Annotated in this window: 45 protein-coding genes and 1 riboswitch; of the genes, 30 read left to right on the forward strand and 15 right to left on the reverse strand. The window is 37.9% G+C overall.

The genetic code is table 11. The features are described from left to right. The 3 genes from ACMZ42_RS18125 to ACMZ42_RS18135 form a co-directional block, all read left to right on the forward strand. Positions 1 to 247, forward strand: a 247-nt coding sequence (locus tag ACMZ42_RS18125; RefSeq protein ID WP_415732284.1) for a hypothetical protein, incomplete at its 5' end; no start/stop codon positions are given. 16 nt (positions 248 to 263) lie between these two features. Next, positions 264 to 1421 carry an exonuclease SbcCD subunit D gene (locus tag ACMZ42_RS18130; RefSeq protein WP_415732285.1) on the forward strand — a complete coding sequence of 386 codons (1158 nt, stop codon included), beginning with the start codon at positions 264 to 266 and terminating at the stop codon, positions 1419 to 1421. Then, positions 1418 to 4498 carry an SbcC/MukB-like Walker B domain-containing protein gene (locus ACMZ42_RS18135; protein ID WP_415732286.1) on the forward strand — a complete coding sequence of 1027 codons (3081 nt, stop codon included), beginning with the start codon at positions 1418 to 1420 and terminating at the stop codon, positions 4496 to 4498. Before ACMZ42_RS18130 ends, ACMZ42_RS18135 begins: the two co-directional genes overlap by 4 nt. 212 nt (positions 4499 to 4710) lie before the next feature. Here ACMZ42_RS18135 and ACMZ42_RS18140 read toward each other — a convergent pair whose 3' ends face one another. After that, complete coding sequence (locus tag ACMZ42_RS18140; protein WP_370079290.1) at positions 4711 to 5037, reverse strand: DUF4870 domain-containing protein; 327 nt, start codon at positions 5035 to 5037, stop codon at positions 4711 to 4713. A gap of 124 nt (positions 5038 to 5161) precedes the next feature. After that, positions 5162 to 5270: riboswitch (TPP riboswitch) on the forward strand. 130 nt (positions 5271 to 5400) lie between these two features. Between ACMZ42_RS18140 and thiT the strand changes: the two genes are divergently transcribed. Continuing rightward, entirely contained in the window at positions 5401 to 5961 is a 561-nt protein-coding gene (gene thiT / locus ACMZ42_RS18145) for an energy-coupled thiamine transporter ThiT (protein ID WP_370079292.1), read from the forward strand. Positions 5962 to 6084: 123 nt separating this feature from the next. On the opposite strand, the gene ACMZ42_RS18150 is transcribed toward thiT, so the two are convergent. Further along, positions 6085 to 6228, reverse strand: a complete 144-nt coding sequence (locus ACMZ42_RS18150) for a hypothetical protein (RefSeq protein WP_415732287.1) — start codon at positions 6226 to 6228, stop codon at positions 6085 to 6087. A gap of 253 nt (positions 6229 to 6481) precedes the next feature. Between ACMZ42_RS18150 and map the strand changes: the two genes are divergently transcribed. Further along, complete coding sequence (gene map / locus ACMZ42_RS18155; protein ID WP_370049202.1) at positions 6482 to 7237, forward strand: type I methionyl aminopeptidase; 756 nt, start codon at positions 6482 to 6484, stop codon at positions 7235 to 7237. A gap of 26 nt (positions 7238 to 7263) precedes the next feature. Here map and ACMZ42_RS18160 read toward each other — a convergent pair whose 3' ends face one another. Then, positions 7264 to 7977, reverse strand: a complete 714-nt coding sequence (locus tag ACMZ42_RS18160; RefSeq protein ID WP_415732288.1) for a hypothetical protein — start codon at positions 7975 to 7977, stop codon at positions 7264 to 7266. Between the two features lie 202 nt (positions 7978 to 8179). On the opposite strand from ACMZ42_RS18160, the gene ACMZ42_RS18165 reads away from it, so the two are divergent. Beyond that, on the forward strand, positions 8180 to 9010 hold the full coding sequence (locus tag ACMZ42_RS18165) for a polyphosphate kinase 2 family protein (protein ID WP_402871416.1): 831 nt from the start codon (positions 8180 to 8182) through the stop codon (positions 9008 to 9010). Between the two features lie 162 nt (positions 9011 to 9172). Next, entirely contained in the window at positions 9173 to 9760 is a 588-nt protein-coding gene (locus tag ACMZ42_RS18170; RefSeq protein ID WP_402933024.1) for a GNAT family N-acetyltransferase, read from the forward strand. Between the two features lie 50 nt (positions 9761 to 9810). Here ACMZ42_RS18170 and ACMZ42_RS18175 read toward each other — a convergent pair whose 3' ends face one another. Both ACMZ42_RS18175 and ACMZ42_RS18180 read right to left on the reverse strand, forming a co-directional pair. Beyond that, a complete protein-coding gene (locus ACMZ42_RS18175; RefSeq protein ID WP_415732289.1) occupies positions 9811 to 10374 on the reverse strand; it encodes a beta-class carbonic anhydrase in 564 nt (187 codons plus the stop codon). A 204-nt stretch (positions 10375 to 10578) separates the two neighbouring features. After that, positions 10579 to 10713, reverse strand: coding sequence for a hypothetical protein (locus ACMZ42_RS18180; RefSeq protein WP_370079304.1), 135 nt, complete (start codon positions 10711 to 10713; stop codon positions 10579 to 10581). Positions 10714 to 11719: 1006 nt separating this feature from the next. On the opposite strand from ACMZ42_RS18180, the gene motA reads away from it, so the two are divergent. Together motA and motB are read left to right on the forward strand one after the other, a co-directional pair. Then, positions 11720 to 12523 carry a flagellar motor stator protein MotA gene (gene motA / locus ACMZ42_RS18185; protein ID WP_079562711.1) on the forward strand — a complete coding sequence of 268 codons (804 nt, stop codon included), beginning with the start codon at positions 11720 to 11722 and terminating at the stop codon, positions 12521 to 12523. After that, a complete protein-coding gene (motB, locus tag ACMZ42_RS18190) occupies positions 12507 to 13277 on the forward strand; it encodes a flagellar motor protein MotB (RefSeq protein ID WP_415732290.1) in 771 nt (256 codons plus the stop codon). The genes motA and motB overlap by 17 nt, the downstream gene beginning before the upstream one ends. A 66-nt stretch (positions 13278 to 13343) precedes the next feature. On the opposite strand, the gene ACMZ42_RS18195 is transcribed toward motB, so the two are convergent. Continuing rightward, complete coding sequence (locus ACMZ42_RS18195; RefSeq protein WP_049668842.1) at positions 13344 to 13565, reverse strand: DUF1128 domain-containing protein; 222 nt, start codon at positions 13563 to 13565, stop codon at positions 13344 to 13346. Positions 13566 to 13725: 160 nt separating this feature from the next. On the opposite strand from ACMZ42_RS18195, the gene ACMZ42_RS18200 reads away from it, so the two are divergent. Then, complete coding sequence (locus ACMZ42_RS18200) at positions 13726 to 14052, forward strand: YtxH domain-containing protein (RefSeq protein WP_415732291.1); 327 nt, start codon at positions 13726 to 13728, stop codon at positions 14050 to 14052. Positions 14053 to 14075: 23 nt separating this feature from the next. Further along, positions 14076 to 15014: a YihY/virulence factor BrkB family protein gene (locus ACMZ42_RS18205; RefSeq protein ID WP_370079314.1), complete on the forward strand. Its 939-nt coding sequence runs from the start codon at positions 14076 to 14078 to the stop codon at positions 15012 to 15014. 55 nt (positions 15015 to 15069) lie between these two features. Here ACMZ42_RS18205 and ACMZ42_RS18210 read toward each other — a convergent pair whose 3' ends face one another. Then, positions 15070 to 16974, reverse strand: a complete 1905-nt coding sequence (locus ACMZ42_RS18210; protein ID WP_415732292.1) for a heavy metal translocating P-type ATPase — start codon at positions 16972 to 16974, stop codon at positions 15070 to 15072. Positions 16975 to 17489: 515 nt separating this feature from the next. Continuing rightward, positions 17490 to 19028, reverse strand: coding sequence for a fumarate hydratase (locus ACMZ42_RS18215; protein WP_370079318.1), 1539 nt, complete (start codon positions 19026 to 19028; stop codon positions 17490 to 17492). A gap of 278 nt (positions 19029 to 19306) precedes the next feature. Between ACMZ42_RS18215 and ACMZ42_RS18220 the strand changes: the two genes are divergently transcribed. Further along, positions 19307 to 20098, forward strand: coding sequence for a YwqG family protein (locus ACMZ42_RS18220; RefSeq protein ID WP_415732293.1), 792 nt, complete (start codon positions 19307 to 19309; stop codon positions 20096 to 20098). A gap of 100 nt (positions 20099 to 20198) precedes the next feature. On the opposite strand, the gene ACMZ42_RS18225 is transcribed toward ACMZ42_RS18220, so the two are convergent. After that, positions 20199 to 20384, reverse strand: coding sequence for an SE1561 family protein (locus ACMZ42_RS18225; protein WP_049668848.1), 186 nt, complete (start codon positions 20382 to 20384; stop codon positions 20199 to 20201). 368 nt (positions 20385 to 20752) lie between these two features. Between ACMZ42_RS18225 and ACMZ42_RS18230 the strand changes: the two genes are divergently transcribed. Together ACMZ42_RS18230 and ACMZ42_RS18235 are read left to right on the forward strand one after the other, a co-directional pair. Continuing rightward, positions 20753 to 21931 (forward strand): MFS transporter, encoded by a 1179-nt coding sequence (locus tag ACMZ42_RS18230; protein WP_415732294.1) that lies wholly within the window; start codon positions 20753 to 20755, stop codon positions 21929 to 21931. Between the two features lie 340 nt (positions 21932 to 22271). Next, the gene (locus ACMZ42_RS18235) at positions 22272 to 22907 is read left to right on the forward strand and encodes a hypothetical protein (protein WP_402871433.1); all 636 of its coding nucleotides are present in this window, start codon (positions 22272 to 22274) and stop codon (positions 22905 to 22907) included. A 390-nt stretch (positions 22908 to 23297) separates the two neighbouring features. Here the strand turns inward: ACMZ42_RS18235 and rlmD are convergent, their stop codons facing one another. Next, positions 23298 to 24677 (reverse strand): 23S rRNA (uracil(1939)-C(5))-methyltransferase RlmD, encoded by a 1380-nt coding sequence (gene rlmD / locus ACMZ42_RS18240; RefSeq protein ID WP_415732295.1) that lies wholly within the window; start codon positions 24675 to 24677, stop codon positions 23298 to 23300. Between the two features lie 44 nt (positions 24678 to 24721). Continuing rightward, positions 24722 to 25540 carry a polysaccharide deacetylase family protein gene (locus ACMZ42_RS18245; protein ID WP_415732296.1) on the reverse strand — a complete coding sequence of 273 codons (819 nt, stop codon included), beginning with the start codon at positions 25538 to 25540 and terminating at the stop codon, positions 24722 to 24724. 320 nt (positions 25541 to 25860) lie between these two features. Between ACMZ42_RS18245 and recX the strand changes: the two genes are divergently transcribed. Genes recX through ACMZ42_RS18260 form a run of 3 tightly spaced genes read left to right on the forward strand, consistent with a single transcriptional unit; the run spans position 25861 to position 27260 of the window. Next, positions 25861 to 26664 (forward strand): recombination regulator RecX, encoded by an 804-nt coding sequence (recX, locus tag ACMZ42_RS18250; protein ID WP_415732297.1) that lies wholly within the window; start codon positions 25861 to 25863, stop codon positions 26662 to 26664. After that, entirely contained in the window at positions 26661 to 26990 is a 330-nt protein-coding gene (locus ACMZ42_RS18255) for a YfhH family protein (protein WP_053483069.1), read from the forward strand. Before recX ends, ACMZ42_RS18255 begins: the two co-directional genes overlap by 4 nt. Then, entirely contained in the window at positions 26991 to 27260 is a 270-nt protein-coding gene (locus ACMZ42_RS18260) for a YfhJ family protein (protein ID WP_415732298.1), read from the forward strand. It abuts the gene before it with no gap. Positions 27261 to 27299: 39 nt separating this feature from the next. Here the strand turns inward: ACMZ42_RS18260 and ACMZ42_RS18265 are convergent, their stop codons facing one another. Beyond that, positions 27300 to 28286, reverse strand: coding sequence for a metal-dependent hydrolase (locus ACMZ42_RS18265; protein ID WP_415732299.1), 987 nt, complete (start codon positions 28284 to 28286; stop codon positions 27300 to 27302). 209 nt (positions 28287 to 28495) lie between these two features. Here ACMZ42_RS18265 and mutY point away from each other — a divergent pair, with 209 nt between their 5' ends. The 9 genes from mutY (at position 28496) to nikC (ending at position 39650) form a co-directional block, all read left to right on the forward strand. Next, entirely contained in the window at positions 28496 to 29530 is a 1035-nt protein-coding gene (mutY, locus tag ACMZ42_RS18270) for an A/G-specific adenine glycosylase (RefSeq protein ID WP_370079337.1), read from the forward strand. A gap of 84 nt (positions 29531 to 29614) precedes the next feature. Beyond that, a complete protein-coding gene (locus tag ACMZ42_RS18275; protein ID WP_402871440.1) occupies positions 29615 to 29794 on the forward strand; it encodes a gamma-type small acid-soluble spore protein in 180 nt (59 codons plus the stop codon). A gap of 921 nt (positions 29795 to 30715) precedes the next feature. Beyond that, on the forward strand, positions 30716 to 31264 hold the full coding sequence (locus ACMZ42_RS18280) for a DUF402 domain-containing protein (RefSeq protein ID WP_370079341.1): 549 nt from the start codon (positions 30716 to 30718) through the stop codon (positions 31262 to 31264). 201 nt (positions 31265 to 31465) lie between these two features. Continuing rightward, positions 31466 to 33211 carry an ABC transporter ATP-binding protein gene (locus tag ACMZ42_RS18285; protein ID WP_370079343.1) on the forward strand — a complete coding sequence of 582 codons (1746 nt, stop codon included), beginning with the start codon at positions 31466 to 31468 and terminating at the stop codon, positions 33209 to 33211. A gap of 639 nt (positions 33212 to 33850) precedes the next feature. Beyond that, positions 33851 to 34864 carry an ABC transporter ATP-binding protein gene (locus ACMZ42_RS18290; protein ID WP_370079345.1) on the forward strand — a complete coding sequence of 338 codons (1014 nt, stop codon included), beginning with the start codon at positions 33851 to 33853 and terminating at the stop codon, positions 34862 to 34864. Then, entirely contained in the window at positions 34839 to 35828 is a 990-nt protein-coding gene (locus tag ACMZ42_RS18295; RefSeq protein ID WP_370079347.1) for an ABC transporter ATP-binding protein, read from the forward strand. The genes ACMZ42_RS18290 and ACMZ42_RS18295 overlap by 26 nt, the downstream gene beginning before the upstream one ends. A gap of 21 nt (positions 35829 to 35849) precedes the next feature. After that, positions 35850 to 37466 (forward strand): ABC transporter substrate-binding protein, encoded by a 1617-nt coding sequence (locus tag ACMZ42_RS18300; RefSeq protein ID WP_415732300.1) that lies wholly within the window; start codon positions 35850 to 35852, stop codon positions 37464 to 37466. A gap of 273 nt (positions 37467 to 37739) precedes the next feature. After that, positions 37740 to 38744, forward strand: coding sequence for an ABC transporter permease (locus ACMZ42_RS18305; protein ID WP_370079351.1), 1005 nt, complete (start codon positions 37740 to 37742; stop codon positions 38742 to 38744). A 15-nt stretch (positions 38745 to 38759) separates the two neighbouring features. Beyond that, positions 38760 to 39650 (forward strand): nickel transporter permease, encoded by an 891-nt coding sequence (nikC, locus tag ACMZ42_RS18310; RefSeq protein WP_415732301.1) that lies wholly within the window; start codon positions 38760 to 38762, stop codon positions 39648 to 39650. 142 nt (positions 39651 to 39792) lie between these two features. On the opposite strand, the gene ACMZ42_RS18315 is transcribed toward nikC, so the two are convergent. Next, on the reverse strand, positions 39793 to 40881 hold the full coding sequence (locus tag ACMZ42_RS18315; protein ID WP_370079355.1) for an FUSC family protein: 1089 nt from the start codon (positions 40879 to 40881) through the stop codon (positions 39793 to 39795). 292 nt (positions 40882 to 41173) lie between these two features. Then, positions 41174 to 42460, reverse strand: coding sequence for a glutamate-1-semialdehyde 2,1-aminomutase (locus ACMZ42_RS18320; protein WP_415732302.1), 1287 nt, complete (start codon positions 42458 to 42460; stop codon positions 41174 to 41176). 131 nt (positions 42461 to 42591) lie between these two features. On the opposite strand from ACMZ42_RS18320, the gene bcp reads away from it, so the two are divergent. From bcp to perR, 3 genes are all read left to right on the forward strand, one after another. Then, the gene (gene bcp, locus ACMZ42_RS18325) at positions 42592 to 43068 is read left to right on the forward strand and encodes a thioredoxin-dependent thiol peroxidase (protein ID WP_415732303.1); all 477 of its coding nucleotides are present in this window, start codon (positions 42592 to 42594) and stop codon (positions 43066 to 43068) included. Then, positions 43065 to 44009, forward strand: a complete 945-nt coding sequence (locus ACMZ42_RS18330; protein ID WP_402871452.1) for a D-2-hydroxyacid dehydrogenase — start codon at positions 43065 to 43067, stop codon at positions 44007 to 44009. The genes bcp and ACMZ42_RS18330 overlap by 4 nt, the downstream gene beginning before the upstream one ends. A 228-nt stretch (positions 44010 to 44237) precedes the next feature. Beyond that, complete coding sequence (gene perR, locus ACMZ42_RS18335; RefSeq protein ID WP_142510785.1) at positions 44238 to 44681, forward strand: peroxide-responsive transcriptional repressor PerR; 444 nt, start codon at positions 44238 to 44240, stop codon at positions 44679 to 44681. A gap of 24 nt (positions 44682 to 44705) precedes the next feature. On the opposite strand, the gene ACMZ42_RS18340 is transcribed toward perR, so the two are convergent. Next, complete coding sequence (locus ACMZ42_RS18340; RefSeq protein ID WP_132363284.1) at positions 44706 to 45056, reverse strand: YgzB family protein; 351 nt, start codon at positions 45054 to 45056, stop codon at positions 44706 to 44708. A gap of 209 nt (positions 45057 to 45265) precedes the next feature. On the opposite strand from ACMZ42_RS18340, the gene ACMZ42_RS18345 reads away from it, so the two are divergent. Next, a complete protein-coding gene (locus tag ACMZ42_RS18345) occupies positions 45266 to 46159 on the forward strand; it encodes a nucleotidyltransferase-like protein (RefSeq protein WP_370079363.1) in 894 nt (297 codons plus the stop codon). Positions 46160 to 46502: the final 343 nt, after the last annotated feature.

The raw sequence follows: 46502 nt of genomic DNA on the forward strand, positions 1-46502 counted from the left end.
GACGGAAAAAATCTTTGAAGCGACGGATAAAACAGTGGAAGCGACGGAAAGAATCGTCAGAGCGACGGATAAAACCGGGGCGACGGAAAGAACCCTCGAAGCGACGGATAGAATTGCCGAAGCGACGGATAGAATTGCCGAAGCGACGGATACCCTAACACCTCAGCTCCCACATTATATGAGGAACCTTTATCAAACTAATAAAAGGAAAAACAATCAATCCATCAGCCGTGATAAAATGAAATAGACAGGAGGCGCAAAGAATGAAAATATTTCATACAGCAGATTGGCATTTAGGAAAGCTTGTACAAGGCGTCTATATGACGGAGGATCAACAATATATTTTACAGCAATTTATGCTAGCCATAGATGAGGAAAAACCGGATGTTATCGTTATAGCAGGTGATTTATATGACCGTTCGATGCCCCCTATTGAGGCAGTGAATTTACTAAATGATATTTTGGCGGAAATTGTGCTTGATAAAAAAATCCCTGTGTTAGCGGTTGCTGGGAACCACGATAGTGCAGGTCGATTGAACTTTGGCAGTAGTTTAATGAGTGATAGTGGCTTACATATTAAAGGCCAATTTACGAAAGATCATGCACCGGTAGTTTTAAATGATGAGTATGGTGAAGTACATTTTCATCTCGTACCATATGCAGAGCCGGCTTCAGTACGGACTATTTTAGAGGATGATTCCATTCGATCTCATCAAGAGGCGATGGAAAAAATTGTCGACCATATTGGACAAAGTTTAGATTCAACAAAACGTAATGTTTTTGTAGGACATGCCTTTGTGACGAAGTATGGAGAAGAGGAAGCGAATACGAGTGATTCTGAGCGACCTTTATCAATAGGAGGCTCGGATTGCATAAATGCAGCATTGTTTAAGCCTTTTCATTACACAGCACTTGGACATTTGCATAAAGCACATTTTGTGTTGAATGAAACGATTCGATATGCCGGTTCTCCATTGAAGTATTCATTATCTGAGCACTTACATGAGAAGGGCTTTTTAATAGTGGAGCTAGATGCACAAGGAGAAATCACTGTCACAAAACGTAATCTTATAGCGAGACGGGATTTACGTGTGGTAGAGAGCTTAATGGATGATTTATTGCAATTACCACCTAGTGATGATTATGTATTTGTACGACTAACAGATGCTACGTCAGTAACTTCGCCGATGGAACGTATTCGTACGGTGTTTCCTAATGCGATGCATGTTGAGCGAAAAGTAGCACGCCAAGAGGTATCACATGAAATTCAGACGATTGAGACAGAGAAAATAGAAGACATCGATTTATTCCGATCATTTTTTACAGATATAATTGGCGTACAGCCAGATCAAGATACAGAGCGTCTATTTACAGAAATGCTACAAGAATTATTAGATGAGGAGCGGGAGACAGTAAAATGAAGCCTTTAAAGTTAACGATTACTGCATTCGGTCCATATAAAAATACAGAGGTTATTGATTTTCAACAGCTTGGTGAACATCGTCTATTTGCGATCTCCGGAAAAACAGGCGCAGGGAAAACGACGATTTTTGATGCTATATGCTATGCACTTTACGGATCGGGTAGCGGTGAAGATCGTCAGGATACTGCTATGCTACGAAGTGGGTTTGCAGATGATGATATGTATACTGCAGTGGAGCTCGTTTTTGAAATGCATGATAGAGTCTATCAAATTTTACGTCAGCCAGGTCATATTAAAGCAACAAACAAAAGTGTTACTGGTAAGAAAATTGAACTGGCTGAAATCAAAGGAGACACGCTTGATTATAGTATTGTAGAAAAGCAGCAAACGCTTGAGGTAGATAAAAAGCTACAGGATATTATCGGCCTCACAAAGGATCAGTTTAGTCAAATTGTTATGCTGCCACAAGGTGAATTTCGCAAGCTGTTAACCTCAGATTCTACGAATAAAGAAGTTATTTTGCGTAAAATTTTTAAAACAGATCGCTTTGGTGCGATGACCAAAAGACTTGATGCGAAACGAAAAGAAGCGGAAAGTGATTTACTGCGTGCTCAACAATTAAAGGAACATCTTCTTGGCCAAATTGCAGGCGCTTTACCACAGCGTTCGTCATCTTTATTTACTTGCATTACTAATAATACTGAAAATATGCATCAGCTGAAGAAGGCTCTGGAAGAGGAGCAGACCTATTATACGGAATGTATACAATTGGAACAGCAACGCTATAAAGAGGCTTATGCACATCATCAAAAAGAGCAAGAATTTTATAGTAGAGCGAAAACACTGAATGAGCAATTTGATGAGCAAACTAATCGTCAGAATCGCCTACAAGCATTGCTAAAAGAACAAGATGTATATAGCGCAAAAGAACGCGAAATTGCATTAGCAGAGAAGGCAGAGCGTCTTGTCATACTTGAGCAACAATGTATCGATTTGCGTGCTGAGCAAAATCGTAAAGAACAATCCTATCAGCAAGCGATGACAGAGCAGAAAAACACAGAAGCTCAGTTGGAAATAGCACAGGAAAAGTTTAACGTTGAAGAGGCGAAAGAACCTGAGCGTCAACATGTTCTACAACAGGAATTACAGCTACAAGCATTATTGCCGACATTCGAGGCGTATGAGAATAATCTGCAGCAAATGCAAATAACTGAACAATATGTTGCAACAGCAAAGCTAGCAGTAGACGATAATAGTAAAATCGTAGAAACAGGACAAATGCAAGTTCAGCAATTAGCAAAAACAATTGAACAATATGAAAATCAACTTCAGCCATATGAAAGTTATTTAGAACAGCTACCGAAGCTAAAAGAGCAAGTATCGTTACTAGCGCAAGTTGAAAAATATACGAGAGCGGTTGCAACGGCAGAGCAGGATGTAGCCACTACTAATGTCCATTATCAAGAAAGTAAGCAGGCTCTTCAAAAGCTGGAGCAACAATGGATTGCGAGTCAGGCAAGTATTTTAGCACAGCAACTTAAGGACGGAGAGCCTTGTCCAGTGTGCGGTAGTACAACACATCTCGAAACACATCGTGAGCAATTAGAGATGATCGAATTAGCAGAGGTGGAGGCTTTACGAGGAAAGGCTAGTACTGATGAGCGCAAGTTTTTAGAAAAAGAAGCTTTATTGAACTCTACAAAGCATCTTCTACAAGAGGCGCTAGAACAGATAGAGACGAATGAGATTGATCAATCGAATCAAGCACAAATTGTAGCTTCCTTGCAAAACGTAGAGCAACAAATAACAATCTTAAAAGTAGTGAGCAATCAATTGTATGATGTACGTATGCAACAAAAAGATCATCGTACACGAATGGAGCAGCTACAAGAAAAGCAATTAAAACTAGAGCAATATTTAGCTGAGAAGACAAAGGAATTGACTAAGCAACAAGCAATTGTGGAAGAGCAGCAAAAGCATATTCCAGAAAATCTTACGACGCTGCAAGCATTGAAACAGGCAATCGCTGATATAGGGTCACAAAAGGTTGCATTACAAACCGCGTGGAATATTAGCCAACAAAGTCTGCAATCTGCCAAGGAAGCAGCAAATAATGCTAGAATGACCGTAGAAATAGCGAAACAGGCATTTGAGGAATTAAAGCTGAAAATGGATGAAAAGCGCGAGCAATTTTCAGTAAGTATGACGGAAGCGGGCTTTGAAAACTATGAAGAATTTGCTACTGGGAAGCGGAGCATGCTGCAAATAGAAGCTTTACGGAAGGCTTGCAATGATTATGCACTACAAATCCACACATTACAGGTACAAATTACTGAGGGCGAGAAGCACCTTAAAGGGCAAGAGAAACAAGATTTAACGGTAATGGAAGAAAAGCTAGGGATGCTGCGTGTCACATATGAGGAAGCCTTCAAAGTATTGCAGCAAATGGAAGGATTTGCGAAGGCTTGTGTAGACTTTATCGAAAAAGTTGAGGAGACCGAACGGGAGATTCATTTACTTGAAAAAGAGGCAGGACGAGTGAAGGAGCTCTATGCAATGTTAAATGGACAGAATGCGAAAAAGCTGTCTTTTGAGCGTTATATTCAAATCAATTATTTAGATAAAATTACAGAGGCAGCAAATGTCCGGCTTTATCATTTATCCAACGGTCAATTTGAGCTACGACGTTCTGATCGCTTAGAAAAGCATGCTAAGCAAAGTGGGCTTGGACTAGATGTGTATGATGCTTATACAGATCAATTACGAGATGTGAAAACACTATCAGGGGGAGAAAAGTTTAATGCTTCTTTAAGTCTTGCCCTTGGGATGGCAGATGTCATTCAAAGCTTTCAAGGTAATATCCGCATTGAAACGATGTTTATTGATGAGGGCTTCGGTTCTCTCGATGAAGAAGCATTAAATAAGGCGATTGATACGCTTATTGATTTACAAGATTCCGGACGCATGATTGGAGTCATTTCACACGTTGCAGAGTTAAAAGCTACAATGCCTGCTGTGTTGCATGTTGAAAAAGCAATGAACGGTCACAGTCAAACATATTTTGAAGTGAAATAACAAAGAGGCGTATTTCTGTTTATATGGAAATACGCCTTTTATGTTATTTTTTTGTTACGTTAGGATTTGTTCCTTTTTTTGCAGCGATTACTTTTTTGACAATCGGGATAACGATAGGTGCTAATTTTACAGCGGTTTTAACAACTTTAGATACTTTCACAAAATAACAGCTCCTTAAGTACTATCTGTTTAAGGAGAGGTTGAGATGAAACTTATCGGATCACGCGAACAGCCTGAACAATATTCCAAATAACGACTCCTAATGAAACGAGAATGTAAATTGCGAATGAAGCAAACCAAATGATAAGAAAATTATTACTACCGTCAAAATTGGTGTTGAATGATAAAGTTGAGAAGACAAAGACTGCAAAGAATATGATTCCGAATGCGACTGGAATTATATGCGAAATCAGTGCTCGAATAGAGTGCCTCTTTACGTCGCTATCTTTTGTAACAAAGTAAACGACTAATGGCACAATAAAGGGTGCGAATAAAATACTGAGATAACTAAAGGCAGATAAAATTTTTTGGTTCTCCATAGTAGTACCTCCTTTTTTAATATTTACGCATGAAAAACGATAAAGTTTCAAAAAAAAATGTGGAAGAGGTTGTAATCGTAACAGTGTTTGCGTACAATGAGGTTGTTCAATTAAATTAAGATGTAACGACCACAAGGGGAGCTGATGATGTCAGCTGAGACTGGGCACGTAATGCCTTGACTCTTCGAACCTGTAAGTTAACACTTGCGTAGGGATTGTGGATAGAAACCGACACTTTTACGATGTGAGGCTCTGTCCTGGCATCGTTTTTTTATCTTTATTGATGCCAGATAGGGACATATTTGCCAACTGATTTCTATTCCTGCTCTTGTATCCTACATCGGAACAAAGGAGAGAATATTTATGGACAATAAAAAACTTTTAATGCTTGTGGAGATTGCGATATTCGCAGCGATTGGCCTTGTACTAGATCAGGTTTCCTTTAAAGTATGGGCACAAGGCGGCTCTGTTAGTCTAGTGATGGTACCAATAATTTTAATAGCATTCCGCTGGGGCCTTATTCCTGGCCTGACAACGGGATTACTTATTGGTGTGATGCAAACAATGTTTGGCGCCTATATTATACATTGGCTACAAGGATTACTTGATTATGGTGTTGCCTTTACAGTAGTAGGCTTGGCGGCCGTTGTTCGCCGACCAGTGCTCGATGCTGCCAAAGATTTAAACAAAAAGAAAATGGCACTTTATATTATTGTAGGAACTGTATTAGCGGGCTTTTTACGTTATGCAGCACATACCATTGCGGGCGCTGTATTTTTCTCAGAGTATGCTGGCGATCAAAATGCGTGGATTTATTCAATCATCTACAATGGAACATATATGCTACCAGCAACGATTTTAACAGCGATTGTCGGTGTTCTACTATTTACAGCAGCACCTCAATTAATGCAACGAAAATCATAATTAGTATGCCCTTCACATAAGTGGAGGGTTTTATTATTATTGAAACTAGAACACCCACCTTTTATACCCTAAAAAGAATCCAAAAGGCGGAGGATTTTTAGAGCTAGATAGGGATGGCATTTGTTAAAACGTATCCATGGATATAGTTGATTGGAGTGGAGACTGGGCGACTCCTTGGGGATTAGCAATAGAGGAACGAAGGCTAAGAACATCACATCCTGTGATAACTCCTTCGTGACCAGCATCGTGTTGGCCTAAGCGGCTCATCGGACGCCCCCAGGAAGCTTTGCTCTGTGCGAAAGCGAAGCGACAGCAACAAATGTGTTTCTGTAGCGAAAGCAAAGCGTCAGCTACAAAGCGCCCAGTCGGAACGGAAATCAACCCCACGCTATAGTGAAGAGCCTGTTTTTCAGCACTTTACAATTCATGATGGCATATAATATTTAAAGCATTTAGCGTTTTTTGTATAAAAAGTTATGTTATATTAATGAATAGACATTAGATGAAAGGGACGTTAAAAATGATTGTAAAAACGCAAGAAGAGATTGAAGCATTTAAAAAAATCGGCCGTATTTGTGCTGAAATTCGTGAGGCAATGAAGGCTGCTACAAAACCAGGTGTAACAACACTTGAATTAGATGAAATTGCAGGTCGTATGTTTGCAGAAGCAGGAGCAATTTCTGGACCTAAAGGGGAGTATGATTTCCCAGGATACACATGTATTAGTGTGAATGAGGAAGTCGCACATGGTATTCCAGGTAAACGTGTGATTAACGAGGGAGATATCGTAAATATTGATGTATCTGGTTCATTAAATGGCTATTTTGCTGATACGGGCATTTCATTTGTAGTTGGTGATGGCTATGAGGATAAAGAAAAGTTATGTCGCGTAGCTAAAAGTGCTTTCGACCGTGCGATGACAAAAGTAAAAGCTGGATCAAAATTAAACCAAATCGGTAAAGCTGTTGAGCGTGAAGCATATGCCAATGATTTAACAGTGATTATGAACCTAACAGGTCATGGTTTAGGTCGTTCTTTACACGATGAGCCAAATCATATTTTAAACTACTACGATGCTTGGGATTCAACAATTATGAAAGAAGGCATGGTTCTTGCAGTCGAGCCATTTATCTCAGCGAAAGCGGAGCATATTGTAGAGTCAGGTGATGGCTGGACATTCGTTACGCCAGACAAATCATTAGTTGCTCAAATCGAGCATTCAATTATCGTTACTAAAGACAAACCAATTATTTTAACTTCTCTAGATGAACAATAAAAAAGCTAAAAATCCTGCTAACCAATTTATTTTTGGTAGGCAGGATTTTTTTTAATAAATAATATACCGACAAGTAGCACTCCGCATAAAAACAAGGCTGCAGTTGTCACAAGTAGCTCATCAAAACCATTATGTAATGCGACCCCGATATAGGACCAGATAAATACACTTGGGTAGATAATATCAAAATAATGGAATCCAATATGTAGCGCTATTGCTGCTCCAACTGTTAGTAAAATAACTGCCCAAAGTGGATCACTAAGGCCAAGACCATTCCATTGATAAGATGTTAGCGTAAAGCTTACATTTGTCATTAGGCTAAATGTAACCCAGGCTAAATAAACCGAGAAGGGTATACGACCTGTGAGTGAATTATTGCTGAGAGGGTACGTTTTGTACAATTTAAATAAATACAGTACTAAAGCAAACGTACTGATAATTGACATGATAAATAGTTCGTGATGCCAAACAACAATTGCTAACGCCTGCATAATACATATGCTACTATAGAGAACAGTCTGTTGAATAGATGTCTTTTTTAGGTTCATGACTAACCAATAACCAAGTAACATGTAAACCACAATCCAAATCATATAACTAACATTAAACGGTGCAAATATTACTGGAAAACGATTTAAGATCTCTAAAAAAGAATGATCGTTTATTTTCATGAAATAGGATGAAAAGGTTAGGATGAGTGAGACAATAAAAGTTATTGTCATCAAAAAAAATCGAGGCATGTTTTCTCTCCCTTCGTGTTAAATTGTATAGGGAAAAGACAAATAAGTATAGGACTGTAACATTATATTTTCATTATAACGGAAATTTCCAACAATGTATCGTGTTGTTTCGTTAAAAATATCTACAATTTACCATTTGAATAGTTATTCATATATTTCTTTAGTACAATGAGAATATTCAAATGTAAGGAGTGAAGTTTTAATGACTCAAAATTTAAATGATCTAGATTTATCAGTTAAACTGGATAAGAAAATGTATAAAAAGAAATTAAAAGTACTCCAATATGAAATGTTAAATGCTCAACAGTTTTTATTAAAAAATAAAATTGGGTTAATTTTAGTTTTTGAAGGTATGGATGCTGCTGGCAAGGGAGGCGCTATTAAGCGTCTAATTGAACGTGCCGATCCACGTGGCTATGTCGTGCATCCAATTGCAGCACCTCAGCCTCATGAACTACGCTATAATTATTTACAACGTTTTTGGCGAAAGCTGCCACAGCATGGACAAATCGCTATTTTTGATCGCTCATGGTATGGTCGTGTATTAGTTGAGCGTATTGAAGGATTTGCAACAACAGAAGAGTGGTCTCGTGCATACGAAGAAATTAATAATTTTGAAAAGATTTTAACATCAGGAGATTATATTGTTATTAAGTTTTGGCTTCAAGTATCTGATGAGGAGCAGCTTAATCGTTTTAAAGAACGTGAAGAGGATCCGTATAAGTCTTGGAAGCTAACAGATGAAGATTGGCGAAATCGTGAAAAAACACCTCAGTATATAGAAGCTGCGAATGAAATGTTTGAGAAGACCGATAAGAAAAGTGCGCCATGGGTTCTAGTACCAGGTGACGATAAACAATATGCTCGTGTACAGGTGTTGCAAGAAACATTAGCACATATTGAACGTGAGGCAAAAAAACGTGGCCTTCATTTAACGAATGTATTAGGCAAAGCACATTTAGAAGATGCTGAATCATCTAGCCTTGAATTGCTAGAGGAGAAGCCTAAAAAACAAAAACAAAAAGTGAAATAATATTATGGATGCTGTAACAACAAGACGAGATGTTTTAGTTGTAGCAGCATCTTTTTTTACATACAATAAAGTAAAACTGCAATTAGTGGGTGTTTCTTCCATTGGTAAATGAGCTCAGGCATTAAAACGTATTGATAATTATCGGAAGGTTAGTGTGGAAAAATGGTGCTTAAAATTTGGAGATTATTAAGGAAAAAGGGTGAAAATGTGGTATCAATTCAAGGAGGGAAATGCTACATTCGCACATTTTATGAAAAAGATGCACAAAGTTTAACCGATCTCGTAAGTCGCAATAAATACTTTTGGTCTACACATGAACCGTTACAACGACCTGAATACTATACAATTAATGCTCAATATAAAAAAATTCAAGAATGCTTATACTTAATGGACTCAAAGAGGGAATTTACTTTTGGTATTTTTGAGCCGGGTACAAATAATCTAATAGGACATATCGCTCTTTATGCAGTAAAACGTTTACCGTATTCTAGTGCGTTTGTTGGTTATGCGATGGATGAAATTTATATTGGAAAAGGGATCGTCACAGAAGCAGTTAATATGGTCGTGCAATTTGCGTTCGAGCAAGTAGGCTTACATCGAGTAGAGGCTTATGTTTCAACACAAAATAATCCTTCTATCCGAGTCTTAGAAAAGGCTGGATTCCAGCGTGAGGGTCTTTTGAGAAAGCTGCTGTACATTAATGGTAAATGGGTGGATCATTATATGTATGCACGTTTAGAGGGTCAATAAAAAGAAGCGTCTATCTTTCAGAGTTTGAAGGATAGCTGCTTCTTTTTTTATTATTGTTTACTACCGTTTATGATTAAATCAAGGCGACCTGTATTTGGATCAATTACTAATCCATGAACAGGCACGTCTTTAACCATTAACGGGTGATTGCGAATTGTATCGACGCTTTTCTTTACACTTGTTGCTACGTCACCAAAGCCACGTAAAAACTCTTTTAAATCAAAACCTGAATATTCTATCGTGTCGATAGTCTCAGGGGTAATCCCTCTAGCAACCATTTTATTTAGCATTGCTTCTGGGTCAATTGCACTCATACCGCAGTCGTAATGTCCAACAACATACACCTCATCTGCTTGTAGTTCATAAACAGCTACAAGTAAACTACGCATAATTGCACCAAAAGGGTGACTAACTAATGCCCCAGCACTTTTAACGATCTTTACGTCGCCATTACGCAAATTCATAGCTTTGGGTAACAGTTCTACAAGTCGAGTATCCATACAAGATAACACAACGATGCGCTTATCAGGATACTTTGTTGTAATAAAAGGCTCATATTTTTTTTCTTGAACGAAATCTTCATTAAACTTAAGAATATCTTGTAACATTGTCATGAAAGATTGCTCCCTTCCTTACAGGAATTATTTTAGAGCAAAACTATAAATATGCAAACAATAATGACAATATTCACGCAATTTTTTGCGAAAAAAAAAGAAGTTTAGTAATTTATTTAGCAAATCGAAATAATTAAGTATCCGTAAAATCCGCCGGAAGATAAATAAAAAACAGCTACAATAATGTAGCTGTTTTCAACAAAATTAAAATTTTTCGTTTGGTTTTGGATCTACAGTTACTGAAGACTTAGAATCCAAACCAACTTGTAGGTAGTGGATGAAGAATGCCAAAGAGATTAATAAAACGGCACTAAAGCCTAATACAGTCGTAATGAACATAATAAAAGCCCCTCTCTACTAAAATAATCTACAATATTATCTAAAGTAATTATACAATAGGTTACTATGAAAATCTAAGGAGAATTTATGACATCCACAACATACCTAGTCCAGACTAATATTAGTAGGTATAAATTACTTAAATTGTCCAGTTAACAACACGGAAAATTAATTATTTTTACCTAATCGTGGTAGTGTTTTCTATATTCAATTGCCCAAAATAATCATAAAGTAATGTACTGAGCTTTGAATTAGTCCAAAGCTCTCCAATGAACAACGCTTCCCACTCTCAAAACAAAAAGTTATAGGCAATCCCTTGCAAAAAAATAGAGACATCTAATCAGATTGTCAATAGGTGATGTGTGTTACTAACGCTATTTAATAATGTGCATTTCGTCTGTTGAAATAATTGATTTTAAATTTTCTTGTCCTTGCTTAGCCGTGACGTTTTTTGTACCGAAAGCGTAGCGGCAGGTACAGAAGTCTCAGTCTTTAGTTGGTGAAAGAAGTTCTTTGTGCCAGCACAAAGCCGAATCTAGATGTAATTATGCCGAGGCATAATTGATTAAATATGGGAAGAAATAAAATGAGTCTTTCGGAGCGTTTTCGTAGCGAGTGCGAAAAAAGTATTTTGTCGAATAAATCGACATCAAACTGTTTTATATCATTTTAATGTGACGTTTTAGTAATTATCTGAATTAGTTTTTAATTGTCAGTCGAATTACTTATATGAATGCGTTGGTTTTATTGGATATTTAATCCTGATTTTATGACTAATCAAACATATTTTAGTAATTTTGTGTCGAAGAATAATAATAAATTCTTAACTTTTTTCAAATAAAGACAATTTAGTGTATTATTCTTAATTCAATATAATCAAATATGGTCGAAAAGTGAATAAAAAGTATTTATTACATCGAAAAAAATGTGAAATACATTTATACTATATTAAAATTATGGAAAAAAAGACGAAATAAAGCTTAATAGGAGATTTGGAGGTTCTAGAATGGATATATCGTCGATTGTAGGGTTAATACTTGCGCTAGTAGCGCTATTAACAGGAATGGTGCTAAAGGGTGTAAGTTTAAGTGCGTTTTATAACCCAGCTGCCATTCTAATTATCATCTTCGGTACAATTTCCGCAGTAACAATTGCCTTCCCCATGAAGGAGTTAAAGCGTGTACCAAAGCTATTTAAAATTCTTTTTAAAGAAACAAAATTAGCAGATGATATTGAGATTATTAAGATGTTTTCACAATGGGCTGATTTAGCTCGCCGAGAAGGTCTATTAGCACTTGAAAGTAAAGCTTCAGAGATTGAAGACCCTTTTTTAAAAAATGGACTTACATTAGCAATTGATGGTCAGAATGCGGACTATATTCGTGATGTCCTAACAGAAGAAGTCGAAGCGATGGAAGAACGTCATGCTAGTGGTTCTGCAATCTTTACACAAGCTGGTACATATGCCCCGACTTTAGGGGTACTTGGTGCGGTAGTAGGGTTAATCGCCGCATTAGCAGATATGAATGACATAGAAAAGCTAGGACATGCTATTTCAGCTGCTTTCATGGCTACATTATTAGGTATTTTTACAGGTTATGTTTTATGGCATCCGTTTGCGAATAAATTAAAACGTAAATCAGCTATCGAAGTTAAACAAAAAAGAATGATGATTGAAGGCATCCTTTCTGTCTTAGAAGGGGAGGCTCCACGTGTTATTGAACAAAAATTATCGTCTTACTTAACAATGGAAGAACGTCGTCAAATTTCTGATGAAAGCGGGGCGGGCGGCCTTGGCAAAGAAAGCTAAGAAAAAAAAGCATGATGAACATATCGATGAGTCTTGGCTCGTTCCGTATGCAGATATTTTAACACTGCTATTAGCTGTATTTATCATATTATTTGCATCCAGTTCAGTAGACCAAGAAAAGCTAGAGAGAATGTCAGCGGTGTTTAATCAAGTATTTGATGGTGGAACAAGCTTTTTAGAGCAGCCTTCACCGATACAAAGTCCGGATGCTGAAAGTGATCAAACACCACAAACGCAGCAAAATTCAGCTTACTTAAAGGATCAGCAGGAGTTAGCTCAAATTAAAGATAGTGTTGATAATTTCATTGCTGTTCATGAGATGGAAGGTCAATTCGCAACAGCGATGACTGATGAAGGATTACTTGTTACAATTCGTGATAGTATCCTGTTTGATTCAGGGAAGGCGAACATTAAACCGGAGTATAAGCCAACAGCAAAAGAGCTTGCAGATGTATTGGTATCTAATCCGCCACGTAATATTGTTGTTACTGGTCATACGGATAATGTTCCGGCTGGTCCAAATTTCTCTTCTAATTTACAGCTCTCCGTATTGCGTGCAGTGAACTTCGCAGAACTTTTATTGCAGAGTAACTCGAAGTTAGATGGTCGAAACTTTAGTACACAAGGTTTCGGTGAGAACCGTGCTGTTGCACCGAATGATACTAAAGAAGGGCGTGCGAAAAACCGTCGTGTAGAAGTGTTAATACAACCACTTGTAACTGAGGATGGTTCTGCCGCAAAAAATACAAAATAGAAAAAAGCTATTAGCAAACGGCTTTGGTGCCTCATCGCTAATAGCTTTTTGTTTACAAACTTCTATTTATTTGCGTAAAGCTCCTAATTCAGCAACGATAGCTTGCATCTCGCTTGGACTAAATGTATCGCGCTTCATGATCATTTCGTATAAATAGACTAGGTCTTCGTAATTAGCTTCATCGAAATTTTCCGATTTCATTGCATCGACATTAACCATGCGAAGCTTGTCTTTCATTTGATCAATCATATAAATAACGTTTTCTTTTGACGGTACTGATAAATCCATTATTTAAACCTACCTTTCGTAATCCTCGAAAATATCATTTCATTGAATAAAAAAAATGTCAACACTGTATTTCGACATTGCTTTAAAAATAGACTGTTATTGGGTAGAATAAGGGCAGTGAGCAGTTTAATTATATTTACTAAAGCAGGGGGTATTTAATATGGGACGAAGTAAATTATTAGCATCTATCGTAGTTGGTGCCACAGTTGGTGCTGCATTAAGTATGTTGGACCGTACAACGCGTGAAAAAACAATAGCTTCAACGAAAAAGATGAAAGAAGCAATATCGTATTATGCAACCAACCGAGAGGAATTACAAGTGCTAGTTGAGGAAAAAGTAATGGCCACTAAAGTGCTATGTGAAAGTGTTTCAGAAAATGTCAACTCAATCATTGATAAAGTTGATGAGTTTAAAGAATTACCTTCCGCGATTGAAGGCATGATTAATGACACGAAATCAGCCTTTTCTTTGCCTGATAAAGAATAGTTGTCGTACAGGAGGGAATTTGTATGGAGAAGAAAAAAGCATCGATACATTCAGCTGTTGGTGTGGTGAAATCATTTGTCTCACCAGACGAAGACACTGTAGATGTGATGACATCAAGGGGCTTCATGCAAGATTTAATGCTACGCATACAGCGAGTGGAAATATCAGCTCTTGCAGCGGAATTGGCTTATTTCTTTTTACTGTCTTTTTTCCCACTACTAATTTTTCTAGTTACATTACTACCGTATTTGAATATACAGTCGACGCAAGTGTATTCATTTCTAGTGAATATTATGCCGGACGAGGTATACAGGCTTGTTGAAAATACCTTAGATGAAATTTTAACAAGTCGTAATAGTAGTTTATTATCTGTCGGGGTACTTGGGACAATTTGGTCCGCTTCCAAAGGAATTAATGCATTGATTAGAGCCTTAAATAAGGCTTATGATACAGAAACTAGGGGGAGTCTATTAGATCGAGGATTATCCCTTGTTTTCACCTTAGCATTCGTCGTCGTTATTGCTGTCGTTCTACTTTTACCGGTTTTTGGGCAACAAGTAGGGCATTTCTTATTTTCGATTGTTGGCATTGAGGAGCAATTTGAAATAATCTGGCATAGAATGCGTTGGTCGATACCGCCTCTACTTATTTTTATAGTTTTAATGGGAATATATAGATTTGTTCCAAATACAAATCCTCGTTTAAAGTTAATGGGGGTTTGGCCAGGGGCATTGTTTTCAACTCTTGCCTGGTTGGCAGTAACATATGCTTTCTCTTTTTATATTAATAATTTCGCGAATTATTCCGCTACATATGGCAGTATTGGAGGCGTTATTATTTTAATGCTTTGGCTGTATTTAACGGGGATTATTTTAATTTTTGGTGGCATTTTAAATGCGACGATGCAGAAAAAAGTATTGCAAAAAGAACTTATGAAGCAGAAAACACTAACGAATAGGTAGGAATATGAAAAGAACAGCCTCGCATCACGCTTTGTGATACGAGGCTGTTTGTTTTTTAGGCGTTTTTATTAAGCATACGTAAGCCATTTAAAATAACTAAAATAGTGCTTCCTTCATGTCCAATTACACCTAGCGGTAAATCGACCACTTGTAAAAAGTTTGAAGCAATTAATAAAACGATAACGCCGATAGAGAAGAAAATGTTTTGTTTGATGATGCGTTGCATTTTACGTGATAAACGTACTGCATAGGCAATTTTTGATAAGTCATTTTTCATTAAAACGACATCTGCTGTTTCTAAAGCAACATCTGTGCCTTCTCCCATAGCGATTCCGGTAGTTGCAGTTGCTAAAGCGGGTGCATCGTTAATACCGTCACCGACCATCCCTACAAATTTATGTTCAGAAAGAAGACGTTTCATCTCAGTCACTTTTGTTTCAGGGAGACATTCTGCAACGTATTCTGTCACGCCTGCTTCCTTGGCAATTACCTTAGCGGTCTTCTCGTTGTCGCCTGTTAGCATGATAACATCAATGCCTAGCTCTTTTAGTAATGATACTGCTTTTTTTGCTTCACTGCGAACGGTGTCCTTTAAGGCTGCCAATGCAGCAATGCCATCTTGGTCACGAATAAAAATAACGCTTTTTCCTTCTGAGGCAAGTTTTTCTGCTGCACCATTTGCAAATTCATTTGCCTCATCTAGACCAACAAAGTCTGGTTTACCAACAAGATACTCGACTTCATTTACGTAACCTTTAATACCCCAACCTGGGATATCTTCTATAGTGGCTTGAGCAAACTGTGTGATCCCTTCTTTTCTTGCGAATAAAGTAATTGCTTGAGCAAGTGGATGGTTCGATTGTGCTTCAATACCTGCGAGGATTGCCATTGTATTTTCACGGTCTAATCCTTCTCGAACAATAAAATCAGTAACGGTTGGTTTTCCTTGTGTTAAAGTACCTGTTTTATCTACCGCTAGTGCACGTAATGCACCTAGATGTTCTAAATGTAGGCCACCTTTGAATAGCACACCGTGTTTTGCACCATTTGAAATGGCTGCAAGTGTTGCTGGCATAATGGATGCAACAAGTGCACATGGAGAAGCAACTACTAGGAGTACCATTGCTCGATAGAAAGTTGTTGTCCAGTCCCAACCGAGTACAAAGTGAGGTAGAAACATCATAAGGGCAACGGTAAGTAGCGCAATTTTCACGTAAGTACCTTCGAATTTTTCTATAAATTGTTGAGATGGAGATTTTTCACTCTGAGCACTTTGTACAAGCTGGATAATTTTTTGGAATAGTGTTTCAGAATTTGGTTTTGTCATTTCCATCGTAATGGCACCATTTAAGTTCACTGTACCTGCAAATACTTCATCGCCTTCACGTTTTGCCACTGGAAGCGGTTCACCGCTTATTGCGGATTCATCGATAGAAGACTGTCCTTTAAAGATTACACCGTCTGCTGGTACACGTTCACCAGGTTTTACGAGTAGGTGATCTCCAATTTGTAATGTAGAGACAGAAACTTTCATTGGTTCAAAGTTACCACGAACAAGCCAAGCTTCTTCGGGTTGTAAGTTCATGAGTGCAGAAATTTCACGATGACTTTTATTCATTGCGTATGTTTCAAGAGCGCCACTTACAGCAAAAATGAAAATAAGAATAGCACCCTCCGTCCAATAACCGATTGCAGCTGAACCAACTGCAGCTAATACCATCAATAGTTCAACATTAAGTTCTTTATTTTCAATGGTTTCTTCAATACCTTCTTTTGCTTTAGCAAATCCACCAACACAAAATGCAACAATATATAAAATAATAGAAGCGGTTGTTTGCCCGCTAGTATCTAAACGCCATGCAAGCAAAATAAACAAACCTGCTATAAGGGCAGCAATTAATTCAGCGTGTTCTTTTGTTTTCTCAATTAAACTGAAATTTTCTCGTTTAGAACGTTCCACTTTTATCCCTCCTGATAATGAAAATCAATATCAAAACCCGTGTAAATCAATGTATATAAACAATATCTAATTGAAAATCGATTTCGATTAGCTCCTTTCTTATTTAGAATTATTATAACAAAGGTATTTTAAAAAAGAAAGTAAGAAATTTGAAGGGATTTTTAAAGAGTGGGGATAAAAGCAGTCTGGGATTGAGATGGCGGCGATTTGAGGATTTTTGAAATAATTTTGAACATAAGAAAAGCACAGTTATTCATAGGAATATTCTGTGCTTCTCAAATTTGTGCAGGCGGCTTATCACTAAAAAGTGGGGTTGATGTCCGTTCCGGCTGGGCGCTTTCCTAAGGGCCAGTCTTCACTTCAATCAACTGACATACGTTTTAATAAATGTCATACCTAACTTTTGGTGATAAGCCATAAATTATTAAGTTATAAATTCGTCTTTGCAGTATGGCTGACGCTATGCGTACTCCACAGCTTAAAAACTAGTTATGCTATTCAACGTAACGCTTTTATTAGAATACTCGTTCTGCGTGTAGAGCAAGTTTTTCTAGGGATGATTTATCTACATCTGCGTGTAGTGAGTTACCGTGAGAGTCCATTGTTACAACAGCTGTAAACTTCTCAACGTTTAAATGCCACATTGCTTCTGGAATACCGAATTCCATTAGGTCAACGCCTTCAACACCTTTAATGCAGTCTGCATAGTATTGTGCTGCACCACCGATTGCATTTAAGTAAACACCACCGTGCTCTTCTAATGCAGCAAGTGTTTTTGGTCCCATCCCGCCTTTACCAATTACAGCGCGGATACCGAATTTTTTCATGATGTCACCTTGGTATGGCTCCTCACGAATAGAAGTAGTTGGACCAGCTGCTTTTACTGTCCAGTTGCCTTCTTCGTCTTTTGCCATTACAGGGCCACAGTGATAAATAACTTGTCCATTAAGATCAACTGGAGCATCATGGCTCATTAAGTGATGGTGAATTGCGTCACGGCCAGTGTACATACGACCAGTAATTGAAACAACGTCACCAACTTTTAGAGCACGAATTTGTTCTTCAGTAATTGGTGCAGTAAGTTCTACTACATCTGTAGTAGTATCTTCTGTTGTTGCTGCAACTTCATCTTCTTTAAATGTAATTTTTTCACCTTCTTGGTAATGCCAGTTAATAATTTCACCAGTTTGAGGATTGATGTCCACAGCCATACGACGGTATGCCCAGCAGTTATAAGCTACAGATACGTAGAATGATGCAGGGATACGGTGCATAACACCAATTTTACAGCCAAGTAATGTTGCTTCACCACCGAAGCCCATTGTACCGATACCAAATGTGTTTGCAGTTTTCACAACATATTCTTCTAATTTAGCAAGATCAGAATTTGGATTTGTATCTTCCACATGACGGAATAACTGTTCTTTCGCTAAGTCGTAACCAGAAGAGCGATCGCCACCGATACCTACACCGATGAAACCAGCTGAACAGCCTTGTCCTTGTGCTTGGTATACTGAGTGAAGGATACATTTACGGATACCATCTAAATCACGACCAGCGCGGCCAAGACCTTCAATCTCACATGGTAGGCTATACTGAATGTTTTTATTTTCACAGCCGCCACCTTTAAGGATTAATTTAATTGTAATATAGTCTTTTTCCCATTGTTCGAATTTCATAACAGGTAGACCGTCACCTAGGTTATTACCGCTGTTTGCACCTGTTAACGAATCAACCGCATTTGGACGTAATTTTGCATCTGCAGAAGTATCGATAATAGCTTTTTTAATAGCTTCTTTAATTTCTAATTGATTTACACCGACAGGAGTATAAATTTTGAATGTTGGTAGACCAGTATCTTGACAGATTGGTGATACATTATCTTCTGCCATAATGATATTATTTGAGATTGTGTCTAAGCTCATTGCAGCACGAGTACCTGAATTCTCGGCTTCTTTAGCTTTCTTAATAGCACGACGTACGTCTTTTGGTAGATTTGTAGACGTTTCAGTAATTAAATCGTAAAGACTTTTCTCCAAAGTTTGGATATTCATTTGGTATTGCCCCCCATAGAAAATTTGATTATTTCCACGTTACATTATACTCTTTTCAACTAATGAAAAAAAGAGTTCAACTCATTGTGGTTGGAATTATAGGTCTATTCTCAAAAAGAGGAAATTTAAATGTGAAATTATGTTATCTGCCGTTGAGGTGTTAGAAGATAATGGGAGCGGATCACTTTTGGAGCCGAGCTGATCAAATCACCATAAAGATTGCTCGAGAAGAACATTCGTTCTATAATAAATTTAAATTTCCTTTAGGAGGTAATAATATGAAGTTACTTAATTTACCCGAAGCATTTGAACAATATCGGTCTGTAATAGAGGAAACGATACAGCCTACTGTATTTATTGAAACGGAAGAACGAAAAACATCTTTATTTGAAAGTAAGTTTGCGGGTGATCCGTATTTTCCGCTGTCAATGGAATATCCGAAAAGTCCTGAAGGGCAGCCATTAAAATTACTAGCACAAATTAATTTTACAGATGTACCTAGGCATTTACCAAATTTCCCTGAAGAGGGAATCTTACAGTTTTATATTGATGGTTATGATGATGTTCTAGGGATAGATTTTGATAATGGTCAAAATCAGGAGGGTTTCTGCGTCATTTTCCACGAACATATTGTCAGTGATGAGTCGCAGTTAGTACAAGACTTCTCATTTGTTGAAGTGAAAGAAGAAGAATTTTTCTTTCCAGTGGAAAAAGAAATGGCATTGTCTTTTGGAACAAGCTATGAACCATTATCAGCAAATGACTTTAGAAGTGAAAAACTATATGCGAAGATCCTTGCTAATATAGAAGACAATGATAATTTAGTAGACTCATTTTATGAAACTTTAAATAGTTCAGGTCATAAAATTGGAGGATATCCATTCTTTACCCAAGAAGATCCAAGAGCATATGGCGACTATACAGATTCAACAATTTTGTTGCTTCAGATTGATAGTGTAGGGGAACATATTGTTTGGGGGGATGATGGGGTCGGCAATTTTTTCATCACAGAGGATGAGCTGAAACGTAAAGATTTTAGTAAAGTTCTATATAATTGGGATTGCTACTAGCCGGAAATGGACAAGAAAAAAAGCAAGTGGATATATAGCTTTCCACTTGCTTTTATATAGCCTCCGGACGCAATTACGCCAAGGCGAAATTGATTAGTAGTTATTGTTCACGAGCATTAAATTGCTCCATTTTGTCTTCTAAATCATCCATCATTTGAATTAAACGATCGATATCCTCTAATTCAGTTGTTTCAGGATCAATTGCATCTAAAACTTCTAAAAACATTTCAAGACGCTCTTTTAAGTAGTTCATTTGCTGTTTTTTATCAGTGATTGGATTTGACATACATACACCTCATTTCATCCCCTTCATCTTAGCTGATTTGGGACTAAATTTCAATGTTTAGGCAAACACCTAGGACTTAGAGATTATTTTGTAAAAATCAATAGACAGAATATTTACAATATTGAAGGTGTGTGTTAAATTAATATTAAGAAAAAGTAAAGGAGCTGATTTAAAAAAACAAAAGAACTCTAACTCGAAAAGGAGGGAGTTTAAACAAGTACTCGGCGATGTAAAAGTCGAAATTCGTGTTTATACAATTAAATGGAGATAAGTATTAGTTAGGCCTTAGCGTAAAATCACATGTGGTGAGCGCTAAGGCTTTTTGTAATGCTGTTATTTGATAGAATGACTTGATGTTGGAGGAAATGATGACATACTTCTCAGATTACAACAAAAAAAGATTTGCCATTCTAGTGTTAATTGTATCTATTTCAGGTTTTTCACAAGGGATGCTTTTACCGTTAATTTCAATTATTTTCGAACGTGATGGAGTTTCCTCTGCGTTGAATGGATTGAACGCAACAAGTCTATACATAGGAACTTTATTGATCTCACCGTTTATCGAGCAGCCATTACGAAAATGGGGCTACAAACCAATTATTTTAATAGGCGGTGCACTTGTCTTCGCTTCACTGCTTGCATTTCCTTTATGGAAGAGTGTGACCTTTTGGTTTACCCTCCGCTTACTCATTGGAATTGGGGATCATGCATTACATTTTGCAACACAGACGTGGATTACAAGCACAACGGATCATAAAAGCTTAGGAAAAGGTATGGCCATTTACGGCTTGTCCTTTAGTACAGGTTTTGCGGTCGGTCCTTTGATGGTGAAACTTATACAAGTTTCAGAAGCATTACCGTTTATTGTGTCCTCGATTATGTGCTTATTGGCATGGGCTTTTGTCTTCCTTCTACAAAATGAAAAACCAGAGCGATTAACGGGAGACTTACATGCAAGGGGTTGGCATCGTTATAAAATGGCTATCGCATTCGGGTGGATTGCATTTTTAGGGCCATTTGTTTATGGGTTTTTAGAATCCTCTTTAAATGCTTTGTTCCCAGTTTATGCGTTACGTAAAGGTTTCGATGTGAATATGATTCCTATTATTTTATCAGTCTTTACATTTGGTGGGATTTTGACACAAGTACCACTTGGAGCTATAGGGGATAAATTAGGACGACGCAATGTCTTGATGATAGGCTCATTTGGTGGGGCTGTTATTTTTGGCATTGCAAGTTTTGTAGAACATTCACAAATGGCAGTAGCCGTAGCATTTTTCTTTACAGGTACATTAGTCGGTTCGATGTTTTCGTTAGGTATTACCTTTATGGCTGACTTAACACCAAAGGAGCTACTACCAACAGGAAATCTGCTTTGCGGTATTGCTCTTAGTATCGGTAGCTTAACAGGGCCATTTTTAGGAGGCGTTTATTTAGAATATGTAAATTACAGCTTCCTTTTATTAGTGGCGATGCTTTTGCTAGCTATAGCCATTGTTTTACTAGTATTTGGGCGAAATAAAAATAAGCGATCAGTGTCGATGTAAGGGGCATTGTCTTTTGGAATGATCCTTGAAGCGGAAAAAAAGAGTCAGCTCGGAGACTTTTAAGCAACGTATAATTTTGGACAAAATAAAAGAGCGGGGCTCATCTCCCGCTCATAAAACAAAAAACGCCCAGCAAATCCGTGCTGTTATGGCGTTCTTTGCGTGACAAGGATGTTCCGTCCAAGTCACATAGGTTTGGCACCTAGAATGATATTATACAGACAAGTAAACATAAAATCAAATAATATTTGTAGATAGTAATATTTGGACTTTGGATTTCTACCTCTATATAATAGAAGAACACTAACTAAGATACTAATTATAATGAGGAGATTAACACATGGCAGAATATAAAAAATTATCGATCCACCGTGCATTAACAGAATTAAAGATGCTAAATCACCGCATCGAAGCAGCAACGCATGAAGTTAGTTCAGTGTTAGCTAATCGTAAAAGCAATAGCAAAATTAATGGTGTAGAGATTCAAGAATATGAAAAGCAAATGCAAGCCTCATACGATAAAGTAGTTAGCTTAGTTGACTATCGCAACCGAATTAAGGCGCTAGTTGTACAGTCTAATGCTAAAACAAAAGTAATAGTGGGAAAAGAAGAAATGACTGTAGCAGAAGCGATTGAACGCAAACAGTCCATTCAATATGAAAAGGAACTGTTAGAAGTCATGCAACAGCAATATCGTTCAGCAATAAATACGGTTGCAAAAGAAAATGATGCGTTGCCAGGAAAACTAGAAACGTATTTAGTTAATATATTAGGAAATAAAGATAAACAATCTCCAGAAGAAGTAAAATTACATACAGAGACATTTATGAAAAGAAACGAGTACGAGTTAATTGATCCGATGAATGTTAAAAAGAAAATCGAAGCGTTAAGTAATCGAATTGAAGAATTTGAATCAGAGGTCGACGCTGTATTATCGGAATCAAACGCAACTACATTTATTGAAGTGCAAGCCTAACAAAATATGCATGGCCTAGCGAAAACGGAAAACGATAAGTCGCTCGCGCTTCAAGACATGTGTGCGAGTTAAAACCAGAAACATGTCTTACTACAATGGATAATTCAAATAATCGGAGATAAAAGCTCAAAGATTAAAGTTAAAAGTCCAAAGTTTACGTTTCAAAGTTCTTTCGTATTAAAGCTAAAAACTTAAAGCATAAAATTCTTTTAAATCCTGGGCTACTGGTTAAGGTGTTGATTTTTCTGGACCGTCCGTCATCCACCAGGCAGCTAGAGCTGTGCAATACATATAAGGCGTCTCTCATTTTTGAGGACGCATTTTTTCTGTTTAATTCTCTTTTAGAATTTTTAAAGGGCGTCTCTCATTTTTTGAGGACGCCCGTTTTTATTACTTATTTTTCAACACAAGCTTCGCCACGCACTCCACTTGTGCGGTTTGTGCGAACATATCCACCGGCTGAATATACTCTACATCATAAAACTTCGATAATTCGTTTAAATCCTTCGCCAAAGTTGATGGATTACACGATGTATAGACAAAGCGCTTCGGTTTTAGCTTCAACACTGTGCGGATGAATTCTGGTGCTAGACCTGTGCGTGGTGGGTCAACTGTAATAACATCAGGTGTAAATTCTTCCTTGCGCCATTTTGCTAAAACACTTTCTGCAGTACCGACTGCGTATTTTGTATGCTTGAAGCCATGGTTTCGTGCATTTTTACGTGCATCCTGAATGCTTTCTGGAATAACGTCCATTCCACGAACTTCTTTTGCTTTGTCAGCTAGCCATAAACCGATTGTTCCAACACCGCAGTAAGCATCAACAACTGTTTCTTTGCCTGTTAATGCTGCTGCTTTTTTAATTTCATCGTAAAGATGAACGGTTTGTGTTGGATTCAGTTGGAAAAAGGCACGAGCTGATAAATCAAAGGCTAATTCTCCAAGCTCCTCATGAATCGTTTCCTTGCCATCGAGGACAATCGTTTCATCGCCAAAGATTAACGATGTTTTCTCACGGTTAATATTTTGGGCAATCGAAACGATACTTGGGTCGATTTTTTTAATACGTGCAATGAGTTCTGCCTGATGTGGAATTTCTTTACGTGTTGTAACGAGCACGACTTGTGTTTCACCAGTACGAATCCCAGTACGTACTACAATCGTACGCACTAAGCCATCAAGCGTACGGCCATCGTAAATAGTAATATTCAGTTTTTGTAAAATTTTACGCGTTGCCACTGTGATTTTTGATGTAACCGGATGTTGAACAAGGCAATCGTTGATGTTCAGTAACTTGTTACTACCTTCTGCAAATAGCCCTGCATAGACACGTTTACCCTCTTTACGTACTTGATACTGACTTTTGTTACGATAATTCCATGGATTATCCATCCCTAAAGTTTTGCGAACTTCAACTGTATTAGCTAAAGGCTTAGCATAACGTTCTAATGCTTGAATTACGATATCACGCTTTTCGATTAGCTGTTTTTCATATGTCATATGTTGAAGCTGGCAGCCGCCACATTCGTTGTAAACTGGGCATGGTGCTTCCTGACGATATTTTGAAGCTTTACGAATAGTTACTATTTCTGCTTCAGCAAAGTTTCGCTGTGTTTTAGTTACTAGTGCTGTAATTTCTTCACCAGGAATAGCGCCTTTTACGAATACAACATTACGCTTATAAAAGCCTACTCCTTCGCCATTAATACCAAGTCTTTTTATTGTTAGAGGAAATTTTTGTCCAACTTCCATTGATGTTTGTTGCGTCAAGCGTTCCACGTCCCTGTTCTTTTAATATCATCTCCCCATTATAACTAAGGAGTAGACGATTGCAAAGCGACAGGAAGATCTTCATGTTCTAAAACTAAATCGTCAAGGGATAAAAATGTATAGCCTTGTTTTTTCGCTTCGGCAATAAACCTTGGGAGAGCTTCAGCGTTATCCTGTGCAACAGTATGCATTAATATTACGGCACCAGGGTGTAGCTGTTCTATTAATGCATTGTACGCATAATCTGCGCCACGACGTACATCCCTTTCCCAATCCTTAAAGGCAACGGACCAGAAAATATGACGGTAGCCTTCAGCATTTCCGACCTCTAATAATTTTGCGTTAAATATACCTTCAGGTGGACGAGCGTATGTTGTACGTTCAATACCCGTCAATTCACGTAACTTATCATCGAGTTTCTTCCATTCACTACGCATACCATCTGGCGTAAGCCTCGCCATATTTGGGTGCCCCCATGAATGGTTGCCGATAGTATGTCCATCTTTAACCATGCGTTTTACTAAATCAGGGGCACTTTCTAAATAATGACCAGTTAAAAAGAAGGTAGCTGGTGCGTTTTCCTTCTTCAATGTATCCAAAATGCTTTCCGTGAATCCATTTTCATAGCCGTTATCAAAGGTTAAATAAGCAACTTTTTTATCTGGCTTACCTTTATAAATTGCACCATACTTCTCAAGTAGCTGATCAAGCTGTGCCCCAGCCTCAGCTGGTTCACCGTTTTTCGCTCGCTTTAATCCCCAATGGTATTCATCAGAGCTAGCAGCCGAATATGGATTAAAGCTAATTGCCGCGGCAATAATAAAAGTAGCGATGACCGCTCCTACTATATGCTGTTTCCACATAAAAACGCATCCTTTCTTTTTCATTAGAATGCGTGTTTTTTAAAAAATTATCCTAGTTGATTTAATACAATAAATCTTGAAGTGCTTCTTTTAAATTAGGGAATTTAAATACAAAATGATGATGATGTTTTTCTAAAAAAGTAGGTAGTACATGGACCTTTCATTCATATAAATGTTTTGCTCTCTCTTTAATAATACCCGCGCGAAACGGGAAAATACTCGCGGAAGAGAAGTGAACACCCACGAACATAGAATATGCCTACGGGAAAAAAGCAATACCCGCGAAAAATGTTATAATGGTAAATGGTGAGGTGTTACTAATGCGTATTATTACGAAAATTGCACGTCAAAAAAACAATCCAGAACGTTATAATATATATTTGAACGAAGAATACGCTTTTCCTGTAGATGAGGCAATTCTCATTCAATTTGGATTAACGAAGGGAAAAGTGCTTGAGGAATTTGATATTCAAGAAATTGCCTATGAAGATGAGATTCGAAAAGCTTTTAATAAAGGGTTAAATTTTTTATCTTATCAAATGCGTAGCGAGCATGAAGTAAAGAAAAAGCTTCTCACGTTAGAATTTGGGGAAGCTGTTATTTTAGAGGCTATACAAAAGCTTAAATCATACGGCTTTTTAAATGATGAAACTTACTCCAAGGCATTACTTAATACGAAAAAAGCTACGATGAAAAAGGGACCCAAGGCAATTAGACAAGACCTTATGAAAAAAGGAATTGATAAAAGCTTACAGGATGAGGTACTTGCTACGTACAGTCATGCGGAACAGGTGAAGCTTGCAACACAATTGGCTGAGAAGGTCATTCGATCGGAAAAAAAGAAAACACCAACACAAATAAAAGCTAAAATTCAAGATTTTTTAATGCGAAAAGGTTATTCTTTTAGTGTTGTAGATGATGTGCTAAGTCAAATAGAGATTGAACAAGATGAAGATGAATGGCAACAGCTACTTGCTGGACAAGGCGAAAAAGTTTGGAAAAAGTATTCATCGAAGTATACTGGTTATGAATTGAAAATGAAAATAAAACAGGCGCTCTATCAAAAGGGGTTTCCTATAGAAGTTATAGATCGTTTTATAGAAGAGAAGGAGAATGAGGAATGAACGAAAAAAATTATGCTGCGATGTCAGAGCACGAATTACGTGAGGAAATAGCTATGATAAAGGAAAAGGCACGTAAGGCGGAGCAGCTAGGGATCATCAATGAATTCGCAGTATATGAGCGTAAGGCTTTAATGGCGGCTGCTTATTTAGTGGATTTGGATACAATAATTCCTGGAGAAATGTATCGTATTGACGGTTCTGAAAATGAATTTTTCCAAGTGGATTATTTAAAAGGACGCTTTGCTTGGGGACATCGCTTAGGGGGCGAAAAATACCAAGAGGCTTTACCTGTTTCCATGCTATCTCCTGTAAAGGTGGGCAAATAAATGGAAGAAAAAATTGAAAAACTAACTGCTGAATTACTTGCAAAAAACCCGCAAATGTCAGTAGGGCGTGCACGAGTATGGATTGAGCTTTTATGGAGTGATTTTGAATCGACTTCTGCAAAAGCTGGCTACTCCTATCGTGGTGCTGATTACACTGAAAATTTAGTGCGTCAATTAATTACCAGCTACGGTGATAAACTGCATGCATTTGCAGGACGCAATCCCAAATACGCACATTTACTTGATGCTAGTGATGATATGGTGCAATAACAAAACCCTGACCAATACTTGGTCAGGGTTTGCTGATGTTTAATTACTTGCGCCAACCTGTAATTTTTTCTGAAGTTTATCTTCGGTGAAAATCCAGCCTGTGTATGAAGTGATAATCTCATTGTCATCGTTTAAATGAGCGACAGCAACGAACGGATAGCGATTATCACTACGGTAACGCAGATCAATTAATCTTACTTCTGTTAAGCCATTATCGAGTTCTGAAATTTCCCAACGATACAATGGTGAGAATGACACGAAAGCAGCGAGATTGCGATCTTTCAATGCTATTTCGATAAGAGGCGTTTTCGGTAAAGGTTTTATTTCAAATTTATCGTAAATATTCACAGTTCGCCCATAAGCGCGCCCAACGTAATAATGCGTTTTGGATTTTGCTGCAATTCGCCAGTGCAAGAATCGCATTGTAGGGGCTACTATGACATACTCTTCATCCTGTATGGTATTATGCACAGCGTTCTTTACAGCCTTTTGGACTGCAAAGCGTAAAATGTAGTAAACGATAATAATGAGATACATGATACTAAATGTCCAAACTGGATTTGCACCAAATGCCCAAAGTAAAATGCCAAGGCAATGTAGCGTAAAAATAATAGGATCAAATGTATTAATGACACCAAGTGCCACCCATCTTCTAGAGAATGGTCGAAGCGCTTGTGTACCATAAGCATTGAAAATATCAACAAAGACGTGAAGTGCTACTGCGAAAAATGTCCAAAGCCATAAATGAAACACATTTGCGTCTTGAATAATAAGTGCTAAAACCGCTGTAATTAAGATGGGCCAAAGAGCTACTGCTGGTAGTGAATGTGTAATTCCTCGATGATGTCGAATATAAACGGCGTTGTTGCGTAGTTTTAACACTGTATCGACATCAGGTGACTGTGAGCCAATGATCGTACCTGCCATTACTGCGGTAAAGGTCATTGAATGATCTGCTACAACGGGGTCGACTAATGCAAGACCGCCGAGGGCAATACCCATAACGAAATGTGTGCCTGAATCCAAAAATATCCACTCCTTGTATGCAACAAAAAAGAGTACAATTGCATACATGTATATTTCAATAATCCGTAATACCTGATATTTACTTTATTAAGACAGTCGTTTTAAAGCTGGAAAAATTTTGACGTTTTTTGTCGTTTCTGACAATGGTCTTTTCTTAATTGTATACTCTTTTTACCATAAATAAAATCGTAAAGACGCAGGAGGTCACTGTGAATTATCCATATGTAACAAAATTTCGACAATCTTTAGTCGCATGGTTTAATGTTGAGAAACGTGATTTGCCTTGGAGACATACTACGGATCCTTATAAAATCTGGGTATCGGAAGTGATGCTACAGCAAACACGTGTCGACACAGTTATTCCTTATTACAATCGTTTCATGGAAAGTTTTCCAACGTTAGAATTACTCGCGGAAGCTCCACAAGAATACTTATTAAAGCATTGGGAAGGCCTCGGCTATTATTCCCGTGCTCGTAATTTACAGGCAGGTGTTCGTGAGGTATTAGAAAACTACGGTGGGATAGTACCCGATAATCGCCACGAGATTTCAACATTAAAAGGCGTAGGCCCATATACTGCTGGAGCTATTTTAAGTATTGCCTATAATAAGCCCGAACATGCGGTTGATGGCAATGTTATGCGCGTTTTAAGTCGTGTGCTTAATATTGATGATGATATTGCAGCTCCAAAGACTAAAAAGATTTTTGAAGCGGCTGTTGAAGAATTGATAGATCCTAAAAATGCATCGTCCTTCAATCAAGGCTTAATGGAGCTGGGTGCACTTATTTGTACGCCAACTTCACCAAAGTGTTTATTGTGTCCAGTTCGCGAATACTGTACGGCTTTTAATGAAGGTGAGCCTGAAAAATTACCTATCAAATCTAAAAAAGTAAAGATGAAGCATATCACATACGATGTGCTTGTATGCCAAGATGACAAAGGTCGAATTTTATTGGAGCAGCGTCCTGCAGAAGGTTTACTAGCTAACCTATGGCAGTTTCCAATGCTTGAGCACGGTAAAGATTCAATAGATATTTTTATTAAAGATTATGCTATGAATGTTCAATCGCAACAGGATTTGTTAACATTTAAACATGTTTTTTCACATTTAACATGGCATATAAATAGCTATTTTATGAAATGCAATTCAGCAGTAAAGGGCGAATGGCTGACTCGAGAACAAATAGAATTATTACCAATGCCCGTTCCAATGCTGAAAATTTGGCAAGAAATTAAGGATTAATCAAGAAAATAAAATTTATAAAAATTTATGAGCATAAAATCATTCACCTCGGTACACAATAATGAGCGTGGAGGTGAATGAATAATGAAAAAGCAAAACAACAACCAAAATTTACAACCGAATAAAAACATGCAACGTCAAAGTCAAGAATTTGGTTATGAAACAGACGTTAATGAAGTGCAAAAGCAAAATGCTAAAGCGGAGCAAAATAAAACTCAAGCTTCAGGTAACTTCAATAAAACTAACCAAGATCTTGGTGAATAACACTTTGTAATTGCATAATTGCATTTACCTCTAAGGAGCTGTCTAAAATCGAAAAGATTAAAAAGCAGCTCCTTTTTATTTTTTATATAGCAAGATGAGAAAATTGCTCGGGTAGGCAAGGAAACCGCTCAGGTAGAAAGAAGAACTGATCGGGTAGCTGAGGAAACTGCTCAGGTAGGCCGGAGAATTGCTCGGGTAGGCGAGGAAACCGCTCAGGTAGAACGAAGAACTGATCGGGTAGCCGAGGAAACTGCTCAGGTAGGCCAGAGAACTGATGGGGTAGCCGAGGAAACTGCTCAGGTAGGCCAGAGAACTGATCGGGTAGCTGAGGAAACTGCTCAGGTAGGCCGGAGAATTGCTCGGGTAGCCAAGGAAACTGCTCAGGTAGAGCGAAGAACTGATCGGGTAGCCAAGGAAACTGCTCAGGTAGAAAGAAGAACTGATCGGGTAGCCAAGGAAACTGCTCAGGTAGAAAGAAGAACTGATCGGGTAGGCGAGGAAACTGCTCAGGTAGGCCAGAGAACTGATCGGGTAGCTGAGGAAATTGCTCAGGTAGAAAGAAGAACTGATCGGGTAGCTGAGGAAATTGCTCAGGTAGAAAGAAGAACTGATCGGGTAGCTGAGGAAACTGCTCAGGAGAACGAAGAACTGATCAGGTAGCCCAAAAAATCGCGATCGGATGCGAGGAAGAACGGCTCTAATTCAGAAAAAAATCCGATTTGATATATAAGTAAAGCGAAAAAATTCCAATTGGGTTGTTGTTATGATAAAATCCGCTTCAAATTAACGAAATTTTGTACAGATTTAAAAGAGCGCAGGGAAATTTGTGGTTTTCTAACTACACCTTTCGCGTACACATTGCTATAATATACTAGAGACTGCTAGATTTAGGTAGCATAGACGAAAAGGTGGGCTTCAAAAATGGCAATACCGGTAGAAGGAGAAACGATACAAATACATAGTTATAAGCACAATGGCCGTATCCACCGTGTTTGGCAAGAAACAACGGTTTTAAAAGGAACGAAAAATATCATTATCGGTGCGAATGAACGGACACTTGTGACAGAATCCGATGGTCGTACTTGGCTAACGAGAGAGCCTTCTATTTGTTATTTCCATGCGGAGCACTGGTTTAATATCATTTGCATGCTACGTGAGGACGGTGTGTATTATTATTGTAATCTAAGCTCACCATTTGTTTTCGATAATAATGCCATTAAATATATTGACTATGATTTAGATATTAAAGTTTTCCCTGATCTGTCTTATTCACTCTTAGATGAGGATGAATATGAGCTACATCGTAAGGAAATGTCTTATCCAGATGTCATAGATAAAATTTTAAAGCGCAATGTCGATAAATTAATTAGCTGGATTCAACAAAAAAGAGGACCCTTTGCACCTGATTTCATCGATGCCTGGACGAGCCGTTATAAGTTTCAGCTCGATATGCAAGCAGATGATTGTTAGTTGCACCTATTAGTTTTACTAATGGGTGTTTTTTTATGTCTTCAACAATCGAATTGTAAAATAGTTAGTGATAAAGCTAAATTAAATGTACTTAAAACAAAATATTGCTATAATACGTTTGGGCATTCAGTTTGTGGATGTCTGTTTCTTTTTATGTATTACATAAGAGCGAGGCTTTTAAAATAAGGATGTGATAATAAATTGGGTAGTATAAAGCGTTATATGAAATTTGTAAAACCATATACATGGGAAATTATTTTAACAATTTTAATTGGTATAGTGAAATTTGCGATTCCGTTATTTATCCCATTGCTCATAAAAATTGTGTTAGATGATATTATCGCTGCAGATCATCTAACGGATGCAGAGAAGACAAAAGAACTATTTTATTGGTTAGGTGGTACGATCATTGTATTCTTTATTATTCGACCACCGATCGAGTATTACCGTCAATATTATGCTCAGCATGTCAGCAACAAAGTGCTTTTCGATATTCGAAAACAAATATATGCACATTTACAGCGACTAAGTTTAAGATACTATGCGAATACAAGAGCTGGCGATGTTATTTCAAGAGTGATTAATGATGTGGAACAAACAAAAAACTTTATCATGACAGGCTTGATGAACGTTTGGCTTGACCTTGCAACAATTGTTATTGCTATCGGTATTATGCTTGCCATGGATGTTAAGCTTACGCTAGTAGCATTAGTTGCGTTCCCATTCTATGGATTTAGTGTGAAGTACTTCTTTGGTAAACTTCGATCTTTAACACGTAAACGATCACAAGCGCTTGCGGGTGTGCAAAGTTATTTGCATGAACGTGTAGCTGGAATGAGCATTATTAAAAGCTTCACGCTAGAAAAGCATGAGCAAAAATTATTTGATGAAGCAAATGGTGAATTTTTAGAAAAGGCACTAGACCATACAAAATGGAATGCTAAATCCTTTGCGGTGGTGAATACCATCACGGATGTAGCACCTCTCCTAGTCATTGCTTATGCAGGTTATCAGGTTATTAATGGTCCACTTTCAGTTGGGACAATGGTAGCCTTTATCGCCTATATCGAACGACTTTATGGTCCACTTCGTCGTCTTGTAAGTTCATCAACGATGTTAACACAATCATTTGCATCAATGGATCGAATGTTTGAATTAATAGATGAACCTTATGAAATAAAAAACAAGGCAAATGCCTTAGAGCTACCACGAGTAAAGGGTGAAGTCCGCTTTGACAATGTGAACTTTCAATATGAAGAAGAGGGCTCACAAATTTTAAACAACATCAATTTCACGATTAACCCTGGAGAGACAGTAGCATTTGTAGGAATGAGCGGTGGAGGAAAATCAACGATCATAAGTTTAATTCCTCGCTTTTATGATACAACGAGTGGCGCAGTGACTATTGATGAATATGATGTACGTGATATATCATTACACTCTTTACGTTCACAAATTGGAATAGTGTTACAGGATAATATTTTGTTCAGTGATTCGGTAAAAGAGAATATTTTAATGGGTAAGCCAGAAGCTTCTGATGAAGAGGTTATTGCTGCTGCAAGAGCGGCAAATGCACATGATTTTATTATGAGTTTACCAAATGGCTATGACACAAAGGTCGGGGAGCGCGGTGTGAAGTTATCAGGTGGGCAAAAGCAGCGAGTAGCAATCGCTCGTGTATTTTTAAAAAATCCTCCTATTTTAATATTGGATGAAGCAACCTCTGCTTTAGATTTAGAAAGTGAGGCACTTATTCAAGAATCATTGGATGTACTTGCACATGAACGCACGACCATTATAATTGCTCACCGACTTTCTACAATTACACATGCAGATAAAATTATTGTTATAGATCATGGACAATTAATTGAAAGTGGTACTCATGAGCAATTAATGCAAAAAGAGGGGACTTACTTCAATTTATTCCAGGTGCAACATTTAGATTGATACACCATGCTATAATAGAAAAAATCTGGCTTACCATCATAACGTGGGGTTGATTTCCGTTCCAGCTGGGCGCTTTGTAGCTGACGCTTTGCTTTCGCTACAGAAAACAATTGTTGCTGTCGCTTCGCTTTCGCACAGATAAAACAATTGTTGCTGTCGCTTCGCTTTCGCACAGATAAAACATTTGCCGCTGACGCTTCGCTTTCGCGCAGAGCAGAGCTTCCTGGGGGCGTCCGATGAGCCGCTTGGGGCAACAGGATGTTGGTCACGAAGGCGTTATCACAGGACGTGATGGTTTTAGCCTTCGTTCCTCTATCCGCTGATCCCCAAGGAGTCGCCCAACTCACTCCAATCAACTAATAAAAGTAATATCCGTATTTTGGAATGAGTCAATAATCTAAAAATAGCTTTCCGTTTAAACATAAACGGAAGGCTATTTTTTTGTTATATTATTAAAATATTATCGATTAATAAGACAATATTAATATAGAACTCGAACGATGTAGAAAATCTATGTTAATTGCAGAATAATAATGATTGAAAGAGCAGTAGTTTTTGGTTAGAATTATCTGAAAATAGGGAATTGAGTGATAGTGAATGTAATTAAGTGAAAATATGGGTAGGATGGGGCGATTGATCATGAGAAAAAAGCTGCTAGAAATAAAAGGTTTAAAGACAACCTTTTTTACAGATGATGGACAAATTCCTGCCGTAGATGATATCGATTTTTCTGTTCATGAGGGAGAAATATTAGGGATTGTAGGGGAGTCGGGAAGTGGAAAAAGTGTCACATCACTGTCCATTATGGGATTAATACCATCGCCACCTGGAAAAATAACAGGTGGTGAAATAGTATTAGATGGCAAAAACCTCGTAACATTATCTGATAAACAAATGCAGAAAATTCGTGGGAAAGATGTGGCAATGATTTTTCAGGAGCCTATGACATCCTTAAATCCTTTGTTTACAATTGGGGATCAGCTAAAAGAAGCGATTCGAATTCATAATCCAAAATGGTCGAAAAAAGAAGCATTTGCAAGGGCAATTGAGATTATGAAACTAGTAGGTTTACCACGAGCTGAGGAATTATTAAAAGATTACCCACATCAACTATCGGGAGGGATGCGACAACGGGTCATGATTGCGATGGCACTTGTCTGTGATCCGAAGGTATTGATTGCTGATGAGCCGACTACTGCATTAGATGTTACGATTCAAGCTCAAATCTTGCAGCTTATGAAAGATTTAAATAAACGTTTAAATACAGCTGTATTATTAATTACACATGATTTAGGCGTTGTAGCAGAAACATGCGAGCGAGTTATTGTGATGTATGCAGGTCAGATTGTAGAGGAGGCACCTATTCAGGAGATATTCGTTAATCCAAAGCATCCTTATACACAAGGGCTTATTAAATCTGTACCGGATATGCGTTATAAAAAGGACAATCTATACTCTATACCAGGTAGTGTACCTAAGCCTGGAAGTATTCAGGAAGGCTGTCGTTTTGCAGCGCGTTGCGAATTTGCGATGGACCGTTGTGTACAAGAAACACCACCTTTATATGAAGCAACAGAGCGGCATAAATCGAGATGTTTTTTACTAGAGAAACAGGAGGTGGAGCAACATGTCGAAAGTGTTGTTGAAAGTTGATGGTTTGAAAAAATATTTCCCCATTCGGAAGGGTGCTTTGAATACACAGGTTGGAGACGTAAAGGCAGTGGATGATGTTTCCTTTGAAGTTTTTGAAGGAGAAACATTAGGCATTGTAGGTGAGTCCGGATGTGGTAAATCAACGACTGGTCGACTTTTAATGCGATTGCTTGAGCCAACAGAGGGCGAGATTGAATTTGCAGGTAAAATGATTTCTGAATTATCGAACAATGAAATGCGCAAAGCCCGTAGAGATATTCAAATGATTTTCCAAGATCCTTATGCCTCTCTTAATCCTAGGCATAACATTGGGAAAATATTAGAGGAGCCTCTTATTGTTCATGGAATGGGTAATTCAAAGGAACGGAAACAGAAGGTATTAGAGCTTCTCGAAATTGTTGGGTTAAATGAATATCATGTGAAACGTTATCCACATCAATTTAGTGGTGGTCAAAGACAGCGTATCGGCATTGCCCGTGCTCTGATGACGAATCCACGTTTAATTATTGCGGACGAGCCTGTCTCTGCACTCGATGTGTCAATACAGGCGCAAGTATTGAATTTATTGCAAAACTTACAAAAGGACTTAAAGCTAACTTATATTTTTATTTCCCACGATTTAGGAGTTGTACGCCATATTAGCAATCGTGTAGGCGTAATGTATTTGGGGAAATTAGTGGAGCTGACAGCAAGTGAGGATTTATATGCTGAGCCACTTCACCCATATACTCAGGCACTGCTATCCTCGGTACCTGTTCCAGATCCTACGTTTGAACGTGAACAGCTCATTATTTCTGGAGATATTCCAAGTGCTTCGAATCCGCCAAGCGGGTGCACTTTCCATACAAGATGTCCATTTAAAAAAGAAGAATGCTCTCAAGTAGTTCCAAAAATGCAAGAAGTGAAACCGGGTCATTATGTTGCTTGCCATCTATATGATGCGATCCAACATTCAATGATATAAAAAAATTTAGGGGGAAATTCAATGAAGAAAAAGAAGCTTTGGACTTTGGGTGTAATGCTTATCCTTGTTCTTTCGACAATCTTAGCCGCTTGTGGTGGCTCAGATACTAAGGATGCGGGTAGTAAAGATACTTCAAGTGGTGGCGATAAAGCTAGCGGTGGACCAAAAACATTAGTATATGGTCGTGGAACAGATTCCACTGCTCTCGATCCAGCGACAGTAACAGAAGGTGAATCGTTCAAAGTTACGGTTAACCTCTATGAGACTCTAATTAACTTTGGAGAGCGAGATGTAACATTGCAGCCAGGGCTAGCAAAATCTTGGGAACCTTCAGAAGATGGATTAACGTATACGATGCAACTTGAAGAAGGGGTTAAGTTCCATGACGGTACTGATTTTAATGCTGAAGCAGTCGTGAAAAATTTTGAGCGCTGGAAAGCTGGTGGTGCTGAAAAATTCCCATATTACGCCTCTCAATTTACAGTAGGTGGAAAGCAAGTAATTGAGTCGATTACTGCTGATGGTGATTATAAAGTTATCTTTAAATTATCTCAGCTACAAGCACCATTCTTGAAAAATTTAGCGATGTCTCCATTTGCTATTGCTTCACCAACAGCATTTGAAAAAGATGATGAGGCACTTAAAGATCATCCAGTAGGTACTGGTCCGTTTAAATTTGTAGAGTGGAAACGAAATGATTCCATCACAATTGAGAAAAACCCAGATTACCGTATTGCAGATTTGCCGAAATTAGATAAAGTTATTTTCCGTTCTATTCCAGAAAACTCCACACGATTCAATGAATTAACTAACGGTGATGTTGATGTAGTTGATGGCTTAAGTCCATCTGATAAAGCTTCCATCGAATCAAATGCAGATTTACAATTAATCGAACGTCCATCTATGAATGTTGGTTACCTTGGATTAACTGTAACACGTCCACCGTTCGATAACGTAAAAGTTCGTCAAGCAGTAAATTATGCAATCGATAAGCAAGCATTAGTAGATGCATTTTATGAAGGCTTAGGCGAACCAGCAAAAAATCCAATGCCTCCATTAGTTGCAGGCTACAACGATGACACTAAAGGCTATGAATATGATCCAGAAAAAGCAAAAGCGTTATTAGCTGAAGCTGGCTATGATGGTAAAGAAATCGAGCTATGGGCAATGCCTGTGCCACGTCCGTACATGCCTGACGGTAAAAAAATTGCGGAAGCCATTCAGAAGAATTTAGCTGATGTTGGTATGAAATCTAAGATTGTAACGTTTGAATGGGCTACGTATTTAGATAAGGCGGAAAAGGGAGAGGCGGATGCGTTCTTACTTGGTTGGACAGGTGATAACGGAGATGCGGATAACTTCCTTTACACTTTATTAGACGGAGATAATATTCATTCTAACAACTATACATTCTATGACAACCAAGAAGTGCACAAACTATTAGTTGCAGCGCAAACTGAAATGAATGAGGACAAGCGTAATGCCCTTTACAAGCAAGCACAAGAGATTATCTCTAAAGATGCACCATGGGTTCCAATTGCTCACTCTACTCCAATTTTAGCTGCTAACACTAAAGTTACAAACTATATTGCACATCCAACAGGTTCTGACCGTTTAGAAGCAGTTGATATGAAGTAGGCTTAAAGGGCTATCCTGAACAGGTTTTAATTTAAATTTTAAAGAATCTGCTTGCTTTCTGCGGGTAAGCCGTAGGAATCTAGCGGATTCTTTTTACAAGCTAGAGGTATTTTTTTCTGTATGAAAGACCAATCATCTAAACGATCAATTATGCCTCGACATAATTGCGTCCGGAACCGTTTGGTGAAGGCTGACCCTTTCTACAGTATGTGTAAAGACTTCAATGCTTTTCATACAAAAGTATATTATGAAAATAACAGAGGGGTGAAGAAAATGCTTCACTATATGGGAAGACGTTTATCTCAATTAATCCCAGTTTTGCTTGGAATGACTTTTATCGTTTTCATGTTAATTCGTGCAATTCCTGGTAATCCAGCACAAGTAATTTTAGGACAGCAGGCAACGAAAGAAGCGGTCGAAGCGTTAAACGCAAGTTTAGGATTAAATAAGCCGTGGTATACACAATATTTTAGTTATTTAGGTGGCATTTTTCAGGGTGATTTAGGAGTATCATTACGTACTAAATTACCTGTATCAGAGGAAATTTTCCCGTATTTAGCGGCAACAGCTGAGCTAGCGCTATTTGCCATGGTTATCGCAGTGATTGTTGGGGTAAATGCAGGCATTATTTCTGCATGGTTTCAAAATTCTTGGTTCGATTATGTGGCAATGGTAGTTGCTTTAATCGGGGTGTCTATACCCGTTTTCTGGCTTGGCTTAATGGAACAATGGGCTTTCAGTAATCAGCTTGGCTGGTTCCCGACATCTGGGCGAGAAGATGTGCGAGATCCAATAACCGCCATTACTCATTTTTATTTACTGGATACGTTAATACAAGGCCGTTTTGAGCAATTTACTGAAGTATTAAAGCGATTAGTATTACCGGGTATAGCTCTTGCGACAATACCAATGGCGATTATTGCAAGAATGACTAGGTCGTCTATGCTTGAAGTAATGCGCTCTGACTATGTACGTACCGCTAGAGCAAAAGGGCAAAAAATGTTTATTGTTGTTTATAAGCATGCCTTGAAAAATGCAGTTATCCCGGTATTAACAGTAATCGGTTTGCAAACAGGGTTACTGCTAGGTGGTGCCATTTTAACAGAGACGATTTTCAGCTGGCCTGGAATTGGTCGTTATATTTATGATGCCATTGGCTTCCGTGACTATCCTGTTATTCAATCAGGTATTTTAGTAATTGCATTTATTTTTATCATGATTAACTTAATTGTGGATTTACTGTATACGGTGATAGATCCACGGATTAAATACAAATAGAGGGGGGAAGCGATAATGACTGGAGCGATAAATATAAAAACAGTAGCACCAAGTCGTGAACGAGCGGCAGGTCCTTGGAGAGAAGGCTGGCGTAACTTTAAAAAGAGCAAAATCTCCCTAGTAGGTGCAGGCATTGTACTATTTTTTATTATCCTTGCTATATTTGGCTCGATGATTGCTCCTGAAGGAATTAATGAACAAAATCTTTCGAATCGTTTATTAGCACCGTCAAGTGAGCATTGGTTTGGAACAGATGACTTTGGACGGGATATTTTCTCTAGAGTTATACTTGGAGCTAGTATTTCTTTGAAGGTAGGCTTTTTTTCGGTTATTCTTTCTGTAATTGTAGGTAGTTTCCTTGGCATTATTGCGGGTTATTATGGAAGATGGATTGATACGATAATCTCGCGTATTTTTGATATTCTGTTAGCATTCCCTAGTATTTTACTTGCTATTGCAATAGTAGCAGTACTAGGACCATCATTACAAAATGCATTGCTTGCCATTGCCATTATTAACGTGCCGAATTTTGGGCGCTTAATTCGTTCGAAAGTATTGAGTGTTAAAGAAGAGGAATATATTGTAGCAGCAAAGGCTATCGGAATGCGTGATTCAAGGATTTTATTCTCACATATTTTGCCAAACTCAATGACGCCAATCATCGTACAAGGAACGCTAGCGATAGCGACAGCGATAATTGAAGCGGCGGCATTAGGCTTCCTTGGATTAGGAGCTCAAGCACCAGCGCCAGAATGGGGTAAAATGCTTGCGGATTCCCGTATCTATTTATTAAAGGCTCCGTGGACGATGATTTTCCCAGGTTTAGCTATTATGTTTACGGTTCTCGGTTTTAATCTAATGGGGGACGGCCTACGTGATGCGCTTGACCCGAAAATGAAAAGCTAATACAAAAGAGCGAAGGGTGGATATAATGCCAACCCTTCGCTCTTTTGCTACCAAAACATTTGTAGCTGACGCTGCGCTTTCGCTACCAAAACACTTGTAGCTGACGCTGCGCTTTCGCTACCAAAACATTTGCTGAAAGAAGTTAAATAAACTCTTCTTCAAATTCCACATTGATTTCTTGGCCATGATGAGTTTGATACGACACGATGAGCGTATCTAAATGCTCTAGGTTTTCTTCGTAATCTAAAATACGAGATAAAATATAAAGCAAGTGATAACTCGAGAATTCTGTATCGCCTTCATCATGCGCATAAGTTATTTGTTTTATAAATATCTCCATTAACTCGTTACGCTGAACATAATCATTATGTTTACTCCACTCGGAATGTTCGGGCTTTAATTTCCCAGTATATTTTAATAGTAGCTGTTCATGGTAAGTTAGCAGGAAATCAAGTCGCTCTTGAATCATTAAATGAAATTGCGTCGGTAGCTGGGCTAATTCGTTTTCATGATTATGAAGACGATGAAGCAGCTCTAAACTTTTCTTTGACGTTGTAATCATTTGACGATAAACAACTAATTTACGTGCTTTAACAAACTTTTTATTTTTAAAGTAATTACGCTCTTCCTTATAAAAATCATACAATGTGTCAACTCGTTGCATACGAGACTTAAATTTGCTTAATGCTTCTTTTGTAGAAGTATGCTCAGATGCCTGGCGAACAGCAAGTCGCGTCCATCGGATAATATCATCCTGTAAAAAGTAAATCTTACGGAAAAGCTTTACTTCATATTTTGGTGGTAGGAAGAACAGATTGACAACAAATGCTGCTAGCACCCCAACTAATATGGTAATAAAGCGAATAAGACCAAATGTAAGAAAATCATCTCCTTGAAACTCCATAATAGCTACAACTGTAACAAGTGCTAGTGACAATGATTTTTCAAGTTTAAATTTCAACATGATACCGATCGCAACAATGACGGCAATGCCAATTGCTACTACATGGTGGCTGAAAAGCAAGCCAAAAATGACCGCGATGGTAGCTCCTATAATATTGGCTTGTATTTGCTCAACGATTGTTTGATAGGAGCGATAAATAGATGGCTGAATCGCAAAGATGGCTGCAATTCCTGCAAAAACAGGTGAAGGTAGCTCTAGCAGCTCAGCAATAAATAGTGCAAACACGATAGCGACACCAGTTTTAAATACACGGGCACCTAATTTCATAGAAAATGGATGTCCTTTCTGTCTAAAATTTTAACTTCTTTCAGTAGAAGTTTCCCACCTCAATAGGGGCAGTTAAATGCTGCTTAAGTTACTTTACCCAATCATCCACTGGCCTAAGCCTCCGGCGGATGTCTTCTATACATTATAGAAGGAAGCGCTCATAAAATACATAGATTTGTATGTCATTTACAGAAAAAAGACGACTCACAGGGGGAGTCGTCTTTAAAAGTTAACCATAGAAACTGTTCTATATTGCTCTTCTCACTAAGCGTTTTGCCATTGCATTTACAAATTACAATTGTGAAAATGCAATATCTACCGCTTTAATTGTTTCAAGAATATCTGCTTCTGTATGCTCTGTTGTTAAGAACCATGCTTCATATTTTGATGGCGCTAAATTAATACCTTGTGCAAGCATTAATTTAAAGAAGCGACCAAAGATTTCACCGTCTGAGTTTTCAGCCTGCTCATAGTTTTCTACTGTCACATCTGTAAAGTAAATTGTAAGAGCCCCTTTAAGACGATTAATAGTAATTGTTACATCATGTTTTTTTGCTGCAGCCAAGATACCTTCTTCTAAAATGGCTCCAAGACGGTCCATTTCATCGTAAATTCCTGGAGTTTGTAATACTTCTAGGCAGGCAATACCAGCTTGCATGGATGCAGGGTTTCCTGCCATTGTGCCTGCTTGATAGGCAGGTCCAAGTGGAGCAACTGTATCCATAATTTCTTTACGACCGCCGTATGCACCAATCGGTAAACCACCGCCGATTACTTTACCAAGGGCAGTTAGGTCTGGTGTTAAGCCTAATAAGGTTTGAGCACTACCATAGTGGAAGCGGAAAGCAGTAATAACTTCATCGTAAATAGTTAATGCACCTTTTTCCTTTGCTGTGGCATGAACTAATTCTAGGAAGCCAGGGTTAGGCTCTACAATACCGAAGTTTCCAACGATAGGCTCGATTAAAATAGCTGCGATTTGATCGCCCCATTTATCCATTGCTTCTGTAAATGCTTCAGGGTTGTTAAATGGTACAGTAATTACTTCCGCTGCTGTTGAAGTTGTAACACCAGCTGAGTCTGGAGTACCTAATGTTGCAGGACCAGAACCAGCAGCTACTAGTACTAAGTCAAAGTGACCATGGTAGCAACCAGCGAATTTCATAATTTTTGTACGACCAGTATAAGCACGTGCAACACGAATTGTTGTCATTACAGCTTCTGTACCAGAGTTATTAAAGCGTACTTTATCCATAGATGGGATTGCTTCTTTTAGCATTTTAGCAAAAGTAACCTCATATTCAGTTGGTGTCCCAAACAAAGTTCCATTTTCAGCTGCGTGTGTAATAGCCTTTGCGATATGTGGGTGACCGTGACCAGTAACGATTGGACCGTAAGCTGCTAGATAGTCGATATAACGGTTGCCATCAACATCCCAAAAATAAGCACCTTTCCCACGAGCCATTGCAACAGGTGAACCTCCGCCAACTGCTTTATAAGAACGAGAAGGGCTATTTACACCACCAACGATATGCTGTAGCGCTTCTGCGTGTACTGCTTCAGATTTTGTGTGATTCATATATATTGCCTCCTAAATCTTTATACTTCATCTATTGTAGACCTATCAGTGCAAGAAATCCAAAGAAATTAAGGGATATGATTTGTTTTACTATTTAGAGTAAAATAGAGCGTACAGAGGAGGAGATTGATATGGCTTTAATAGAAGGTAAAAAAGCACCTGATTTTTCCCTTATAAATGAAACAGGAGAAACAGTAAAGTTAGCGGATTTCAAAGGACAAAATGTTATTTTATATTTTTATCCTAAAGATATGACACCAGGCTGTACGACGGAAGCTTGTGACTTCCGTGATAAGCATGAGGATTTTAGTAAATTAAATGCAGTTGTACTTGGCGTTAGTCCTGACGATGCAAAAAAACATACCAAATTTATAGATAAGCACGGTTTGCCATTCTCGTTATTAGTAGATGAGGATCATGCCGTAGCAGAAGCGTATGGCGTGTGGGTACTGAAGAAGATGTATGGACGTGAATATATGGGGATAGAACGTTCGACATTTTTAATTGATACAGAAGGAAACTTGATAAAGGCTTGGCGTAAAGTACGTGTAAAAAATCATATTGAAGAAGTATATACATATTTAGCAGAATGGGAGGTGACTCAATGAGAATTTATTTTACGTTTGAACCAAGACCGAATTTACGTGAGCCACTAGTAGCAGAATTTCCACAAGTTGATTTTATTTTTGAAAATGGCTTATCAATCGATGAGCTACAACAAGCGGATGTGCTTGTCACATATGGTGAAGATTTAAATGATGAAAATATTCAGTATGCGACAAAGGTTAAATGGATTTTTGTAGCTTCAGCGGGGATCGAAAAAATGCCAGCTCAAGCCATTATTGAACGAGGGATATTTGTTTCGAATGTGCGCGGCATTCATAAAACACCAATGGCAGAATCAATGCTTGCCCATATTTTAGCGATTAAGCGTGCGCTGCCTTGGAAGTATGAACAGCAGAAGAAAAGTGAATGGTCCAAAAAAGCGAAACAAACCGAGTTGCGGGATAGTACAGCGCTTATTTTAGGACCTGGGGCTATTGGCTCGGAAGTAGGTCGCTTATTACAAGCTTTTGGTGTTGTGACAATTGGCTGCAACCGTTCAGGGAACGAAGCGGCATCTATGAATGAGATGGTGAGCTTTGGCCAATTAATCGAAGCTTTACCTAAGGCTGATATTGTCATTTCTGTATTACCTAAAACAGAAGAGACGACACATTTACTAAAAGAAGAGCATTTTAAAGCGATGAAAAATGATGCCATTTTCATGAATTTTGGTCGTGGAAACTTAGTAGAGGAAAACGTTTTGGTGCATGCCATTCAAGTAGGTGAAATTGGTTATGCTGTTTTAGATGTATTTGAACAAGAGCCTTTAGCTGAGGATCATCCTTTATGGACTTTACCGAATGTCATTGTCTCTCCGCATATTTCAAGTCACTCTTCTCGCTATGTTGAACGTAGCTTAGAAATCTTTAAGCCAAGTTTAGAGAAGTGGTTACGCGGTGAAACAGATTTAGAAAATAGGATGGATTTATCAAGAGGTTATTGAAGCAGTAGTCCTAAATCACTCATGCCTCGGCATAATTGTAGCTGTCGCTGCGCTTTTGCCACAGGACGTGGCGTTCTTACTGAGTTCCTCTATTTCAGTGGATGTTTGGACACGCGCTTAAAGAAGCTAAACTCAAATGTGTATGAATGTTGACAGAAGTAAGAGTAATTCGATACACTAATTATAACAATTATAAATTAATAATCTTTATGGAAGAGGTGCATGACGATGTCTGAAACGCATTTACAGGATGCACTTGACACGTTAAAAACAACTGGTGTTCGTATTACTCCTCAGCGTCATGCTATTTTGGAATATTTAATTCAAACAATGGCACATCCAACTGCCGATGAAATTTATAAAGCACTTGAAGGGAAATTCCCAAATATGAGTGTAGCGACCGTCTATAATAACCTTCGCGTATTTCGTGAAGTTGGTCTAGTAAAAGAACTAACTTTTGGTGATGCTTCAAGTCGCTTTGATTTCGTTACAAACGATCATTATCATATGATTTGTGAATGCTGTGGCAAAATAGTCGACTTCCATTATCCTGGTCTCGACGAAATTGAGCATTTTGCATCACAAGTAACAGGCTTTGATGTGCATTCGCATCGTTTAGAAATTTACGGCACTTGTCCATCGTGTAAAGATGTATCTGCAAAAGTACAATAAAAAATCCTAGCTCTTAAATGAGGGCTAGGATTTTTTTGTCTTATTATAAGATTGGTCGAACTCTTTTCCTTCTAGAGTTGGATCCAATGTTAATGGTTCATTACAGTACATACACATATCTACACGACCTAATACTTTTGTATGCTTATGGCAATTAGGGCATTCTACTTGAACAGCTTTTGTTGAGAGCAGTCCAATCCATGCATAAACGACTGTACTACCAATAATACAAAGTACACCAAGGGTCATGAAAATTAATACTAGAATAGGATAGTTTTTAAAGAAGATTCCCCCATACATAACTACAAAGCCGATAAAAATAAGTGCTAATGCGAATGAACGGATTTTATTAATTTTACTTTTGTAAGGTTTCATATATCATCTTGCCTCCCAATCTAAAATCTACTATAACATATAAGAACAAAGTATTTTAGCTTTGATAACGTGGAAAGAAGGAATACTTTTAGAGTATGTCGAATTTTTAACGAAATCAATTTCGCATTGGTGTAATTGAGTACGGTGAAAATCCGTGACATCCACTGAATGAGGTTAAAAGGTAACAAGCAAATAGAGGGGGACTGAACATGGAACAAGTTTTACGTCCGATATATCAGGAACGGGCAAGTCAGTCGAATACGTTAGGCGTTATTTTAGTGGGAAAACGCGAAGAAAAAAGTAATGTTACAGATACATTTGATACAGTCTTACTTATTATTGTAAAGGAAGCAGAAAAGCCAGTCTTTACGAAACATTACTTATATGAAGGAAATAAAGTAGCTTTACATACAGTTACTGAGAAAATATTACGAAAATGGCTACTCATTGGCTCAAATAAAAAAGTGGTCGATTGGATTTTCTTTGGTAGAGTATTATTTGATCGTAATGAATTTCTTCATAAATTAAAAATTGAATTACAGGAGTTTCCGTTTAGTGGTCGTAAAATCAAAACGGGCATTCAATTTTCAAAGTTAATTCGACGTTACTTAGAAGGGAAAGAATACTTTGATAAGGGTAGCTATCTCGATGCTTATAATCATGTAGTAGATTCATTACATCATTTGGGGCGTTTATCCATCATTGATAGTGGACTGTACCCTGAAGTAACTGTTTGGGCACAGGTGAAAAAATTAGAACCAGCGATTTATAAATTATACGAGGAGCTCGTTACAAGTAATGAGCCGATAGAAAAACGTTTAGAGCTATTATTTTTAGCAAGCGAGTTTTTAATACATTCACGTACTCGAGACGGCGCTCAACATATTTTAGAAGTAATGCAAACAAAAGAGACTTGGACAATTCAGGAATTGCACGATCATAATGAGCTCATGAACTACTCAGTAGATTTAGAAGTGTTTGTAGAATATTTAGTGGACAAAGGTTATATTCAAATTGAACCTATCGTTGCGAAAAGTGAAATGATATTCCACCGTCATTATAAGGTAAATAAAGAAGCTCTAGAAATGGAGCAAGGACTGTAGTATGCTAGTTATCGAGGTATGAAAAATACCTCGATAATTTTTTATAAAAAGTTGTTGACTTTTAATTTGTTGATATTGTATTATATTAATTGTCGCTAAGACATAACGAAATAACTCAATGAACGAAAAAAACTTTCTGAAAAAGTTATTGACACGAAATGAGTTAAATGTTAATATAAAGAAGTCGCTGAAAAACAACGACATCAACATGAACCTTGAAAACTGAACAAGCAAAACGTAATCAATAAAGTTTTTAGTAACTAACCTAGAGTTGGTGAACGAAACAAAATTTTGGACATCAAACATGATGCCAGCAAAACAATTTGAGCTAATCAAATTTCTT

This window comes from Lysinibacillus sp. NPDC056185 (assembly GCF_047737915.1).
In the GTDB taxonomy this organism is placed as follows: Bacteria; Bacillota; Bacilli; order Bacillales_A; family Planococcaceae; genus Lysinibacillus.

What these genes read in the sequence shown, in the direction of transcription:
- ACMZ42_RS18225 (WP_049668848.1), bottom strand. Translation starts at nt 20,384, where the DNA reads ATGTCAAATCCAATCACTGATAAAAAACAGCAAATGAACTACTTAAAA.
- ACMZ42_RS18140 (WP_370079290.1), bottom strand. Translation starts at nt 5,037, where the DNA reads ATGGAGAACCAAAAAATTTTATCTGCCTTTAGTTATCTCAGTATTTTA.
- ACMZ42_RS18135 (WP_415732286.1), top strand. Translation starts at nt 1,418, where the DNA reads ATGAAGCCTTTAAAGTTAACGATTACTGCATTCGGTCCATATAAAAAT.
- ACMZ42_RS18175 (WP_415732289.1), bottom strand. Translation starts at nt 10,374, where the DNA reads ATGACAATGTTACAAGATATTCTTAAGTTTAATGAAGATTTCGTTCAA.
- ACMZ42_RS18170 (WP_402933024.1), top strand. Translation starts at nt 9,173, where the DNA reads ATGGTGCTTAAAATTTGGAGATTATTAAGGAAAAAGGGTGAAAATGTG.
- thiT (WP_370079292.1), top strand. Translation starts at nt 5,401, where the DNA reads ATGGACAATAAAAAACTTTTAATGCTTGTGGAGATTGCGATATTCGCA.
- ACMZ42_RS18165 (WP_402871416.1), top strand. Translation starts at nt 8,180, where the DNA reads ATGACTCAAAATTTAAATGATCTAGATTTATCAGTTAAACTGGATAAG.
- ACMZ42_RS18195 (WP_049668842.1), bottom strand. Translation starts at nt 13,565, where the DNA reads ATGGATTTATCAGTACCGTCAAAAGAAAACGTTATTTATATGATTGAT.
- ACMZ42_RS18330 (WP_402871452.1), top strand. Translation starts at nt 43,065, where the DNA reads ATGAGAATTTATTTTACGTTTGAACCAAGACCGAATTTACGTGAGCCA.
- ACMZ42_RS18255 (WP_053483069.1), top strand. Translation starts at nt 26,661, where the DNA reads ATGAACGAAAAAAATTATGCTGCGATGTCAGAGCACGAATTACGTGAG.
- ACMZ42_RS18215 (WP_370079318.1), bottom strand. Translation starts at nt 19,028, where the DNA reads ATGAATATCCAAACTTTGGAGAAAAGTCTTTACGATTTAATTACTGAA.
- perR (WP_142510785.1), top strand. Translation starts at nt 44,238, where the DNA reads ATGTCTGAAACGCATTTACAGGATGCACTTGACACGTTAAAAACAACT.
- ACMZ42_RS18260 (WP_415732298.1), top strand. Translation starts at nt 26,991, where the DNA reads ATGGAAGAAAAAATTGAAAAACTAACTGCTGAATTACTTGCAAAAAAC.
- ACMZ42_RS18245 (WP_415732296.1), bottom strand. Translation starts at nt 25,540, where the DNA reads ATGTGGAAACAGCATATAGTAGGAGCGGTCATCGCTACTTTTATTATT.
- ACMZ42_RS18220 (WP_415732293.1), top strand. Translation starts at nt 19,307, where the DNA reads ATGAAGTTACTTAATTTACCCGAAGCATTTGAACAATATCGGTCTGTA.
- ACMZ42_RS18275 (WP_402871440.1), top strand. Translation starts at nt 29,615, where the DNA reads ATGAAAAAGCAAAACAACAACCAAAATTTACAACCGAATAAAAACATG.
- ACMZ42_RS18130 (WP_415732285.1), top strand. Translation starts at nt 264, where the DNA reads ATGAAAATATTTCATACAGCAGATTGGCATTTAGGAAAGCTTGTACAA.
- ACMZ42_RS18180 (WP_370079304.1), bottom strand. Translation starts at nt 10,713, where the DNA reads ATGTTCATTACGACTGTATTAGGCTTTAGTGCCGTTTTATTAATCTCT.
- ACMZ42_RS18320 (WP_415732302.1), bottom strand. Translation starts at nt 42,460, where the DNA reads ATGAATCACACAAAATCTGAAGCAGTACACGCAGAAGCGCTACAGCAT.
- ACMZ42_RS18205 (WP_370079314.1), top strand. Translation starts at nt 14,076, where the DNA reads ATGGAGAAGAAAAAAGCATCGATACATTCAGCTGTTGGTGTGGTGAAA.
- ACMZ42_RS18280 (WP_370079341.1), top strand. Translation starts at nt 30,716, where the DNA reads ATGGCAATACCGGTAGAAGGAGAAACGATACAAATACATAGTTATAAG.
- ACMZ42_RS18295 (WP_370079347.1), top strand. Translation starts at nt 34,839, where the DNA reads ATGTCGAAAGTGTTGTTGAAAGTTGATGGTTTGAAAAAATATTTCCCC.
- ACMZ42_RS18200 (WP_415732291.1), top strand. Translation starts at nt 13,726, where the DNA reads ATGGGACGAAGTAAATTATTAGCATCTATCGTAGTTGGTGCCACAGTT.
- ACMZ42_RS18150 (WP_415732287.1), bottom strand. Translation starts at nt 6,228, where the DNA reads ATGAGCCGCTTAGGCCAACACGATGCTGGTCACGAAGGAGTTATCACA.
- ACMZ42_RS18235 (WP_402871433.1), top strand. Translation starts at nt 22,272, where the DNA reads ATGGCAGAATATAAAAAATTATCGATCCACCGTGCATTAACAGAATTA.
- ACMZ42_RS18340 (WP_132363284.1), bottom strand. Translation starts at nt 45,056, where the DNA reads ATGAAACCTTACAAAAGTAAAATTAATAAAATCCGTTCATTCGCATTA.
- ACMZ42_RS18300 (WP_415732300.1), top strand. Translation starts at nt 35,850, where the DNA reads ATGAAGAAAAAGAAGCTTTGGACTTTGGGTGTAATGCTTATCCTTGTT.
- ACMZ42_RS18305 (WP_370079351.1), top strand. Translation starts at nt 37,740, where the DNA reads ATGCTTCACTATATGGGAAGACGTTTATCTCAATTAATCCCAGTTTTG.
- ACMZ42_RS18160 (WP_415732288.1), bottom strand. Translation starts at nt 7,977, where the DNA reads ATGCCTCGATTTTTTTTGATGACAATAACTTTTATTGTCTCACTCATC.
- recX (WP_415732297.1), top strand. Translation starts at nt 25,861, where the DNA reads ATGCGTATTATTACGAAAATTGCACGTCAAAAAAACAATCCAGAACGT.
- map (WP_370049202.1), top strand. Translation starts at nt 6,482, where the DNA reads ATGATTGTAAAAACGCAAGAAGAGATTGAAGCATTTAAAAAAATCGGC.
- ACMZ42_RS18315 (WP_370079355.1), bottom strand. Translation starts at nt 40,881, where the DNA reads ATGAAATTAGGTGCCCGTGTATTTAAAACTGGTGTCGCTATCGTGTTT.
- bcp (WP_415732303.1), top strand. Translation starts at nt 42,592, where the DNA reads ATGGCTTTAATAGAAGGTAAAAAAGCACCTGATTTTTCCCTTATAAAT.
- ACMZ42_RS18290 (WP_370079345.1), top strand. Translation starts at nt 33,851, where the DNA reads ATGAGAAAAAAGCTGCTAGAAATAAAAGGTTTAAAGACAACCTTTTTT.
- ACMZ42_RS18230 (WP_415732294.1), top strand. Translation starts at nt 20,753, where the DNA reads ATGACATACTTCTCAGATTACAACAAAAAAAGATTTGCCATTCTAGTG.
- nikC (WP_415732301.1), top strand. Translation starts at nt 38,760, where the DNA reads ATGACTGGAGCGATAAATATAAAAACAGTAGCACCAAGTCGTGAACGA.
- ACMZ42_RS18345 (WP_370079363.1), top strand. Translation starts at nt 45,266, where the DNA reads ATGGAACAAGTTTTACGTCCGATATATCAGGAACGGGCAAGTCAGTCG.
- motA (WP_079562711.1), top strand. Translation starts at nt 11,720, where the DNA reads ATGGATATATCGTCGATTGTAGGGTTAATACTTGCGCTAGTAGCGCTA.